Annotated in this window: 53 protein-coding genes, 1 tRNA gene and 6 pseudogenes (1 of these 60 running past the window's edge); 26 read left to right on the forward strand and 34 right to left on the reverse strand. The window is 71.2% G+C overall.

What is annotated here, in order from left to right:
* Positions 1-592: 592 nt before the first annotated feature.
* Positions 593-663 (forward strand) — tRNA-Gly (locus ACZ4WH_RS32990).
* Positions 664-1,165: 502 nt separating this feature from the next.
* Here the strand turns inward: ACZ4WH_RS32990 and ACZ4WH_RS32995 are convergent.
* Positions 1,166-2,033: pseudogene (locus ACZ4WH_RS32995) on the reverse strand (tyrosine-type recombinase/integrase); the annotation flags it as partial.
* 157 nt (positions 2,034-2,190) lie between these two features.
* Between ACZ4WH_RS32995 and ACZ4WH_RS33000 the strand changes: the two are divergent.
* Positions 2,191-2,544: a DUF1330 domain-containing protein gene (locus ACZ4WH_RS33000; RefSeq protein WP_393739917.1), complete on the forward strand. Its 354-nt coding sequence runs from the start codon at positions 2,191-2,193 to the stop codon at positions 2,542-2,544.
* A 105-nt stretch (positions 2,545-2,649) separates the two neighbouring features.
* Here the strand turns inward: ACZ4WH_RS33000 and ACZ4WH_RS33005 are convergent.
* The 8 genes and pseudogenes from ACZ4WH_RS33005 to ACZ4WH_RS33040 form a co-directional block, all read right to left on the reverse strand.
* Positions 2,650-3,398: pseudogene (locus tag ACZ4WH_RS33005) on the reverse strand (transposase).
* Positions 3,399-3,909: 511 nt separating this feature from the next.
* Entirely contained in the window at positions 3,910-4,230 is a 321-nt protein-coding gene (locus tag ACZ4WH_RS33010) for a hypothetical protein (RefSeq protein WP_468187771.1), read from the reverse strand.
* 290 nt (positions 4,231-4,520) lie between these two features.
* On the reverse strand, positions 4,521-5,039 hold the full coding sequence (locus tag ACZ4WH_RS33015) for a YfbM family protein (protein WP_468187772.1): 519 nt from the start codon (positions 5,037-5,039) through the stop codon (positions 4,521-4,523).
* Between the two features lie 753 nt (positions 5,040-5,792).
* On the reverse strand, positions 5,793-6,143 hold the full coding sequence (locus ACZ4WH_RS33020) for a helix-turn-helix domain-containing protein (protein WP_468187774.1): 351 nt from the start codon (positions 6,141-6,143) through the stop codon (positions 5,793-5,795).
* Between the two features lie 9 nt (positions 6,144-6,152).
* Entirely contained in the window at positions 6,153-6,539 is a 387-nt protein-coding gene (locus tag ACZ4WH_RS33025) for a type II toxin-antitoxin system RelE/ParE family toxin (RefSeq protein ID WP_468187875.1), read from the reverse strand.
* A 647-nt stretch (positions 6,540-7,186) separates the two neighbouring features.
* Positions 7,187-7,516 (reverse strand): annotated as a pseudogene (locus ACZ4WH_RS33030) (DNA-binding protein); the annotation flags it as partial.
* Positions 7,513-7,709 (reverse strand): annotated as a pseudogene (locus tag ACZ4WH_RS33035) (hypothetical protein); the annotation flags it as partial. The pseudogenes ACZ4WH_RS33035 and ACZ4WH_RS33030, both read right to left, overlap by 4 nt.
* Before the next feature lie 352 nt (positions 7,710-8,061).
* Entirely contained in the window at positions 8,062-8,661 is a 600-nt protein-coding gene (locus ACZ4WH_RS33040) for a DUF6058 family natural product biosynthesis protein (RefSeq protein ID WP_468187776.1), read from the reverse strand.
* Positions 8,662-9,259: 598 nt separating this feature from the next.
* Here ACZ4WH_RS33040 and ACZ4WH_RS33045 point away from each other — a divergent pair.
* Entirely contained in the window at positions 9,260-10,123 is an 864-nt protein-coding gene (locus ACZ4WH_RS33045) for an SCO2400 family protein (RefSeq protein ID WP_468187778.1), read from the forward strand.
* 394 nt (positions 10,124-10,517) lie between these two features.
* Here ACZ4WH_RS33045 and ACZ4WH_RS33050 read toward each other — a convergent pair whose 3' ends face one another.
* The 3 genes and pseudogenes from ACZ4WH_RS33050 to ACZ4WH_RS33060 all read right to left on the reverse strand — a co-directional run.
* The gene (locus tag ACZ4WH_RS33050; RefSeq protein ID WP_468187780.1) at positions 10,518-11,315 is read right to left on the reverse strand and encodes a calcium-binding protein; all 798 of its coding nucleotides are present in this window, start codon (positions 11,313-11,315) and stop codon (positions 10,518-10,520) included.
* Between the two features lie 112 nt (positions 11,316-11,427).
* Positions 11,428-12,723, reverse strand: coding sequence for a hypothetical protein (locus ACZ4WH_RS33055; protein WP_468187781.1), 1,296 nt, complete (start codon positions 12,721-12,723; stop codon positions 11,428-11,430).
* A 407-nt stretch (positions 12,724-13,130) separates the two neighbouring features.
* A pseudogene (locus tag ACZ4WH_RS33060) lies at positions 13,131-13,841 on the reverse strand (NADPH-dependent F420 reductase); the annotation flags it as partial.
* A 184-nt stretch (positions 13,842-14,025) separates the two neighbouring features.
* Here ACZ4WH_RS33060 and ACZ4WH_RS33065 point away from each other — a divergent pair.
* Positions 14,026-14,325 (forward strand): hypothetical protein, encoded by a 300-nt coding sequence (locus ACZ4WH_RS33065; protein WP_468187783.1) that lies wholly within the window; start codon positions 14,026-14,028, stop codon positions 14,323-14,325.
* Here ACZ4WH_RS33065 and ACZ4WH_RS33070 read toward each other — a convergent pair.
* Positions 14,316-14,846 (reverse strand): hypothetical protein, encoded by a 531-nt coding sequence (locus ACZ4WH_RS33070; RefSeq protein ID WP_468187785.1) that lies wholly within the window; start codon positions 14,844-14,846, stop codon positions 14,316-14,318. The genes ACZ4WH_RS33065 and ACZ4WH_RS33070 overlap by 10 nt on opposite strands.
* 183 nt (positions 14,847-15,029) lie before the next feature.
* On the opposite strand from ACZ4WH_RS33070, the gene ACZ4WH_RS33075 reads away from it, so the two are divergent.
* Positions 15,030-16,286 (forward strand): PP2C family protein-serine/threonine phosphatase, encoded by a 1,257-nt coding sequence (locus tag ACZ4WH_RS33075; RefSeq protein WP_468187787.1) that lies wholly within the window; start codon positions 15,030-15,032, stop codon positions 16,284-16,286.
* Positions 16,287-16,308: 22 nt separating this feature from the next.
* Here ACZ4WH_RS33075 and ACZ4WH_RS33080 read toward each other — a convergent pair whose 3' ends face one another.
* The 5 genes from ACZ4WH_RS33080 to ACZ4WH_RS33100 form a co-directional block, all read right to left on the reverse strand.
* Complete coding sequence (locus ACZ4WH_RS33080; protein WP_468187789.1) at positions 16,309-16,926, reverse strand: alkaline shock response membrane anchor protein AmaP; 618 nt, start codon at positions 16,924-16,926, stop codon at positions 16,309-16,311.
* Positions 16,927-16,987: 61 nt separating this feature from the next.
* Positions 16,988-17,665, reverse strand: coding sequence for a DUF6286 domain-containing protein (locus tag ACZ4WH_RS33085; RefSeq protein ID WP_468187791.1), 678 nt, complete (start codon positions 17,663-17,665; stop codon positions 16,988-16,990).
* A gap of 32 nt (positions 17,666-17,697) precedes the next feature.
* Entirely contained in the window at positions 17,698-18,099 is a 402-nt protein-coding gene (locus ACZ4WH_RS33090; RefSeq protein WP_468187793.1) for an Asp23/Gls24 family envelope stress response protein, read from the reverse strand.
* Positions 18,096-18,260, reverse strand: a complete 165-nt coding sequence (locus ACZ4WH_RS33095; protein ID WP_468187795.1) for a hypothetical protein — start codon at positions 18,258-18,260, stop codon at positions 18,096-18,098. The genes ACZ4WH_RS33090 and ACZ4WH_RS33095 overlap by 4 nt, the downstream gene beginning before the upstream one ends.
* Positions 18,261-18,332: 72 nt before the next feature.
* Positions 18,333-18,818, reverse strand: a complete 486-nt coding sequence (locus tag ACZ4WH_RS33100; RefSeq protein WP_468187796.1) for an Asp23/Gls24 family envelope stress response protein — start codon at positions 18,816-18,818, stop codon at positions 18,333-18,335.
* Positions 18,819-19,016: 198 nt separating this feature from the next.
* Here ACZ4WH_RS33100 and ACZ4WH_RS33105 point away from each other — a divergent pair, with 198 nt between their 5' ends.
* From ACZ4WH_RS33105 to ACZ4WH_RS33125, 5 genes are all read left to right on the forward strand, one after another.
* On the forward strand, positions 19,017-19,592 hold the full coding sequence (locus tag ACZ4WH_RS33105; protein ID WP_468187798.1) for an RNA polymerase sigma factor: 576 nt from the start codon (positions 19,017-19,019) through the stop codon (positions 19,590-19,592).
* A gap of 251 nt (positions 19,593-19,843) precedes the next feature.
* On the forward strand, positions 19,844-20,047 hold the full coding sequence (locus ACZ4WH_RS33110; protein WP_030342329.1) for a cold-shock protein: 204 nt from the start codon (positions 19,844-19,846) through the stop codon (positions 20,045-20,047).
* Positions 20,048-20,227: 180 nt separating this feature from the next.
* On the forward strand, positions 20,228-21,718 hold the full coding sequence (locus ACZ4WH_RS33115; protein WP_468187800.1) for a DEAD/DEAH box helicase: 1,491 nt from the start codon (positions 20,228-20,230) through the stop codon (positions 21,716-21,718).
* Positions 21,719-21,805: 87 nt separating this feature from the next.
* Complete coding sequence (locus ACZ4WH_RS33120; RefSeq protein ID WP_468187877.1) at positions 21,806-22,132, forward strand: CBS domain-containing protein; 327 nt, start codon at positions 21,806-21,808, stop codon at positions 22,130-22,132.
* Between the two features lie 61 nt (positions 22,133-22,193).
* On the forward strand, positions 22,194-22,526 hold the full coding sequence (locus ACZ4WH_RS33125) for an SCO5918 family protein (RefSeq protein WP_468187802.1): 333 nt from the start codon (positions 22,194-22,196) through the stop codon (positions 22,524-22,526).
* Positions 22,527-22,653: 127 nt separating this feature from the next.
* Here the strand turns inward: ACZ4WH_RS33125 and ACZ4WH_RS33130 are convergent, their stop codons facing one another.
* The gene (locus ACZ4WH_RS33130; RefSeq protein ID WP_468187804.1) at positions 22,654-23,028 is read right to left on the reverse strand and encodes a hypothetical protein; all 375 of its coding nucleotides are present in this window, start codon (positions 23,026-23,028) and stop codon (positions 22,654-22,656) included.
* A gap of 510 nt (positions 23,029-23,538) precedes the next feature.
* Between ACZ4WH_RS33130 and ACZ4WH_RS33135 the strand changes: the two genes are divergently transcribed.
* Positions 23,539-23,871, forward strand: a complete 333-nt coding sequence (locus ACZ4WH_RS33135) for a MerR family transcriptional regulator (RefSeq protein ID WP_468187806.1) — start codon at positions 23,539-23,541, stop codon at positions 23,869-23,871.
* Between the two features lie 360 nt (positions 23,872-24,231).
* Here the strand turns inward: ACZ4WH_RS33135 and ACZ4WH_RS33140 are convergent, their stop codons facing one another.
* On the reverse strand, positions 24,232-24,792 hold the full coding sequence (locus tag ACZ4WH_RS33140) for an HdeD family acid-resistance protein (protein ID WP_468187808.1): 561 nt from the start codon (positions 24,790-24,792) through the stop codon (positions 24,232-24,234).
* 326 nt (positions 24,793-25,118) lie between these two features.
* On the opposite strand from ACZ4WH_RS33140, the gene ACZ4WH_RS33145 reads away from it, so the two are divergent.
* The gene (locus ACZ4WH_RS33145) at positions 25,119-25,289 is read left to right on the forward strand and encodes a hydrophobic protein (protein WP_450753883.1); all 171 of its coding nucleotides are present in this window, start codon (positions 25,119-25,121) and stop codon (positions 25,287-25,289) included.
* A 70-nt stretch (positions 25,290-25,359) separates the two neighbouring features.
* Here the strand turns inward: ACZ4WH_RS33145 and ACZ4WH_RS33150 are convergent, their stop codons facing one another.
* Positions 25,360-25,782, reverse strand: a complete 423-nt coding sequence (locus tag ACZ4WH_RS33150; RefSeq protein ID WP_468187811.1) for an ATP-binding protein — start codon at positions 25,780-25,782, stop codon at positions 25,360-25,362.
* 200 nt (positions 25,783-25,982) lie between these two features.
* Here ACZ4WH_RS33150 and ACZ4WH_RS33155 point away from each other — a divergent pair, with 200 nt between their 5' ends.
* On the forward strand, positions 25,983-26,828 hold the full coding sequence (locus ACZ4WH_RS33155) for an RNA polymerase sigma factor SigF (protein ID WP_468187813.1): 846 nt from the start codon (positions 25,983-25,985) through the stop codon (positions 26,826-26,828).
* 54 nt (positions 26,829-26,882) lie between these two features.
* Here ACZ4WH_RS33155 and ACZ4WH_RS33160 read toward each other — a convergent pair whose 3' ends face one another.
* A complete protein-coding gene (locus ACZ4WH_RS33160) occupies positions 26,883-27,551 on the reverse strand; it encodes a hypothetical protein (RefSeq protein ID WP_468187815.1) in 669 nt (222 codons plus the stop codon).
* Between the two features lie 255 nt (positions 27,552-27,806).
* On the opposite strand from ACZ4WH_RS33160, the gene ACZ4WH_RS33165 reads away from it, so the two are divergent.
* Together ACZ4WH_RS33165 and ACZ4WH_RS33170 are read left to right on the forward strand one after the other, a co-directional pair.
* Positions 27,807-30,242, forward strand: a complete 2,436-nt coding sequence (locus ACZ4WH_RS33165; RefSeq protein ID WP_468187817.1) for a SpoIIE family protein phosphatase — start codon at positions 27,807-27,809, stop codon at positions 30,240-30,242.
* Between the two features lie 44 nt (positions 30,243-30,286).
* Positions 30,287-30,595 carry a hypothetical protein gene (locus ACZ4WH_RS33170; RefSeq protein WP_468187818.1) on the forward strand — a complete coding sequence of 103 codons (309 nt, stop codon included), beginning with the start codon at positions 30,287-30,289 and terminating at the stop codon, positions 30,593-30,595.
* Positions 30,596-30,692: 97 nt separating this feature from the next.
* On the opposite strand, the gene ACZ4WH_RS33175 is transcribed toward ACZ4WH_RS33170, so the two are convergent.
* The 3 genes from ACZ4WH_RS33175 to ACZ4WH_RS33185 form a co-directional block, all read right to left on the reverse strand.
* Positions 30,693-31,484, reverse strand: a complete 792-nt coding sequence (locus tag ACZ4WH_RS33175) for an Fpg/Nei family DNA glycosylase (RefSeq protein ID WP_468187820.1) — start codon at positions 31,482-31,484, stop codon at positions 30,693-30,695.
* 290 nt (positions 31,485-31,774) lie between these two features.
* Positions 31,775-33,139 (reverse strand): APC family permease, encoded by a 1,365-nt coding sequence (locus ACZ4WH_RS33180; RefSeq protein WP_468187822.1) that lies wholly within the window; start codon positions 33,137-33,139, stop codon positions 31,775-31,777.
* 62 nt (positions 33,140-33,201) lie between these two features.
* The gene (locus ACZ4WH_RS33185) at positions 33,202-34,071 is read right to left on the reverse strand and encodes a carbon-nitrogen hydrolase family protein (protein WP_468187824.1); all 870 of its coding nucleotides are present in this window, start codon (positions 34,069-34,071) and stop codon (positions 33,202-33,204) included.
* Positions 34,072-34,150: 79 nt separating this feature from the next.
* On the opposite strand from ACZ4WH_RS33185, the gene ACZ4WH_RS33190 reads away from it, so the two are divergent.
* Positions 34,151-34,942, forward strand: coding sequence for a FadR/GntR family transcriptional regulator (locus tag ACZ4WH_RS33190; RefSeq protein ID WP_468187825.1), 792 nt, complete (start codon positions 34,151-34,153; stop codon positions 34,940-34,942).
* Positions 34,943-34,949: 7 nt separating this feature from the next.
* Here ACZ4WH_RS33190 and ACZ4WH_RS33195 read toward each other — a convergent pair whose 3' ends face one another.
* From ACZ4WH_RS33195 to ACZ4WH_RS33215, 5 genes and pseudogenes are all read right to left on the reverse strand, one after another.
* Entirely contained in the window at positions 34,950-36,719 is a 1,770-nt protein-coding gene (locus ACZ4WH_RS33195; RefSeq protein ID WP_468187827.1) for a PP2C family protein-serine/threonine phosphatase, read from the reverse strand.
* Between the two features lie 231 nt (positions 36,720-36,950).
* Positions 36,951-38,111: an MFS transporter gene (locus tag ACZ4WH_RS33200; protein ID WP_468187879.1), complete on the reverse strand. Its 1,161-nt coding sequence runs from the start codon at positions 38,109-38,111 to the stop codon at positions 36,951-36,953.
* A gap of 26 nt (positions 38,112-38,137) precedes the next feature.
* A complete protein-coding gene (locus tag ACZ4WH_RS33205; protein WP_468187829.1) occupies positions 38,138-38,704 on the reverse strand; it encodes a Chromate resistance protein ChrB in 567 nt (188 codons plus the stop codon).
* Between the two features lie 81 nt (positions 38,705-38,785).
* Positions 38,786-39,556: an SDR family NAD(P)-dependent oxidoreductase gene (locus tag ACZ4WH_RS33210; RefSeq protein WP_468187831.1), complete on the reverse strand. Its 771-nt coding sequence runs from the start codon at positions 39,554-39,556 to the stop codon at positions 38,786-38,788.
* A 106-nt stretch (positions 39,557-39,662) separates the two neighbouring features.
* Positions 39,663-40,217: pseudogene (locus ACZ4WH_RS33215) on the reverse strand (CGNR zinc finger domain-containing protein); the annotation flags it as partial.
* A gap of 211 nt (positions 40,218-40,428) precedes the next feature.
* On the opposite strand from ACZ4WH_RS33215, the gene ACZ4WH_RS33220 reads away from it, so the two are divergent.
* Positions 40,429-40,854, forward strand: a complete 426-nt coding sequence (locus ACZ4WH_RS33220; RefSeq protein ID WP_468187833.1) for an organic hydroperoxide resistance protein — start codon at positions 40,429-40,431, stop codon at positions 40,852-40,854.
* 4 nt (positions 40,855-40,858) lie between these two features.
* Here ACZ4WH_RS33220 and ACZ4WH_RS33225 read toward each other — a convergent pair whose 3' ends face one another.
* Positions 40,859-41,614: a 4a-hydroxytetrahydrobiopterin dehydratase gene (locus tag ACZ4WH_RS33225; RefSeq protein ID WP_468187835.1), complete on the reverse strand. Its 756-nt coding sequence runs from the start codon at positions 41,612-41,614 to the stop codon at positions 40,859-40,861.
* Between the two features lie 196 nt (positions 41,615-41,810).
* On the opposite strand from ACZ4WH_RS33225, the gene ACZ4WH_RS33230 reads away from it, so the two are divergent.
* From ACZ4WH_RS33230 to ACZ4WH_RS33245, 4 genes are all read left to right on the forward strand, one after another.
* Positions 41,811-42,242 carry a CBS domain-containing protein gene (locus ACZ4WH_RS33230; RefSeq protein WP_468187837.1) on the forward strand — a complete coding sequence of 144 codons (432 nt, stop codon included), beginning with the start codon at positions 41,811-41,813 and terminating at the stop codon, positions 42,240-42,242.
* A 140-nt stretch (positions 42,243-42,382) separates the two neighbouring features.
* Positions 42,383-44,584 carry an MMPL family transporter gene (locus tag ACZ4WH_RS33235; RefSeq protein WP_468187839.1) on the forward strand — a complete coding sequence of 734 codons (2,202 nt, stop codon included), beginning with the start codon at positions 42,383-42,385 and terminating at the stop codon, positions 44,582-44,584.
* Positions 44,585-44,589: 5 nt separating this feature from the next.
* Positions 44,590-45,789, forward strand: a complete 1,200-nt coding sequence (locus ACZ4WH_RS33240; protein WP_468187841.1) for a sensor histidine kinase — start codon at positions 44,590-44,592, stop codon at positions 45,787-45,789.
* Positions 45,786-46,424, forward strand: a complete 639-nt coding sequence (locus tag ACZ4WH_RS33245) for a response regulator (protein ID WP_468187843.1) — start codon at positions 45,786-45,788, stop codon at positions 46,422-46,424. Before ACZ4WH_RS33240 ends, ACZ4WH_RS33245 begins: the two co-directional genes overlap by 4 nt.
* 28 nt (positions 46,425-46,452) lie before the next feature.
* Here ACZ4WH_RS33245 and ACZ4WH_RS33250 read toward each other — a convergent pair whose 3' ends face one another.
* The 3 genes from ACZ4WH_RS33250 to ACZ4WH_RS33260 all read right to left on the reverse strand — a co-directional run bounded on the left by ACZ4WH_RS33250 (position 46,453) and on the right by ACZ4WH_RS33260 (position 51,120).
* Positions 46,453-48,072, reverse strand: a complete 1,620-nt coding sequence (locus tag ACZ4WH_RS33250) for an ABC transporter substrate-binding protein (protein WP_468187844.1) — start codon at positions 48,070-48,072, stop codon at positions 46,453-46,455.
* Positions 48,073-48,077: 5 nt separating this feature from the next.
* Complete coding sequence (locus ACZ4WH_RS33255; protein ID WP_468187846.1) at positions 48,078-50,246, reverse strand: hypothetical protein; 2,169 nt, start codon at positions 50,244-50,246, stop codon at positions 48,078-48,080.
* Between the two features lie 175 nt (positions 50,247-50,421).
* A complete protein-coding gene (locus ACZ4WH_RS33260; protein ID WP_468187847.1) occupies positions 50,422-51,120 on the reverse strand; it encodes a hypothetical protein in 699 nt (232 codons plus the stop codon).
* Positions 51,121-51,522: 402 nt separating this feature from the next.
* On the opposite strand from ACZ4WH_RS33260, the gene ACZ4WH_RS33265 reads away from it, so the two are divergent.
* The 5 genes from ACZ4WH_RS33265 to ACZ4WH_RS33285 form a co-directional block, all read left to right on the forward strand.
* Positions 51,523-51,861 (forward strand): helix-turn-helix domain-containing protein, encoded by a 339-nt coding sequence (locus ACZ4WH_RS33265; protein ID WP_468187849.1) that lies wholly within the window; start codon positions 51,523-51,525, stop codon positions 51,859-51,861.
* Positions 51,862-52,090: 229 nt separating this feature from the next.
* Entirely contained in the window at positions 52,091-52,294 is a 204-nt protein-coding gene (locus tag ACZ4WH_RS33270; RefSeq protein ID WP_007383480.1) for a cold-shock protein, read from the forward strand.
* 422 nt (positions 52,295-52,716) lie between these two features.
* Entirely contained in the window at positions 52,717-54,189 is a 1,473-nt protein-coding gene (locus ACZ4WH_RS33275; RefSeq protein ID WP_468187851.1) for a DEAD/DEAH box helicase, read from the forward strand.
* Positions 54,190-54,277: 88 nt separating this feature from the next.
* Positions 54,278-54,574, forward strand: a complete 297-nt coding sequence (locus ACZ4WH_RS33280) for an SCO5918 family protein (protein ID WP_468187853.1) — start codon at positions 54,278-54,280, stop codon at positions 54,572-54,574.
* 22 nt (positions 54,575-54,596) lie between these two features.
* A protein-coding gene (locus ACZ4WH_RS33285) for a DUF5994 family protein (protein WP_468187855.1) crosses the window boundary here: on the forward strand, positions 54,597-55,040 show its 5' portion. Its footprint extends 30 nt past the window's final position; 444 of the gene's 474 nt are visible here — the first part of the coding sequence; it begins with the start codon at positions 54,597-54,599; its stop codon lies beyond the right edge, outside the window.

Below are 55,040 nucleotides of genomic sequence, written 5' to 3' on the forward strand. Positions count from 1 at the left end.
GCCCTCCCCTCCCTCTCCTTTCTTTCTCTTCTCCCCTTTTTCCCTCTCTCCCACCCCCCCCCCCCCCCCCCCCCCCCCCCCCCCCCCCCCCCCCCCCCCCCCCCCCCCCCCCCCGCGCCCGCAGTCACACCTCGACTACAACCCGTTATCTCCCGCTGCCCTTACCTCTTCTCCAGGGCGACGGGCACCGCGCTGCGGAGCCGGGCACACCGCGGACACCGGACGAGCCGGCCGGGGCCGAGCCGCTCGGCCTGCTGCATCGGGAACGAAGCGGTGCTGAAGACGTGCCCGTCCGCGCATCGGACGACGGTGCGTTCCATCAAGTCCCTCAAGTCCCTTCCCCAAGAGCCTCGTCCGGCGTTGCTGCCCGGACGACAAAAGCCACATTACGGGATCAAGGAGACGACTCTCCAGGCGGCACTCCGGCCCTCCCCCAGGCCTCCACGGTACGCCCCAACTCCGGCCGCCCGCAGCCGGATCCCCCTCTGAAACGCGTCCGACCCCCGGGGTCCGGACACCGGGGGTCGACGATGATGTAGAGTGAGCAAGCGTCCGGACACCGGACCCTCCGGGGCCGTTCCGTCCGTATTACGCGGGTGTAGTTTAATGGTAGAACATCAGCTTCCCAAGCTGAGAGCGCGAGTTCGATTCTCGTCACCCGCTCTGTGAGAAACCCCCAGGTCATAGGCCCGGGGGTTGCTTGTTGTCTAAACCACTGTGCGGGCCGCGCACCACATCCGCACCATAAGCAGCGGCTAGCTGCCGGTGGGCTTCTCCTTCGAGAGTTGCGTGATCGGTGCTGAGCCCGTCGCCGCTGCTCTCGACTCCGCGACTCAGTTGATCACCGTGGTTATCGTGCTGGTTCTCGTGCGGGCGCAGCTTCGTCGAGGCGAGACCACTGGCCATGAGAAGTGTCAAGCTGCCGGTTGATGTCTGACACCAGCCCCTGACACCAACAGGGACGGACAGCGGCGGTCGACGCCGAACCTCAACGGGCAACCAATCACAGCGCAGAGCCGGTTGGGCAACCTCGCCGACTCCCTGCGATCGACCTGATAGGGATGAGGCCACAGGTTCAAATCCTGTTAGCCCCACCAGCGAGAAGACCCCCGGATCATCGGTCCGGGGGTCTTTTGACACCAGTGGTTGACACCAACGGCGGCGGTCAGCCGATGAGCGGATCTTCCAGCAGCTTCGCGAGCATGCCGACCGCTTCAAGCTCACTGTCGCCGACCACGTGCATGTACACGTCCATGGTCATGCTGATCTGGCTGTGCGAGCCGATCGAAGGTCCGGGAGAAGCCCACCGGGTCGATCATGCCGCCGTGCTCGGAGGAGAAGATCAGGTCATGGTCCGGCTCCTGCGACCAGTGCTCACCGGCGATCTTCCGCTCCAGCCCTTGCAGCTCCCGCCGCTCCTCCAGGGCGCGAGCGCAGAACTCCGGGAGGAAGCACCGCCTGTGAGGACTCGGTCTTGAGGTCCTTGAGGACCAGGCCGACGCCCTTGACCCGCTGCACCTGTTTGAGCGGGGTGATCTGGCGCGCGTCGAAGTCGAGGTACTGCCAGCGCAGACCCAGGACCTCACTGCGACGAGGCCGAGCACGAGGACCAGGACGCAGGCCGCGTAGAGGCGGTGAGCACGGGCCGAGCGAAGGAAAGTGATCGCTTCCCGAGCGCTCCACGCCTTGCCCTTGTCCTTGGCGACCTTGGGCATGTCGACCAGCAGCGCGACACTGCGCGTCAGCAGCTCCTCACGGATGGCCCGGTTGAGCGCGTTCCGGAGGACACGGAGCGTCTCGAAGCGGGTGGCCGCGCCGACCTGCTCGCGCTTCAGTGTGGCCATGAACGTGCGGAGCTGGGCGGGCGTGAGCTTCACCAACGGCTTCTTGCCGAGATGCGGCAGCAGGTAGAGCCGGACCTTGGACTCGTACTTGACGTAGGTGTTGTGCTCCCGCTCCGGCTCCACGATGTGCTCAAGCCAGTACGTTAGCCACTCCCCGACCGACCACGCACGGGAAGGCACCGGGACGCCGGTGGGTTGGGGAAGGGGTTCAGCTATGGGGCATTTCGGGAGCGACCAAGTCGAGTCAGAGCGGCCCGTTCGGCGATTACCTCGAAGGTAATCGCGGCGTGCGGGGCGCGCGGCTACGTTCAAGTCGTCGTACCGGAGCGAACGAAGGGAAGGGGACGTGCCTGCATACGGCTTTGCCCACCTACGTGATCGCCGTCATCACCCTGATGTCCTTGAGTACTTGGAACGCATCCAAGACACCCTTGATCCATTTCACGGCCGCTTCCTGATCCACGGCCCGCCGACTGAGGTGGTGGAGGGGAGCTGGCCAGGCAGCATGGTGCTGATTGAGTTCCCCGGCCTAGCCGAGGCCCGCGCCTGGTACGCGTCCCCCGCGTATCAGGAGATCCTGCGGCTGCGGACCGATCACATCGATGGGGACGTCGTGCTCGTCGAGGGCGTTGGTGTTGGGTACGACCCGCGTGAGCGGGCGGTGAAACTCAGGGCAGAGACGACCGGGGAACAGGCCTAGTACGCTGCGCAGGCATTGTCAACGGTGCTTGTCTCTGGTGACACCAACGTCTGACACCAACAAGCACGGACACCGGCGGTCAGCTCTGGACCTCAATGAGCTTCTTCAGCGTTGCCGCTCCAGGGTGAGGACGGCTTTGGTGATTGACGTCATGCGGTTGGGGCTGCATCGGGATCTGCGGAAGATCCGCCAGGACTTCAGGCGTGCGATGCCGCGTTCGACCGGTGCCCGTGCTGCGGCCAGGGCCCGGTTGAGGGTCTTTTCGGTGGGGGTGAGTTCTTGCAGGGGCCTGCGTTTGATGCCCGTGGTCACCCAGGGGCCGCCGCCCTGGTAGGCGAGATCGGCCAGGATGGGGACGCCCTGGCGCTCGCAGATGCGGATGATCCGGTGAGTGCGGGCAGCAGTCAGGTCGTGAGCCCGGCCCGGCAGTGCGGGTGAGAGCCACAGCAGCTGGCCGCCCGGATCGGTGACCACCTGCACGTTCACCCGTGCCGGCGGTGTTTGGCCGAGTAGTCGGCCCGTCCGTCGCCGACCCGGTCGCACTCGGCGATCGTGCCGTCCAGCAGGACGAAGTCCGAATCGGCCTCGCGCAGGACCTTCAGCAAGCCCGGGGCGCGTTCGGCGAGCAGGTGGATGACCGCGCTGGTGTAGGCGTGGGCGGTGGACTGGCTGATCCCGAACGCGGCAGCGATCTTCGCCAGGGGCGTGTGTTCGCGCAGGTACACCAGTGCCACCATCGCGCGCTGGGACGGGCGGAGCTTGCAGCGCCGGTCGCCCTCACGGGTGACAACGAGCATGGTTACCCACTCCACGAGCGCATGGGGCAGGTCGAGTGCGGCAGGATAGATGACCAACGAGGCCCCCGAACAGCGTGGTTGAGACGTCAGACATCTCGATCAACTGCTCGGGGGCCTCGCTCGTTGCGCTTCGTGGGCCGTCACCTGATCGGTGGCCAACTCGAAGAAGCTCAATGAACGATCGGCCGAGGCATAGAGCGGAGTGACCGACACCAGCGAGCCCCCATGATCGACCTGAAAAGGATGAGGCCAGACCTCAAAGCCTGGTCCCGGCACGGGCGCCGTGCGCATCAACGGGCGCCGTGCGCATCATTGGCGGCGCCCGTGGCCTTGACTAGGTCATTGAGACTCCGCCGACGGTTGGGTGGTCCTCACGCATCACCCAACGCCCCACGTGCAGCTTCCACGAAGAGGTCTCGAAGCCTGCGCGACTCATTGCGAATCGTGATCATTTGCTGTCTGCGATCCTGTGTCGCCTCGTCATTTCCGCCGCAGGCAGCCGCGTGAAGCCTGTCCACCGAAGCCCAGTAGCGATCGACGCTGTTGTATAGGTCTCGCACCCGCTCCCCTACTGGGGCAGGCCCATCAGGACAGCTCGATCGGCACGAGCCTGTTGCTGCTTTTCGTGGAACACAGTGGCGCTGCCTGCCACTGCGGCCATGTCAGCCAGGCGCGAATGGAGGATGCCAACCGACTTAACGAAATCCGCGTATGCCTGCCGTCGCTGCGTATACCGGTCTTGAGCCTTGGTGTGGTCCAACTGTGCCAGTTGAGTTTGGTGACTCGCCCGAGCTTGGATCTGTGCCGCAAGGGCGGTAGCCAAGCCCGTTGCGGCGCTCGCCAGCACGGCTGCGCCAGCGGCGATCAGTGCGGCCCCATTGCCATCCATACCCCGAGACTATGTTCCGCAAGAACACGTAGGGACGGCTTCGCAATGATCGAAGGTGCCCGTGCCCCATCCGTGCCCGATCGTGCGGGAAACCACGGTGTACAACGGTGGTGAGCGGGGGTCACGCAGCACAACGACCCCCGACCGTATCGCCTGGTCAGGGGCCGTTCTCCTGCGCGGTGGGTGTGCGATTTGAACCCACGGTGGCTCCCGCCACGACGGTTTTCAAGATCGCGTACCTGATTGATTCAGCCCACGCCGACCCGGTGGTCGCCTACAGGTGGCGGCGATCAGTCGAGCCACACGAGCATGGCGTCATCCGCCGCCGCGGCAGCCTCGAAGAACTGCGTCAAGCCGTCGTACCGGTCATGCCCCCACTCGAGCGCTCCAGGCGCATTCCATCCGAGGGGATACGCCCCAGCCAGGGGATACACATCGGCCTTCGTCAGGTCGGCCGGATTCACGCCGCTAACGAGCTGGTCATACGTGGTGGCGCGCAGCGCCCGCGCTGCAAGACGCACCCGCTCCGAGCGCAGGTACCTCGGCGGCCCATAGCCCCAGTCCTCATCCTCGGCAAACGGCTCCTCGCCATGGATGACATCCACCGGAAAGTCGGCACGCGTCAAGAGGAAGCCCAGCATGTCCCAGGTCTTGGAGGTGCTGAAGTGACGCGCTTCGGTCGGCGCAGGTTCTGACTCCTCCTCTGCGTCCTGGACCTCTTCGGCCAAATCCAGCGCCCAGTCAGGATCCTGAATCGCCCGGTCGAGCTCAGCAGCCGTAACGCGCAGGTACTCACCGATCATGCTCATGGCCGGAAGACTAGACGAGCCCTCTGACAGCGGTGGGCGGACAAACCGTCTCAGTTTCCGTCTCATTCAGCCCCGTTCGGCATGGTTCATCTGAGCCCCCGGTATCAGTTCCCAGCGGATTGCGAGCCACCCATGAACCCAGCTGAACGCCCCCCACCACCCCACCAACAGAGTTGGAAAGCGTGCGCTTGCGCCCGGGGTACCGTGCTGGTCATGTCAGCCAAACGTGTCTGTCCACGCTGTGAGCAGGACTGTGTCCAGACCTACCGCTTCAAGGCCGATGGGGCATGCTTCACGATCTGCACTGAGTGCGACTCGTTGTGGTGGCCCCACGAGGCGGTCAGCGTCGCGCAAGCGCACTTCCTCGACGATGTCGTCGCGGCACGCCTGGGTACAGAGGGCAACCCATGGGGTGACCGCGTCTGGGCTGACGTCATCGAGCCGGCACCTGGACTCCAGCGCTGAAGTCCGCCGCACCACAAGCGCACCAGACCGAGCGGGGAACAGCGGGGAACCACGGTGAATACAGCGGTGCCAGGCGGGGCCCTCTGTCACCCATTCGCCCAGGTCAGCGCCTGGCGAGACGGCGGATGATTCGCAGCTTCCCAAGCTGAGAGCGCGAGTTCAATTCTCGTCACCCGCTCCATGAGAAGCCCCAGGTCAGCGGTCTGGGGTTTGTTTGTTGTCAAGAGCGGGTTGGGTATCGCTCTTGACAGTCCATGGCCGGGACACCGGCAAAGCCTTCGGGCATAACTACGCCGCCGCACTGCCCTGATCACCACTTGCCGGCATCCGTAGCGTGTGATCACCGAAGTCGGCAACCAAATCCAACCTGCCGCCGAGCGCTTCGACGTAACGTGCGATGACATCGAGAGTGGCGACCTCGCCGTGCTCGATCTGGGACACGCGAGCGATGCTCACACCCATACGGGCAGCCACGTCCCTCTGGGCCAGCCCGTACTGCTTGCGCGCCTCAGCGAGTTGATGACCACGGGCTTCCGCCAGCAGTCGACGTGAACCGGCTTCCACCTCAGCGGGATCCACACCGGCCGAGTACAGCTCCTGCTCCAGGGTCTCCCAGTCCTGCGGGGTCTTCTTGGGCATGCTTACTCCTCAGTCTTCCGTGTCACCGGTGTAGTCGCGGTAGAGCTGTTCAGCCAGGGGAATGTTGTAGCGGTACCAGCGCTCCCAGTTTCCTGCCTTGTCGCCCCCGAGGAGTAGCAGGGCTGAACGAGTCGGATCAAAGGCGAAGATGATCCGGATCTCGGACCGGCCACCTGACCCCGGCCTCAGCTCCTTGAGGTGATGCAGTTCCGATCCCTTCAGCCGGTCCACGAGGGGACGCCCCAGGGTGGGGCCTGCGTCACGCAGGGCGGCAACGGCCTGGCCGACCTGGGAGGCAGAACCGAGATCCTCCTTGATCAGCCGCCTGAACCACTCCGCGTACTCATCGGTGACCTTGATCGCCCAGCTCAAGACGACTCCCCTCGACACCAGCATCATGAGTTTAAGGATTTCCTTAAGCGGCGGCAAGCCGACTGCGCCGGCACTGGACCACCAACAGGGCTCTCATGAACCACCACTCCAGGTGTGAGGTCCTGAATTCCTCATCACGCTCAGAAGCTCACGCCACGCGTGAACAACGGCACCCACGTCCATCAGGAGTGCTCGCACCTGGTGGAGCAGCACGCGGATCACCAACAGGCCCACGACAGCGCCGCATCCCGCGGTGATCCACTCCATCGGGCTGCCTCCTCACCTCGGGCAGCAGGGTCCTCGCGTTGAGGACTGAGGTCTTTACCTGGACAGGTAAATCTCTCGATCTCGAGTCGCGGCATCTCGCCGCGCTCGCCACCTTGGGTACCAGGCTGCCCGTCGTGGAGATCGAAGTCTGCAGCGTAAAACCAGCTTTTTGTGACCTTCCGAACCAGGGCAGGGGATCGGCATCCATGTGCAGTCGCGACGACTTCCCTCAGCCGGCTTACGTGTCGACGAGCCCCGAGCACAGAGAAGGCGACGCAGGCACGACACTCCCCCACCTCGCGACCTCGTGCCCACAGCGTGCCTTCGGAGCGGGCAACTACGGTCAACAGCGGTGCCACCAGGCCCACACTCCTGCCGCAGCACAATGAATCTGCCCAGGTCAGCAGGATGGTCACCCGGCCGGGGCGCTGGAGCGCGGTCGCGCACAGCGTGGCTTCGATGGCGTACTTGTGGCCGTGCGGGCCCGCTGTTCGCAGCAGAGCAGCGGCGGACTGTGCCACGCCCTGCGTGACCGGCTCGACACGCAGCCGGGAAAGGGTCCACTTCAGTGCGGCTTCGTTGATCTTCGGGTGGATGACCTCGACGAGCACGGCAGCGGAGGTGACAACCGGCAGGTCGGCGTCACGGGCGGCCGTCAGCCACTCGTGGATCTCCCGGTCTCGCTGCACCGCCTTCGCCAGACCCTCGCTGCCCAGGGGCAGGGCACCGCTCACGCGACGGCCCCGGCGTCCGACGTACCGCCGGTGAGCCTGGCGCGCTTGGCCGCCACGGCCTCCGGGTCGTCCGGGCCGTGCATCTTGTCGAAGTCGGTGATCAGCTCGTCCAGGTTTCCCGCTCGATCTGCCGCTGGGCCGCCTTCTCCAGGTACGCGGAGACGCCCCGCTTGCCGACCCGCTCACGGATCGCCCCACTGGGCCGAGGCGCGAGAAGCTCTGTGCTTCTCGGCCACCCGGTCCCTGCTCTGCGGAAGGCGCTGGATGTACTCGCCGCCGGCTGACCCAGCGGATCAACAAAGCATGCGCCGCGTGTTCGCGCGTTTCTGTGTGACACCACCGAGTCAACCAGGGAGGGCTACACGTACCAGGCCGAGCTGCACCGGTACGTCGACGAGCCCATCCGCTCTCCCAGCCCCGTCCTGCGCACTCAGTTGGATCCGCCGACCTCGTGGTGGGAGTCCCTTCGTACTGATCTCGCGGTCGGACGTCCCGAAGTCCGCGTGGCATGAACCAACTCGCAGAACGCCGCCCACGGCTCCAGGTCACGGGCGCGGGAAGCGGGCGCGCACGGCGTCGATGCAGGTGTCCCGGGACGTGGGTCCGCCGAACCGGAGACGGTCATAGGCCGTGAACGCCGGTTCAAGGCCGTCGAGTTCGTCAACCAGAGCGTGCAGTCGTTCAGAGCACTGCGCTGAACCGGCGTCCAGCTCGTTCGCTGCGGCACCGATCGCGGTCGTCAGGTAATCCTTGCGCTGAATGGTGGCCGGGGTCACCGAGTGCAGACACACGTACTGTCCGCTCAGATACGAATTCCACTCCGCCTTCCCGGTGACCGGGTCGGCCCAGTGAGCGGTGAACCACGCTTCGAGCAGGTCTACGCCGCCGGCCTCGTCGGCGAGAGCGAACAGGTCGGCCGGCACCATCTCAGCGCCGTCGGAGCGCAGATATCCCGGAAGCGGCAGACGCTGCCCCAGCATCAGCCGGCGGACCGCATCGGCTTCGCGGCCATGGACTGCGCACAGTTCCTCCAGGGCAATGAACTGCGCGCTGACATATACGTCATCCGCATCGGTCATCGGATGGTCGCCGTTGACCTCCTGGAACCTCTCGACGAGCTGCTGCTTCAGGTCCGTCTCCGGCATAGGGGGCCTCCGGCGTCATCAGCGCGGGCATCTCCCGCACAGGACTCCGCACGCTATGGGCCGGACGGTTAGGCGCTCACCGAACCATCGGCGGAACCGCGACAAGAAACGAGCTACTCGCCGGGCACGACATCCCGGTGCTCGTCGCCGACGGACCGACGGCGCGTCGCTGGATGGTCCAACTCTGCTCGAGCTCAGGCAAGGTGGTGGCGACACCCTGCTTGGGGCAAAACCGGCACTGCCCCTGCGCCTCGGCGCCCACGCACCTCCCCCGGAGGCTGAGCGCTGTGACCCGCCCGGGGTCACTCCCATCAGCACACCGCACCGCAGCGGCGTCACAGGGCGACCGACATCATTGCCGGACCGGCACCCTTGTGAAGAGGGACACCCCTGGCCGTCACGAGGCACTCACCCATGGAGCGCATACCGGGCCTGGGCCGGTCTGCGGCTCCGGAAATCTGCGCAGGAGTGCCACACCGGCTGCACACAGCCTTTCAAAGGGGTCGTTAGCGTTGCTGGCCGCTCGACTCCTTGTACGAGCGTGACCAGGCCGTGGCCCGGGCGGGCCGACGGCGCAGTCAACCCAGGAAGACCGCAGATGGACTACTGCTCCACGTGTCGTCGGCATCTCAATGGCGCCCTGGTGTGTCCCGGGTGCGGTGCGTACGCCCCGGACATCGCGCCGCCGATCCGCGCCGATCACCTCGGCCCCGACCGGTCTGCCGAGTCGACGACCACGGGTGCGCCCACCGCCACGCCGTCCGGAACCTCCGGCGGCGACGGATTCCCCTGGGAACGTGGGTGCCGGCCGGAGCAGGACGCGGGGACCGCCACCGGGCCGTCCACCGACACCGCCGGCATATCACCGGCGCGGCCGGGCAGGGCGGCACGCCGCCGCCAGCTCGCCCGTCTGAAGAAACACCAGCGGCGGGCCATGGTCGCCACCGCCTTCGCACTCGTCGGCGGCGGCCTGTCGCTCGCCACATTTGACCGGCACACCACCAGCCAGGCGCAGGCGGCCACCGCACCGGAGGACCGGAGCATGGGCGCCGCGAGGCAGCGGGTGGAGGCGGAACCCGCTCAGCCGTCCTCGCATACCCCCGAGCGTCGCGCGCCCCGCACCGCACCTGAGAGGCACGCGCCGATCAGCGCCGCCCCTCGGCGCCACACCCTCCCGGCCACGCCCAGCACCGCGCCCCCGGTGACCCGGCCGGACGCCGTTCCCTCTCCCCGCCCGGCCGTCGCGTCGTCCCCGCAGCGGCAGACCAGGGCAGCCGCGTCCTCCGGCGGCACGACGAGCACAAACGGATCGGCCCCAGGCCGCACCGACACGACGACCGCGCCCCCGCCGGCCCCTACCCCGGCGACCGGCGGCATGGAACCGGACACCTCCGGGACCACGCCCGCCCCGGCGGCGACGTCACCCACCCAGGTGTGCCTGCTGGTCCTCTGCCTCGGTTGACATGCCGGAGCAATTCCCTCGGCTCACAGGGATTTCACCGTGATCCGCGCAAGCAGATCGTTCCGTGAAGCGGAAAGGAGCAGGAGCGCTCGACCCGGTAGCAGCGGCACGTCGCCGCCGGGCAGCCGCGGTCGCCACCGAAAAGCAGGCAATCATCACCGTGGTCCACGAACTTGTCGTCGGCCTGTGTGCCTGAGCCAGGGCGGCATGTGCGGGTGGTTCACAATGCCCGCCAGGTACGGCACCACGCCACCCGGGCTGAGCGCGAAGCTGCCGGCGAGGCGGTGTGGGCGCGGGCTGAGAGGGTGAGACGGCTGGCGGGACGGGAACAGCGGATGATCCGCGCCGGTCTTGCTCTCGCCACGGGCGTGAGCTGTCGAGAGCGACGTTCGGGTTATTGCACGTCCACGAAATCGCCGGTCGCCTTGACGGCCGGGGTGGTGGAGGTGCCTGGGAAGTTCCAGCGCCAGTAGCCGTCTTCCGACGCGGGGACCGTGGTCGTCAGGTTGCCGGTGCCGGAGGTGTACACGGTCTTGACGGTGGTGTAGGTCGTGGTGCCGGCCTTGCGGAACTGGAGCTTGACCGGCTGGTTGGTGTAACCCCGGTAGTCGAGGTTGTCCCAGTCGGCCCGGGTGAGCTTGCCGGTGACGGTGAGGGACTTGCCCTTGGCAATCGGTTCCGGGCCTGCGTCCACGGTGAGTTTGGAGTGCCGCTGGAGACGCGTCGTGGTGTAGCTCGCCGACTGGGTCCAGCTGTCGTCATTGGCCACCCCCTGCACACTGACCTTCCAGGTGCCTGCGTGGGCGTTGGTGAGCGCGGTGCCGCCGTACCGCCAATCCGGTTCGAGCGAAATCGTCTGCGAGCAGGTGGAGGTGGTGGCACTCGAGGCGACGCAGTCCGCATGGGAGTAGTACTGGTTCGACACGATGCGATCGTCGTAGGTCTCGTAGGGATTCGCACCGTCCGGTCCACGCCACAGGACGAAGTCCGCGTCCTGGATGCCCGACGGGTGGGTGAAGGTCCCGGAAACCGTGATCGTCTTGGCGTAGAGACCGACCACGATGTTCTTGCCACCGTCGAACGAGACGTTGCTGATCTGGACGTCGGTCTCGCCCGCGTAGGCACCGGGGGCGGTGAAGCCGGCCAGTGCGGCGACGGCGATGAGCAGAGCGGAGGCAGCGCGCTTGCGCATGTATCTCCTTCACAGAGAGCGAAGAGGGGGAACCCGCCGAGTGGGAGCAGCGGGGTGGTCGAAGCCGGCCAGGGACCGGTCAGGACCGGGTCAGGAACCGGTCAGGGACCGGTCAGGGACCGGTCACGGACTTGATCGTGTACGGGAAGCTCTCCTGCTGCCAGACCACCGTGAACCGGGCGGTCGGGCGGGTGTCGACCTGGGGTACCCGGCCGTCCGACGTGAGTGTCTTCGTGGTGCCGAAGGTGCCGGAACGGCTGATCAGGCGGGCGCTGGTCTTGGTGTAGCTGTACGGGGGCGTCGACTTGGGGACGACCGTGTGGAAGACCAGCATGCCGTCGCCGTCGTCGTCGAGGGCCAGGTCGGGGCGGTCGCCGAGACCCAGGCTGGTGACGGCGCCCCGGGTACCGGCCGCGGACAGGCGGCGGCCGAGCAGCTCGAGTTTGCCGCTGCTGTTGTAGCGGGTCCACACGATCATCGAGTCGCCGTCGAGGTCGGTCGCGAGGGCGTGGTGGAAGCCCACGTTGTCGGTGGAAGCCGAGATCCGCAGAGGGGCAGCCAGTGTGCCGGTGCGGCTCCAGCGCGAGGCCCAGACCTGTGAGCGGGCACCGCCGCCCGAGTGGTAGGTGATGACCGCGTCGCCGTCCCGGTCCACGCCGACCCGCACCATGCCGAACCCGCCGTACGACGCGATCGGGGAGGTGAGCACCTTCGTCGAGGAGACGGACGTCGACGTGATCCGCCTGGCCACGACGTCCGAGCCGCGTGCCCAGGCGACGACGAACCGGCCGCTGCGGTCCACTCCGATGGCCGGCTTCTCCGCCGAGCCCGAGCCAAGCGTGATGGCCGCGCCGACCGTGCCGTCCAGCGTGAGGCGGCGGGCGACCGCGTACCAGCTTCCGTCGCGGCTCTCCGTCCAAGCCGCCATAGCGGTGCCGCCCGGAGTCACGGCGACCACCGGGGTGGTCGCGGGCGCCGACGTGGACAGCTTCCGCAGCGGACCGACGAGGCTGCCGGAGGCCGAGACCCGCCGGCCCACGACCTGACTGTCCTGCTGCCAGACCACCGCCGAGTCGCCGGTGTCGTCGGAGGCGGCCTCCGGCCAGGACGGCGCGGCACCGTCGGGCGACAGGGTGCGGATCGTTGTCGCCGTACCGCTCGCGGTCTTCACTCTGGCCTGGATGCGGTAGTAGCAGCCCGGCGTCGACAGGTCGCAGGCGTTCCAGGCCAACAGGGCGTCGCCCTGCCGGTCGACCGACACCGTGGGGGAATCGTCAGGGGTCCAGCCGGAGGCCGAAACGTTCCACGTCGACGTCCACGCGGCCTCGGCGTTCATGGCCATCGTCGCGGTGACCGCGATCCCTGCCGCCGCGGCGCCGGAAAGACCGGCAAGGACACGGCGCTTCACCGAACGCCGATGACGTGCTGCACGAGGAGCCACCCTCATCCCCCACTTCGTTCTCGTTCCGACCTGGGCACAGCCGTCACACAGGTTGCCCGCAATACCCAGCGCACCAGTACGCTCAAACGTCACATGCGGTGTCGGCGGCGACATCGCCTTGACCGCCTGTTCGCCGCCATCGGCGCGGGAGTCGGCGCGGTCGCCGTCACGCCGGCGTGGATCGTGCACAGCCGCTTGGCTCTGGGGTGGCGAACCGAAACCCCCGACGCCCGGCGAAGAGCGCCGGGCAGGCCCCGAACCGACGCACATTCGCCGGCGCCACGCGGTGGGTGGATGCGGTCACTCCGTGGCCGACACTGAGCCTCGCTCTGAACGCACCTGTCCTCGGCCGAAGGCGTGCCCATGTGGTGCGTTCAGCCCCAGAACGGGAGGGCGGCGAAGGAGCCGCCCACCGGGCCGCGGGCGGCCTGGTCGATGAGGTTCTTGACCCGGGCGGCGGGTACCGGGTCGCCCGGGGCTTCCAGGAACCAGCGTTGCGCCTCCTCCTTGGTGAGTCCCTCGGGACGGTCTCCGAGGTAGGGCCGGACGTAGACAGGCGTGCCGGGCTCGCAGCGCCACGAGTCGGCGAGGGTGCCGATGTCCACGGCGTCGTAGCCCAGGACGCGCAGGAGAGCGGTGATCTCGGCCTTGGCGGCCGGGTCGTCGCCGGCCACGGGCAGGGCGCTGCGGTCCGGGGCGCCTACGGGACGGGCCCGGGTGAACAGCCGGCGGTGGTCCATGTTGTGGAGCGTCTTGACCAGCCGGGAGTCGGTCAGGTGGCGCTGGAGCAGCTCGGTGGAGGTCACTTCGGCACTGTCCAGTTCCGCGATGTGGCCATCGCGCTGCGGGTAGTAGTTCATCGTGTCGATCACGGTCTTCCCGGCCAGCGCGTCGGCGGGGAGCTTGTCGTAGGCGCTCATGGGGACGGTTGCCACCACCACGTCGCCTGCCTTCGCCGCCGCCTCCGTGGTGGCCGCGCGGGCGTGGTCGCCGAGTTCGGCGACCATGTCGGTGAGGGTCTCGGGGCCGCGCGAGTTGCTCATGACGACGTCGAGGCCGGCGGCGACGGCGAGGCGGGCGAGCGAGCGAGCCGCCGCGGCTCGGCGGGGACGAGGACGTCGTCGGCGCGTTCCAGAAGGTGACCGGTTGCCGGCGTGCCAAGTTGGTTCAGGGAGCGGCCCCTTCACCGGCCATCGGCTGTAACCGCTCCTTCCTCGGTGCGCTGGCGGCCGGCGGTCCGTCCCCGTACGACGGCGGCGACTCCCAGGCGTGCTTCGCGCACTTCCGTTCGCGGTACCGGGGCCCCAGGGATGCGCCGCCCTGAGGGGCGCGCTGTACCAGTGCCAGGAAGCGGGCTTCCTCAACACGGGCGTCGGACTCGGCTACAACACGTACGCCAACCCGTTCGTGTGCGAGCCCGCCGGCCGGCAGTCCGTACGGGAGAGGTGCACCGGCAGGGAGTTCATCGTCCCGAACGCGCCCCTCGCGGCTCTCCCGAAGCACGCCGACATCCCACTGGATCTCGGCACACCTTCCCGACGCGGGTTTCTGCACACCGGTTACTGCTGAGTGCCCCTCTCTTCGTGATGCGCGGAGGCTTCCGCGACCTGCCTGAGTGCCGATGCCGTGACGGGGTCACCGACCCTGGCGGGCTGGTCGTGGGTGTGACCTGCGGGGTGATCGTGGTGGAAGTGGGAGGCCGCGAGCCTGTCGCCGGGGCCCTGTGGCTCCGACGCGGTGTCCTGCGCTCCCGTGTCCTGTGCTCCCGTGGAAACAGGGCCAGGGAGCGCCGCGGCGGGCCGGGCCGTCTCGTCCTGGGCGTCTTGTCGGGGGCCGCGCGGCTGGGTCAGCCAGGCGACGGCCGCACCGGCGAGAGCCACGGGCCATTCGACCACCCCGGCGACGCCGAGCACTCCGGCACCGGTGTAGACCGCCATCCGGCGGCCGCGTGGAGAGATCGCTCCGACCCAGTCCAGCGCGCTGTCGGCGGCCCTGCTCACCTGCTCGGCTCCGGGCAGGCGGCGGAGCCCCGAACCGACGGCCCGCAACGGCTGAGGAAGGTCGGATGTGCTTGTCCCGTTCTGGCTCATGTCGAGCTCCTTCCGCGCGCCCTTCAAGGAGTGCGCACCCCGGGTTTCCCGATGTCATAGGGCGTATGCCAGGAAACGGCGGCGGGGCCGGCGGGTAACCGCCGCGTTCCACCGTGCCGCCGGTGCGGCGCGTTCCGAGCCGGGTTGGGGGAACTCGGTAGAGGTGGGCGAGGAGGTGGCCTCGTGGTCGGTGTGGGTCTGGGGCTGGACGAGGTGCTGCGGGCGGCGGAGGACGCCTCGCCCGTGGCGTCGGTCGACGTGGTCGCCCGGAACCTGGGGGAACGGTTCTCGGCGTGTGAGGTGGCGTTCTGGTTCGTCGACCTGATCGGGCAGGAGGCCGTACGGCTGCCCAGAGCCGGCGCGGGGGGCCAGGCACGGGGCGAGGCGGAGCGGGTTCCCCTGTCCGGCAGCGTGTACGACCGCGTGCTGCGCTCACAGCGCTTGTACCAGGAGGACAGCGGGGCGGGCGGGTGCCGGATGGTGGCGCCGGTGACGAACCGGGGCGACTGCATCGGCGTACTGGACCTGTCGGTGCCGTACGCGGACGACGCGGTCCGCGAGGCGGTGGCGCAGGCCGCGCACGCGCTGGCGTACATCGTGGTCACCGACCGCCGCTTCACCGACCTCTACCACTGGGGACGGCGTACCACAGCCGTGAGTCTGGCCGCGGAGATCCAGCACCAGCTGCTGCCGTCGGCGTCCTGCTGCGAGGCGGACCAGTTCGTCCTCGCCTGCGGTCTGATCCCGGCCGACGACATCGGCGGCGACACATACGACTTCGCCGTGGACCACGGCGCCCTGCACCTGTCGATCACCGACGCGATGGGTCATGACACCGCTTCCGCCCTGCTGGCCACGCTCGCGGTCAACGCCCTGCGCGGAGCGCGCCGGGCCGGGCACGGCGTGCTGGACCAGGCGCACGCCGCCCACGAGGCGCTCAGCGAGCACGCCCGCGGCATAGCCACCGGCCAGCTGCTGCGCGTCGTTCTGGAGACGGGCGTCTGCGACCTGGTCAACGCCGGCCACCCCTGGCCGCTGCGGCTGCGCGGCGCGCACGTCGAAGAACTCGCCGTCCGGGTCGACCTGCCGTTCGGCGTTCCCGTCCCGGTCAGCTACGAGGTGCAGCGACTCGACCTCGAGCCGGGCGACCGCCTGGTCCTGCTCACGGACGGCATGGAGCGCGACGGCACCGTCGATCTGCCGGCCCTCGTCCGCGACACCCGCGACGAACACCCCCGCGAAGCGGTCCGCGCCCTGACCGACGCGGTCCATGACGCGTACGGGGGCTCCCTGCCGGACGACGCCACCACCATGGTCCTGGACTGGCACGGCCGCTCCGGCCGCCGTCACAGTGACGGCGGCGCCGACATCCGGCCCGCCCCGGACGCGCGGACGGGTTGTCCACCGGAACAGGGCGTGCGCGACCGCGGTGGCGCGTGAGGCCGGCGGCCGGCGTTCTCGCTCACTGCGCGCGGTGCGGCTTGTGGCGGGCGACGCGCAGGCGGACCCGGGTGGGGAACCGGTCGGTGGCCGTGGAGCGACGGGCATGGTCGAGCGGGCCTTCGCACAGTGCGGAGAGGGTCTGGCGAGGGCTGCTGTGCGGGCCGAGCGTGAGGTCGATGCGGGCGCCGGGGTGGCGGGGTGTGCCGGTCAGCCGGGCTTGTGCCCGCTGGACGCCGGGCAGGGTGCGGGTCTCGGTGGCGATGGCGTCGCTGAGGGCGCGGTCGCGCAGTTCCACCCCCTCGGCCGGCGGTGTGCCGCCGACGGGGATGCCCCCGGGGTGCGGACGGCGCAGCTGAAGGACGAGCCACCCCAGCGCGAGGAGGGCGATCAGGGCCAGGGCGGCGATGACAGCGGGCCACCACCACCAACCCTGGTCACTCCAGCGGATCCGGTCGCTGGTGCTGAGCAGGACGTCCCCGGGCGCGGTCAGCGGCCAGCCCGCGGGGGGCGTGAGGCGCCATCGCCGGTAGACGTCGAATCCGGCGAAGAGGATCAGCAGGCCCCCGCCGAGCAGTATCAGCCCGGTCAGGCCCAGCAGGACGCGGTTGAGCCGGCTGTGCGCCGCGTGCGGATTCATGGCTTCGGCTCCCCTGCGTGGCTCTGGCTCTGCCGCGGCGGGCAGGGCTGTGTACCGGTCGTCATCGGGTTCGCCGCCGTACGCGCACGGCGATGCGCGGCGTGGGGGCCAGGTCGAGCTGGTCGCGTTCTTCCCGGAGGGCGGCCGTGAGGTCGTCCTGGACCTGGCGGGGGTCTCGGAAGCCGACGTCCGCGCGGGCCTTGATACGGCGGCGCCGGACCCGGACGCGTGCCGCGCTGACGCCGGGCACCTGCATCGCGGCGTCACGCAGCAGGACGGCGGCGCCGGCCCGGTCCAGGGTGACCCGCAGGCGCCGTGGGAGCAGCCCCCCGGGCGCCCGCACGGTCAGCGAGCGGCGCAGGCCGGGTGTGACCGCCAGGACGACGAGCGCCAGACCGACGGCGGAGGCGACGGCGGCTCCGGTGAGCATCCAGACGTCGTCCACGGGACGGGAGGCGAGTTCGTCCGCCAGCACCCGGCGCCAGAGCGCGGCGCGCCATCCGGCGCGCACGGCGACGACGTCGTACAGGGCGATGCCGGCGGCGGCCAGGACGACGAGGGCGACGAGCCCCGCGGGGACGCGTCGTGCGGACCAGACCCGCCGGGTACGGTGCGTCGCCGGCCCGTGCGCGGACTCGTGAGGCGCCGACGAGCCGTCGCCGGACCGCTCGACCGGGCTCGCGAAGTGATGCTCCGGCTGCCGGCCGGACTCGGCGGCGGGTCCTGCGTGGGAGGCCATGCCTTCCTCCTTGGTGCGCGGGTGCGGCGGGATCACTGGACCCGGTTCCGGCCCGGGCCCCGGGCGGGCAGCAGGCGCCGGACGGTCACCGTGACCTCGTGGACGGGCAGGCCGGTCAGCTCGCTCACCCGCCCGGCGACATCGCGCTGGATGCGTCGGGTCACGCCCGCGATGTCGGCCGGGTAGGGAAGGTCCAGGCTCAGGTGGACCCTCGCGCTGCCACCGCGGGTGGCTGCCGACGCGTCGGGCGCGGTGCCCTGACCGCCCGGCGGCAGAGCGGCCCGCTGTGCCTGGGCCGCGCGGGCCGCCCGGGCGGCGATGCGAGCCACCACGCGGTCGGGGATGACCGTGGCGCCGCGCTCGGCGGGCGGCGGAAGGCGCCCGCGTCCGGGGAGATCGGAGGCGTCCGGGGCGTCGGCGGGGTGGGGTTTCACCGCTGCCGCCGTCGCATGTCGATGTCGCCGCGTAGGACGAGGGCGACCAACAGTCCGATCCCGCCCAGGACAGCGACCAGGAGGAAGGCCCAGAAGCCTCCGAAGTAGCCGGCGAAGCCGAGAGCCATTCCGGCCGCCAGCCCGGCAATTGCTGTGTCCATCACTGCTCACCCGTCCAGGTCTGCCGCGCCCCGCGCCGTCGCCTCCGGGCGAGCCGGCGGCGACCGCCGGGCTCAGCTGACGCGGCCCTCCGGTGTCTCGGACTCGTCCTCGGGCAGATGCACGTCGTCGATGGTGAGGTTGACCTCGACGACCTCCAGTCCGGTCATCCGCTCGACGGCGGAGATGACGTTGGTGCGGACGTCCCCGGCGACGTCGACGATGGAGACGCCGTACTCCACGACGAGGTCCAGGTCCGCGGCGGCCTGCCGCTCCCCGACCTCCACCTTGACCCCGCGTGTCAGTCCGGTACCGCCGCCCGGGACGCGTTCACGGACCGCTCCTATGGCCCGCGCGACGCCCGCGCCCAGGTTGTGGACGCCCGGCACCTCGCGGGCGGCCATGCCCACGATCTTCGCCACCACGGTGTCCGCGATGGTGGTCTTTCCCCGTGTCTCGGCAGGAGCGTCGACGCCACTGCGCCCCTGCAATGTCGTGCTGTTCCTGGCGGACGGCCCGCCCGGGCCGTAGCCGCCGCGGTCGGATGCTGTGTCGGTCACGGCAATCGCCTCGATCGTCCCGCGGACATCGCAGTAATTCCTGTCTGACGTTGGACACGGCCACCGGAGGACCCCTCACTCCCGACCGGTGTGAGATGAATCACATTCTTCTCAAGCGGGTACACAGAGGACGGAACGCACGCCGGTCTCGGAGACGGCGGACGCCACACGCTCCGGGGCACGTGCCGGGAGCCGAAGATGACACACCAGGCCCAGTCGGCCTCACCAACGGCCGGTCCCCCCGACGCACTCCTGGCGGCACGGGCCCGGGAAGGCGACGAAGACGCCTTCACCACCCTGGTACGACGCCATGGACGCGGCCTGCTCATCCTGGCCACCCGCATGCTCGGCGACACACGCGACGCCGAGGAAGCCGTGCAGGACGCCCTCGTCAGCGCGTGGCGGCGGCTGCCCGAGTTCCGCTGCGAGGCCGCGTTCTCCACCTGGGTGTACCGGATCACCGTCAACCGCTGTCTGAACGCCCGGCGCCACCGGCTCCCGCCCCTCCCCCTCGAGGCGCTGCCCGACCCCGCCGCGGACGAAGCCCGCACCTCCCCCGGCCGGGCAGCCGAGGACAACGCCACCGCGGCCGCCCTGATGGCCGCGCTGGGCGAACTCGAAGCCGATCAGCGCGCCTGCTGGATCCTGCGGGAGGTGCACGGCCTGTCCTACGGGGAGATCGCCCACGCCACGGCCACGGGAGAGGACACCGTGCGAGGGAGGCTGTTTCGAGCACGCCGATCCCTGAAGGAGGCAATGGCGCCATGGCGCTAGCGGACCGGCTCCGCCACCGCCGCGACAATATCTGTGGTGGCAACATAAGAAATCGGCGCGGCGCGCGGTAAATATTCCTGCGACCACAGGGGATCCGGAATTATTTACCGCGCAGGGGCGACGCCGACGTGCTACTGTCGTCATCAGTTGCAGGTGTGGTTGCCAGAAGGTTTTTCCGACGGCTGATCATCACGGCGACACGGAATGCGCACAGGGCGTGTTCCTGGCTCCGTCCCCGAAGGAGAAACAAAATGGCTACTGGCACTGTGAAGTGGTTCAACGCGGAAAAGGGCTTCGGCTTCATCGAGCAGGACGGCGGCGGCCCCGACGTCTTCGCCCACTACTCGAACATCGCCGCCCAGGGCTTCCGCGAGCTGCTGGAAGGCCAGAAGGTGTCGTTCGACATCGCGCAGGGCCAGAAGGGCCCGACGGCCGAGAACATCGTTCCCGCCTGACGCACCGGCACAGACGCATACTTCGCAGCTGGGGCCCGCACCTTGGGGTGCGGGCCCCGGCTCGCTTTATTCCCAGGGTGATTCTGCCCTGTCATTTTCGGCTCGTTCTCGCGATTCTCTGCGCCGCTCATTCTGCTGCGGAAACTCCTTGATACGCGCCCGCATCGAGGAAGGTTCCGCATGAACCGCACCCGTACCACTCGCGCACGCACCAATCGCACGTACGACCGCTTCGGAGGAAGTGCCGCCACGGGCCGCTCCGGCGTTCCGCGCCGCTCCGACGGTTACGGAAACCGACAGCCCGCGCGGGGCGAGTTCGCGCTGCCGAAGACGGTCACGCCCGCCTTGCCCGCTGTCGAGTCGTTCGCCGATCTCGCCATGCCGGCGCCGTTGCTGACCACGCTCGGCCGGGAAGGCGTGACCGTACCGTTCCCGATCCAGGCGGCGACCCTGCCGAACTCCCTGGCCGGCCGTGACGTACTCGGTCGCGGCCGCACCGGGTCGGGCAAGACCCTCGCCTTCGGCCTCGCGGTGCTGGCCCGTACGGCGGGCCGGCGCGCCGAGCCGCGCCGACCACTGGCCCTGATCCTCGTCCCGACCCGTGAGCTGGCCCAGCAGGTCACCGACGCGCTCGCTCCCTACGCCCGCTCCGTGAGCCTGCGGCTCGCCACCGTGGTCGGCGGCATGTCCATCGGCAGGCAGGCCGGTGCGCTGCGCGCCGGCACGGAGGTGGTGGTCGCGACGCCCGGTCGACTCAAAGACCTCATCGACCGGGGCGACTGCCGGCTCGCCGACGTCGGCATCACCGTGCTCGACGAGGCCGATCAGATGACCGACATGGGCTTCATGCCCCAGGTCACCGCCCTGCTCGACCAGGTGCGCCCCGAGGGCCAGCGGATGCTGTTCTCGGCCACCCTGGACCGCAACGTCGACCTGCTGGTCCGCCGCTACCTGACCGACCCGGTGGTGCACTCCGTCGACCCGTCGGCCGGAGCCGTCACCACGATGGAGCACCACGTACTCCACGTCCACGACGCGGACAAGCACCGCACGACCACCGAGATCGCGGCCCGGGACGGCCGGGTCATCATGTTCCTGGACACCAAGCACGCCGTGGACCGGCTGACCAAGCACCTGCTGAACAGCGGTGTCCGCGCCGCGGCCCTGCACGGTGGCCGGTCCCAGCCGCAGCGCACCCGCACCCTCGCCCAGTTCAAGGACGGTCACGTCACCGTCCTGGTGGCCACCAACGTCGCGGCCCGCGGCATCCACGTCGACAGCCTCGACCTGGTCGTCAACGTGGATCCGCCCAGCGACCACAAGGACTATCTGCACCGTGGCGGCCGTACGGCCCGCGCCGGGGAGTCCGGCAGCGTCGTCACCCTGGTGACCCCCGCCCAGCGCCGGGGCATGACCCGGCTGATGGCGTCGGCCGGCATCACCCCGCACGTCACCCCGGTCCGCTCGGGCGAGGCGGAGCTGAGCCGCATCACCGGCGCCCAGGCGCCCTCCGGCGTCCCGGTGGTCATCACCGCGCCCGTCGTGGAACGCACCCGCCGGACGTCCTCGCCCTCCCGCAACCGCCGGGGCCGCGCCGGCCAGGGCCGGCCCGTCGGCGCCGGGGTGGGGCGCAGGGCACAGCGGCGGCCCGGGAACGAGTCGGCTGCTTAGTCCGGCGCGGGCAGTCACCGAGCCGGCCGGCCCCTACCGAAGGAGACACCCTTGACACCCTCGACGTCAGCGCGGACGCAGTACCGCATGCCGGACCCCGCCCCCGTGACCGCGACCGTGGCCGAGGACATCGAGGGGCACGGGCCTCGGGTGTCCGACGACATGACCGTCGAGGTGGCGCTGGCCGTCATGGCGGGTGCCCGGGTCGCGTACCTGACCGTGTGCGACGGGGACGACCAGAGCACGGGTCTGGTCACCCAGGTCCGGCTCGCCGTTCTCCGCGACAGTTCCACGTACACCGACCGCGTCCGTCTGCGGGACGTCCTCGACGGATCGCCGCCCTCGCCCGGCGCCCGCCCCGGCGGCGCCGGCGGGCACGGCCGGGTTCCGGGCGTACTCGCCCTCTCGCGCTGATCCGCCTCGCCCCGGGCAGCCCGTTCTCCCCCTCCCCGCGACTTCTCCCCTGTGAGGCATCATGCGCTGTGTCATCGCCCGGTACCCGTTCGACCTGACCAGAACCGGGGTGCTGGCCTCGATGAAGGGCGTCAGGCCCGAACTCGTCACGGGTGAGTCCGTGACCATCGGCCGCCGCCGCTACCCCGTCAAGCAGGTGGGCCGGGTCATCACGCGCCAGGACCCCCGTGACTTCACCGCCGGCGAAGTCACCCGGGCCATGGCGCGCCTCGGCTTCACCTGCCACGACCGCCCCGATGCCGCGCCCGTGGGCGTGACCGTGGGCGTGACCGGTCTGACTCCGCTCCACACCGCGTCGGCACTGCTCGGCGGCAGCGGCCCCGTGGCCGTATGAGGACGGGCGGGAGACCGCCCTCAGGATTCCGGTGGGGGTTCTGCCGACACGCGTCGGCAGGACCCCCACCGCTGTGTCGCCGTCCGCTCGGAAACCGCCGGCCGGGCGACGGGGCGGAGCCGGCGTCTCACCGGTCGAAGTAGCTGAGATCGCCTACGGTCCAGGCGCTGACGTCCTTGATCGCGACCCGGTACATGCCGCCCGTCTCCGGGATGCCGAGGCTTCCCTGCAAGATCCGGGCGAGATGGAAGTGCAGATGCGTGGGCGCCTCGCCGCGAACGGGAGGGTTCCCTCGGGGGCCGCCGGCGAAGACGTCCGCGAACGGGCCGAGACGGTCCGAGTCCTTCAGGACCTCCGCCACTCGCTCCCTCCACACGGCCTCGGGAGCCAGCCGGCCGGTGATGACGGCGCCGCCGACGACCACGGTCAGCGACATCTGATTGCTTCGCTCGGACTCCACCGCGGTGGAGATGGCGACGAGCAGCTCATCAGGGTTCGACATGACAGCAGAGCTTATGCGGCCCGCCCGCGCCGGAACCCCCCGCGGTGCGCAAAGCGGTCGCACAGGCGGCGGGAGACGGCTCCCCACCCACCGCCGAGGGCCGATTTCGACAGGTGTCTTGCTCCGCCGGAAGGATGAAATCTACTGTGACGAGAGTAGACATCGTTCTGGCGTGGGTACGCTTCCTCACGTAGACACGGTCGAACGAAACTCGCCAGACACGAACTGGCGGGTGGCTGAACACGAAGGTGCAGGTCAAGAGGAACGGAGGAGCAGACGCCATCAGGATCGCCCGGTCCGAGAAGCACTCGGACCGGGTACCGCAAGACCCCGGATTGGATGGTGGTCCCCGGTCACGCAGCTGCGATCCCCCGCTGGGCCCTGCCGGGCCGGACAGCGCAAACAGAAGGTCGGCACAGCATGAGGGCCGACAGATGGTGTTGAATTTCCTTCGGGGCCCTGGTGCCGTACGGCACCAGGGCCCCTCGACGCGTTGCACAGCGAGGTGACATGACATCGGACAACCCTCTGAATGATCGTCTGGACGACGACGACTACCCCGCGTACACGATGGGCCGGGCAGCCGAGATGCTGGGCACCACCCCGGCCTTCCTCCGAGCCATCGGTGAGGCTCGCCTGATCACTCCGCTCCGCTCGGAGGGAGGACATCGCCGGTACTCCCGCTACCAACTGCGGGTCGCCGCTCGCGCCCGCGAGCTCGTCGACAAGGGGACCCCCATCGAGGCCGCGTGCCGCATCGTCATCCTCGAGGACCAGCTGGAGGAAGCGCAGCGCATCAACGCCGAGTACCGCCGCGCGGCCAGCGAATCGGCGGGCAAGTGACTGCCGGACACCCCGCCGAGGCGTACACCAGCGTCTGTGTCCGGACGCGTCACATGCTCCCCACGTGATGGATTCGGTGGCGTCACCCTGTCGGTCACCGAGACGTGGCGAGCGCTCAACCGGCAGAGGAACCAGGGCGCCGAGCGAGACCGGCAAGCAGGTCGCACAGGTCATCCGGCCGGGTGCGAGGGCGTGAAGCCGGCGGACCCGCCGAGGTGGAACGCGGAGCCCGAGAGCACCGGAGTCTGTGCGACCACATCGACCAGTCGCTCACCGACACGGCCCCCGGTCGAGGGCGTAGCGCCAGGGCGGTGGCTTCGTGGGCGCGTGCCGTCTGCGTCAGTGTGGCTCAGTTCCGGCTCACGCGTGCCGCGCGTGGCGGACCGGGTGTCCCGCGGTGGCCGCACCGCGCAGTCGCCAGGCCGCGGCCAGCACCAGCGCGCCGCTGATCAGGGCGTAGACCCCGATGACCTGGGTGATGGCTGTCGCGCCCACGTCCGGACGGGCCCAGACCAGCACTCCGGCGGCGACCGACACGGCGCCGGCCAGGAACAGCACCCACTCATGGTGCAGTTCGTGCCGGAAGCGCACCGCCGCCCAGATCTCCGCGACGCCGGTGACCACGGCCCAGGCGCCGATCAGCGCGGCCAGGGCCAGGGCGGTGACGCCGGGCCAGGCGATGGTGATCACACCGGCGCCGATGCCCAGGACGCCACCGATCGCGTGCGCCGCGCGATGGGCCCTGTCCCCTTGCCGGCGGAAGGCACTCGCCAGGAGGGCAAGGCCGTCGGCAAGCGCGTACACACCGAAGAGCAGGGCCAGCGCGAGCACGGTCACCCCCGGCCACACCAGTGCCACGACCCCGAACAGCAGGGCCGCCGTCCCCCGCGCCACCAGCGTCCACATCAGCTGCCGCCGCACACCATCACCCCTTCGTCCGATCAACAGATCCGTGCCGGGTACCCCGCCGAAGGCGCACCTCGACCGAGGGAGCCGCGTCCCGATACGACGCCGCTCGCAAGATGACCGAACTCGGCGTCGGCGCGCTCCCATTTCCGTCCGTATTACGGAAATCGCGCTTGAGTGCTCGCTTGGCCTTTTCCTTGGCCTCACGCGTGTTACCGGTGCTCTTCTCCGCCTGTCCGCGGCGTACCGCTGGTTCCCCCGCATTTCCTTCACAAACAAGGTGTCTTCGAGGAATGTGGGAACCATCCGAGGGCAAACGGTGGGGCAGGAGGTCGATAACTATGGTTCCCTTGCTTCTTGTTCTGCTCCTCGCGCTGATTCTCTTCGGCGCCGGATTCGCCATCAAGGTTCTCTGGTGGGTCGCCGTCGCGGTCCTGGTGCTCTGGCTGCTCGGCTTCGTCATGCGCTCCACCACCACCGGCGGTGGCCGCGGGCGTTGGTACCGATGGTGACCTGACCCACACCCCTTCCACGCGCGGGGATCGGCTGCGTCCCAGCCGATCCCCGCACGCGTGCCCTGACCTATGCGACGGTCGGGGGCGAGGGTGGCTGAAAGCATGCCGTGACGTCCTTCCCGTAGGGGCAGCGGTGGATCTCCAGGGTGTCGGCCAGAGCATCGACCAGGAGCAGACCGCGTCCTCCCGGTGAATCGGCTCCGGGGTGACGCTGCTCCGGCAGCCGAGGAGAGGCGTCGTGGACGGTGACGTGCAGACACGTCTGGTCCCAGGTGAGGATCAGCTGTGCTGCGCTGTGGGCGTGCACATGGGCGTTGGTGACCAGCTCGGACACCGTCAACAGCACCGAGTCCACCAGGTCCGGCGCCGTATGGGTCCAGCCGAGCGCCGCCAGATGCGCACGCGTCCAGTCCCGGGCCGCCTTCACCCCGCTGCTGATCGGCAACGAGCGCGCCCAACCCACCGCCCTCACCGAGGAATCGTCGGCCATTTTCTCCTCCTTCAACCGTCCTTCTACCGTCCCGCCGGTGCTTCCCACGTGTGCCCCGGATCCGCGGAGAAGAGCACGCGCGTCCGTGTCCGCGGTCTCCGGTCCTGGGAGTACCTACGGGATGAAGGGGTAGGCGCGGGACGACGTCAACCGCTTCCGGTTGGCGGTGGCGGACGGTTCGATCTCGGGAGGGGAACAACATGGCGCTCACCAGCACCACGGCAGCCGATACGCACACCACCGAGCTGCCCGAAGTCGCCGAGCCTGCCCAGGTGACGCCCAAGGACGCCCGGGAGCTTTCGCGGCTGTTCTTCGAGCAGCTGGCGGTCCTGGAGGAGGGCACCCAGGAGTACAGCTACGCCCGCAACACGCTGATCGAGATGAACATGTCCCTGGTCCGCTACGCGGCCGGCCGGTTCCGCAGCCGTGGACCGGAGGAGATGGAGGACATCGTCCAGGTCGGCATGATCGGCCTGATCAAGGCGATCGACCGGTTCGAGCTGTCGCGGGAGGCGGAGTTCACCTCCTTCGCCATTCCCTACATCGTCGGCGAGATCAAGCGGTTCTTCCGCGACACCACCTGGGCCGTCCATGTGCCCCGCCGTCTCCAGGAAGCCCGCGTCCAACTCGCCCGGGCCACGGAGGAACTGCGCAGCCGGCTGGGCCGCACCCCGACCGACCAGGAACTGTCGGAGCTGATGAGCCTGTCCCAGGACGAGGTCCGCGAGGCCCGCCTGGCCGCCAACGGCTACAACTCCTCCTCCCTGGACGCCACGATCAACGGCAGCGAGGCCGGCGAAGCGGCACTGCAAGACTTCATCGGCGCCGAGGACACGGCCCTGGAGCTGGTGGAGGACTTCCACGCCCTGGCTCCCCTCATCGCCGAACTCGACGAGAGGGACCGGCAGATCATCCACATGCGCTTCGTGGAGGAACTCACCCAGGCCCAGATCGGCGAACGCCTCGGTGTCTCCCAGATGCACGTCTCCCGACTGCTGTCCCGCTGCCTGACCCGCCTGCGCGAGGGAATGCTCAGCACCCGCTGAAGACACCGCCCGGTTGGTCATCTCGCGCTGTGCCGGCACTCGGCAGGCCGCCGGTCACACCACGTCCGGCTGCCAGATGACCCGGTCGGGGCGGACGTGGGCGGTGGGTGACAGCTTGTACGAGCCCGCGTCGGCGTCCTCGGCGAACACCCAGCCGGCCGCCTGGTAGGCGAAGGGGGCTTCCCCCCGGGCCACGGCGCACTGCCCGGGCTCCGTGACGACCGTCTCCCCTGCCGGGACGTCGAGGAGGCGGGTGCTCGGCGCCTTCGGGCACGGGTGGAACGCGGTGGCCTGTACGTACTCCAGGCGGACCTTGACCTTCGCCGCCTCGCGCCCGTGGTTGGCGATCTCGAGGGCGAGGGAGACACGCTCCGCTTCGACGCGTGCGCACGCTCTCCACACCACCGCGCCCGGCCCTGCGAACGGGGCGCTGCACCGGCTGTCCTCGCCCAGGCCCCCCTTCTCCAGTCCCGGGGACTCCGACGGGACCACCCCCGCTCCCCCCACGCCGGCCGACGGAGAGGACTCGGGGGCGGCGTCGCCAGGGTTGTTCCGCGCCGGCAAGGCCGCTCGGAGTTTCCGTACCGGTACGGCGTTGCAGGCGTCACCGGACTTCTTCCGCCACCCCTTGTGCTCCATCAACTGCTTCTGCAACTGGTCGACTCGGCCGGCAAGTCGCATGAGGTGGGCCGCTTCGGAGCCGTGCAATCGCAGCACTCGCACGATTTCCTCGCTCAGCCCGACGCCGGGCAGAGCTGCCTGTCCCAACAAGTCCCGGGGCTGGGAGAAGGCCCGCGCGTACTGATCGGCCCGATCCGTCTCCGAGGCGCGCGCACCGAACGCGACAGGGGTGCCGGCTCCTGCCCTCTTCCGGTCGAAGCGCATAGCATCCCGGTCACCTCATGACAAGACTCGACGCATTCGTGAAGTTTGAAGTAGCTTCATCCCAATCGGGCCATATGTCCTAAAGGTGATGATTTGGCGAGGCGTAGGGAGCAGGTCGAGGGCCTGCCGCTCCATGAGTGCACCCTGGCCGCCGCTCGCGCGGTGGCTCTGGGTGCGTCCCTGCTGACCGCCCTGCTCGGTGCGGTGGGCCTGTCCGGATGGATCTTCGGCGTCGATGTGCTGAAGAGCGCCCTGCCCGGCGGTGCCCCGGCCATGAAGCCGAACACCGCCGTGGCCCTGCTCGCGGTGGGTCTCTCGCTGTTCATGGCGGCTCGCGGGCCCATGACCCGGCAGGCGGTCGCCGCGGCTCGTGCGGCCGCGGGCCTGGCCGCCCTGATCGGCGGGCTCACCCTGCTGGAGTACGCCACCGGTACCGGCCTCGGCATCGACGAGCTTCTCTTCAGAGACGACACCGTGCGGCTGGTGACCGGGGCACCCGGCCGGATGTCCCCGAGTGTGGCGGCGGCACTGACGCTCGGGGGTGTGGCGTCCCTGGGCCTGAGCATGCGCCGACTGCCCGCCTGGGCGAGCCAGATCTCGGGCCTGTCCGTCCTCTGCCTGGGCCTGCTGAGACTGTACGGCCTGGCCTACGACGCACCCGAGATGGAACGGCTCGGCGCCTACATGGCCCTGCCCACCGCACTGGCCCTGGTGCTGCTGGGCATCGCCGCGTTCCTGGCCCGGCCGGACGAAGGCCCCGCGGGACTGCTGATGAACGCGGGCGTCATGGGCCCGCTGGGACGCCGACTGGTCGCCACCAACCTGGCCGTTCCGCTGCTGCTGGGCTGGCTCGTCATGGCCGGTCAGGGCGCCGGACTGTACGGGGGTCGGCTGGGTACGGCGCTGCTGGTGTGGGGGCACGTGACCGCGTTCACCGCGGTCGTCTTCGTCACCCTGCCCGTGGGCCGCCGGGTCGAGGTGGCCCACGCCCGGGCCGAATGGCAGGTGCGGCAGAACGAACTGTTGCAGGCGTTCATGGACCACACACCCGCCTCGGTGTTCATCACGGACCTGGGCGGTCGCTTCCTGGCGGTCAACACGCGGTTCGAGGAGAACACCGGCCTGTCGTACGAACAGGTCCTGGGCCACCACGCCGAAGACGTCCTGCCGACCGACCTGGCGCGTCATGTCAGCTCCGACGACCTCGGCACGCTGGCGTGCGGCACCGCCGTACAGCGGGAGGAGCGGCTGCTCCTGCCGACAGGCCCTCGGGACGTCCTCACCACCTTGTTCCCCCTCACCGATCCGTCCGACAGGCCCTACGCCGTCTGCGGTGTGGTCATCGACGTCACCGAACGGGTCGCGGCCCAGCGCGAGGTCCAGCGGTCCCACCAGCGCTTCCGCGCGCTGCTGGAATCCGCACCCGACGCCACCCTGATCACGGACGGCGACGGCGTCATCGTGATGGCCAACGCGCAGGTGAAACGGCTCTTCGGCCACAGGCCGGACGACCTCGTCGGCACGAAGGTCGCCGACCTGGTGCCCGACGCGCGGCGCCGGCGACACAGCGCGCTGCTGGGCGCCTACCTGCGGCGGCGCGACCCGCAGCCGGTCGTCCTGGACCGGGACCTGTACGGCTTGCACCGCGAGCGTGGTGAGTTCCCCGTCGAGGTCAGCGTCAGCACCCTCCAGGCCGAGGAGGAAGCGGTGATGTTCATGGCCGTACGGGACATCACCGAACGCAGACAGACGGAGGCCGAGCGCGCCGGACGCTACGAGCAGCAGCGGCACATCGCCTACACCCTGCAACACAGCCTCATGGGCGAGCCGCCTCGGCTGGCGTACCTGCCGAGCGCCCATCGTTACCTGGCGTCCGTCCAGGACCCCGGGGTCGGCGGCGACTGGTTCGACATCATCCCGCTGGACGGACACCGGACCGGCGTCATGATCGGGGACGTGATGGGCCGGGGCCTGGAAGCGGCGGCCGTCATGGGCCAGCTGCGCGCCGCGTCCCACGCGCTGGCCCGTACGGGCATACCGCCCAGCCGGCTCATGGCCGGCCTGGACGCGTTCGTCAGCGATCTGGCGGACCAGCTCGTCACCTGCGCCTACCTGGTGATCGACCAGGACGCCCACGAGGTCACGCTGTGCTCGGCCGGGCACATGCCGGTCATCGCCCGGCCTCCCGACGGGCCCGCCCACCGGCTGCGGGCACCGGTCGGGGTGCCGCTGGGCGTCAACGAGCTGTGCGGCGTCACGGTGCCGTTCGAGGAGACGACCCAGCCGCTGCTCCCGGGCAGCACCGTCGCCCTCTACACCGACGGACTGGTCGAAAGGCCCGGCACCGACATCGAGGTCCAGATCGACGTCCTCACCCACACCCTCGACGGCGCGCTGAAGAAGGGTCCCGCGGATCCGGAGGCTCTGGACAAGGCCGCGGCCCACCTCATCGGCACCCTGATCCCGGACACGGCCACGCACGACGACGACGTGACCCTGCTCCTGCTCGGCCTGCCCTCCGCACAGTAAGATCCACTTCGACCGACTCACGCCGTATCCGGGGGAATCAACTCATGATCAAGCGTCTTACCGGCCTGGCCGTCTCCGCGGTCGTCGTCTCGGGCTTCCTCGTCACGTCGGTGCCCGCTCACGCCGCCACGCCGGCCGGCCAGGGCGCGGTCTCCACCAAGGCCGCCATCACGTGCAACAAGAGCCAGATGCGCCAGCAGATAGCCGCACTCAAGCAGAAGGCCGCGAAGCTGAAGCAGCTGGGCGAGACCGCGGCGGCCAAGAAGGCGCTCAGCGACGCGGCCGCCATCCAGAAGAGGCTCAACGCGTGCATCAAGGCTGAGGAGGACGCGAGCAAGCCGTTCCCCGGATGAGTTCCGGGTTCCATGTGTGGCGCCGTCCAGCCCGTTCCACGGGTGGGCGGCGCCACACGCCTGTCCGCGCCGGGCGCACGCCTCGCACCCCGGGGGTTCAGGACCCGTTCGGCTGGCACCGGGGGCACCAGACCGTGCCGCGGCCGGCCAGCCGGGACCGGCGCAGAGGGGAGCCGCAGCGCGGGCAGACCGGGTCCGGGTCGTCACGGTGGCCGGTGAGCCAGGAGTCGCGCGGCGGGACGCATCCGGCGGGGACCGCGGCGCGGAGCGTGCGGCGCATGTGGGTGTAGAGGCGGCGGCGCTCGGCCCGGGTGAGGTCACTCGCTCGGCTGTCGGGGCGCAGCCCGGCGCGCCACAGGATCTCGTCGGCGAGCAGATTGCCGAGGCCGGCCAGGACGGACTGGTCGGTGAGGGCGGTCTTGAGGTGGCCGCGGCGTGCGGCCAGCGCGGTCTCGAACTCCTCGCGGCTCACCGCCATCGCGTCGGGGCCCTGGCCCTCCAGCAGCCGGGCGACCTCCACGTCGTCGTGAGCCAGCCAGAGGCCCTGGAGTTTGCGCTGGTCGCGGTAGCGCAGCTGACGGCCGCCGCTCAGCGTGAACAGGACACGGTCGTGGGCCTGCACCGCATCGTCGGGAGCGGCGCAGACCAGCCTGCCCGTCATGCCGAAGTGCAGCAGGAGAGTGGGGCCGTCGCCGGTGTGGGCGAGCAGCCACTTCCCGTGCCGCTCCGGCTCGGTGAACCGTCGGCCTTCCAACGCGTCGCCCAGACCTCGCGGACCGACCCCGTGCAGCACGCCCGCGTCCCGCACGTGCACGCGTTGGACGACCCGTCCTTGGGCGCAGGTTTCGAGTACCTTCCGGAATCCCTCGACGTCCGGCAGCTCAGGCACGGCGGACGTCCTTGCGCCGGCCGCCGTTCGGTGCCTGGCGGGGACGGGGGCTCCGCCCGAGCGGCAGGGCCGGGTACGGCCACTCGGGCGGGACAGGAGCGGTCAGGTCCACGTCGGCCTCCTCACTGCGACGTCCCGCGCCGGTCCCATCCCTCCAGGGCTTTAACCGGCATGATTCCCGCCTGCCGCCCCCACCGCTCACGAACTCCACCGGACGGGCTCCCGCAGACCTCGGCGACATGAAGTGGCCGCCGCCCTCGCCGGTGCTCTCGACGGCATGGCGTACGGGATCACACCCGTTCGGTGACGCCGGACGGTTCCTCCTCGAAGGTCAGCTCCGGTGGGGGTGTGCGGAAGCCTCGGGTCAGGTGGGCCAGGTAGCAGATGCCGAGGGCGAGCCAGACGAGGCCGAGGACGAGGGCCTTGGTGTCGAGGTGGGTCAGGAGCCAGATGTCCACCACGGCACCGATCGCGGGGGCGACCACATGGCCCAGCCGGCCGGGGCGGCGGCCCGCGCGTCGTTCGCGCACGTAGGTGGCGATGACCGCGAGGTTGACGAAGGTGAAGGCGATGAAGGCGCCGAAGTTGATGAAGGACGTGGAGGTCGCCACGCTCAGGCGCAGGGCGATCAGGCCGACCACGCCGGTGAGGAGGATGTTGAGGACGGGGGTGCGGTAGCGGGGGTGGATGTGGCCGAAGACCCGGCGCGGCAGGACGGAGTCCCGGCCCATGGCGTACAGCAGCCGGGAGGTGCTCGCCTGGGCGGCGATGCCGGACGCGAACTGGGCCACGACCAGGCCGGCCAGGAAGACCGAGGAGAACAGGTCGCCGCCGATGGTCCGGGCGATCTCGAAGGCGGCCGAGCTGGGGTCGTCGAAGGTGCTGCCGGGGTGGGCCAGCTGGGTGGCCCAGGCGACGGCCACGAAGATGCCGCCGCCGATCAGCGCGATCAGCAGGATGGCCCGGGGCATGGTGCGCCGCGGCTCGATGGTCTCCTCGGTGAGCGTGGTGACCGCGTCGAAGCCGAGGAAGGAGTACGCCGCGATCGCCGCTCCGGCGGAGATGCCCGCCAGGGTGGTGGCGTGGTTGGCGAACGGCGCCGTGCCGGCCAGCGCCCCGGCGCCCCCGACGTGGATCACGTGCCGCAGGGACAGGACGACGAAGATGCCGATCACCAGCACCTGGAAGGTCATGAGCAGGTCGTTGACCCGCTCGGCCGTCTTGATGCCCCGCACGTTCAGGGCGGTGGTCAGCGCGATGAAGCCGACGATCCACATCCAGAACGGGACGCCGGGGAACTGGGCCTGGAGGTAGGCCCCGCCGATCAGCCAGATGACCATGGGCAGGAAGAAGTAGTCGAGCAGGGTGGCCCAGCCGATCAGGAAGCCCACCCGGGAGTCGATGGCCCGGCGGACGTAGGTGTACGCGGACCCGGCCACGGGGTACGCGGCGGCCATCTTCCCGTAGCTGTGCGCGGTGAACAGCATGGCGAGCAGGGCCAGCAGATAGGCGGTGGGCACGGTGCCGCCGGTGCTCTCGGCCACGACGCCGAAGGTGCCGAGCACGATCAGCGGGGTCATGTAGGCGAGGCCGAACAGGACGACCGATCTCAGCGTCAGCGCGCGGGTCAGGCCCTGAGCGGGGGCGTTCTCCATAACGGGCTCCATAACGGGCTCCGGAGCGAGCTCCGAGGGGACGGACGAGCGGGTGGGGAGGCTCAGCCGGTGGCGGGGCGCCAGCGGCCGGGTTCGATACGGCCGCCGTACAACGGCAGGTCGAGCGGGGTGTCGGCGTCGGTGAACTGGTCCCACATACGGTTGAGCCCCGCCGTACCGAAGGTGCGGACGCGCGTGACGTCGTCCAGGTCGAGCACGTCGGTCAGCACGGTGGCGGCCGAGTCGGGGGCCTCGGCGCGCACCCGCCCCTCGGGGTCCACCACCAGGCTGCGGCCGGTGCCGACGGGGCCGGCGGTGTTGACGCTGAGCACGAAGACCTGGTTGACGATGGCGTTGGCCCGGGCCAGGACGAGTTCCTGGGCGCGGTCCGCCGTGGTGGTCATGACCGGGTTGACGATCACCTCGGCGCCCAGCCAGGCCAGGTGGCGCGCCACCTCCGGGAACCAGGCGTCGTAACAGATCGAGATGCCGATACGGCCGATGCCGGGCAGGTCCGCCACGACGAAGCGGTCGCCGGGGTCGTACGGCTCGTGCGGCCGCCACGGAAAGATCTTGCGGTACGAGGCGACGAGGCGGCCGTCGGGCGAGTAGACCGGCGCCGTGTTGAACAGCTCGCCCCGCTCGCCGCGCTCGCACACGGTGCCCGGCACGAGCCAGATCCCCAGGTCACCGGCCAGCTCGGCGAGCTGCCGGGAACGCGGGCCGTCCAGCGGCTCGGCGGCCTCCTGAAGCCGCTCGGTCGACGACGGCGGACCGTCGACGCCGCACAGATGCAGTTCCGGGTAGACCGCGAGGCGGGTCTGCGGAAAGCGGGCCAGCAGGTGCTCGACGTCCTCGGCGAATCCGGACAGGGGCGCTGTCGCCGGGCGCGGGGGTGCCTGGACGAGGGCGAGGGGGAGGGGGCGGGACATGGCAGGAAATTAGCTCAAGGTGAGCTGTTAAGCAATAGGCTCATTTTGATTCGTTTTCCGGCCTCGCTACATTGACGACATGCCTCACCCCCAGGACGGCCCCGGCACGCAGCCGGCCGACGCGGCGGCCCTGCCGTTCGACGCCCCCGCGCTCAACGGCATCCGCCGGCTCACGGCGCTGGACACCGTCCGCGCGCGCATCGGACTCGCCGTCGACCTGGGACTGCTCGCTCCGGGCGAGAGGCTTCCGCCGACCGACCGGATCGCCGCGGCGCTCGACGTCGGGGAGATCACCGTCCGCCGCGCCCTGTCCACGCTCTGCCAGGACGGCGTCCTGGAGCGCCGCCGGGGCCGCAACGGAGGCACCCGGGTCGCCGAGCGGCCGGCCCGGGGAGTGGTGGGCGCGATGGACTCATACCGCGCGCAGAACAGCGAGGTGCACGCGCTCATCGACCAGCGGCTCGTGCTGGAGTGCGGCCTCGCCCACCTGGCCGCCCGCACCGCCGACGAAACCGCCGTGGCGCGCCTGGAGCGGCTGGCCGACGAGATGGACGAGGCTCCGACGTGGGCGGAGTTCCACGGCTGCGACGAGCGGTTCCACCTCGCCGTCGCCGCCGCCACCGGCGTGCCCGCGGCGGCCGAGGCCTACCGCGGCGTGCTCCAGCAGCTGTACCGCTACTACCTGCCCTACCCGATGGACGCCCTGCGCGAGTCCAACCGCGAACACCGCGCCCTGGTCGACGCCCTGCGCGCCGGTGACACGGCGGCGGCGGCCGACATCGCGCGCCGGCATGTGGAAGTGCTCCACCGGACCATGTTCGTGGGGCTGCTGGAGACGGCCGAGGGCCGCGAGACCGAGGCGCCGGGCTGACTCCGGCTCACCGTCTCCTGGGCGTCGTACGACCCGTGTCCGCCTGGGGCGGTGTGCGCAGGGCGAGGAGGGCCACGTCGTCGAGGCCGGGTGGGTGGACGCGGCGCAGGAGCTGGTCGGTGAGGGACGGCAGGGGGCGGTGGGCGAGGGCGGCGGCGTGCTGGCGCAGCCGGTTCAGGCCCTCGTCGAGGGTGTGGCCGGGTGCCTCGATGAGGCCGTCGGTGTACAGCAGGAGGGTGCAGCCCGGGGGCAGCTGCACGGTGGCGTCGGGGCGGGCCTGGCCGACTCCCGTTCCCAGCAGGAGGCTGTGGCCCTCGGTGAGGAACTCGGCCAGGCCGTCGCGGGTGACGAGCAGGGGCGGGGGGTGGCCGGCGTTGGTCCAGGTCAGCTGCCAGGTGCCGTCGTCCGTCCGGGCGAGCCGGGCGAAGATGAGGGTGGCCATGGTGACGTCGGTGATGGGCATGATCGCCTCATCGAGCCGCTGGACGATACGGCTGGGCGGTTCCTGCTGGGACCAGGCGTAGGCGCGGAGCATGTTGCGCAGCTGGGCCATGCCGGCCGCGGCCTCCAGGTCGTGGCCCACGACGTCCCCGATGGCCAGGGCGGTGGCTCCGTCGGGCAGGGTGAAGGCGTCGTACCAGTCGCCGCCGACCTGGGAGGCGTCCGGGGCGGGCAGATAGCGGACGGCCATCTGGAGTCCGGTGACCCTCGGCATCTGCGGCAGCAGGTGGTTCTGCATGGTCTCGGCGACCGCGCGCTGGCGCTGGTAGAGGCGGGCGTTGTCCAGCGCGACCCCGGCGCGGCGGGCGATGTCCTCCAGCAGGGGGATGTCGGCGGTCGTGAAGTCCTCCGGTTTGTCGGCGCGGCCGAGGGTGAGGGCTCCCAGGACCTCCCGGGTGCCGCGGATGGGGGCGATGGCCGCGGAGTGGATGCCGGTGGCCTCGAACAGCCGGCGCTGCTCGACGGCGATGCCGGAATCCGGGGCGCGCCGATAGGTGGCGGGCCCGGCCAGGGCGGAGGCCACGCCGCGCAGGGCCCGGGACAGGGGCATCGGCGACTCCTCGGGCACCGGCGGCATCGGCCCCTGGAGATCCTCGTGGTGCACCAGGCGGTCGCCCTCGGCGTGCACCACGGCCGTGCGCCACACCTCGTCGTGCTCGGTGATCAGGTCGATGACGGCCCAGTCCGCCAGCCGGGGCAGCACCAGGGACACCAGCCTGCGCAGCGCCTCGTCGACGTCGAGGGTGGAGGTCAGCCGGGTGGTGGTCTCGGCGAGCAGCGCCAGTCGCTCGAAGTCGCTCAGCGACTCGGCGGCCCGCTCCGGGCCCGGCTCGGCCGAGGCCGGGTGCCCGGGGGTGTGGAAGACGACGAGCGTGCCGTCGCCCCGGTCGCCGATGTCGTACGGGGTGATCATCCAGGAGATGGCCAGCAGGGAGCCGTCACCGCGCTGGAAGTACTCCTGGGCGCCCTGCGCCGGGCTCCCGGCGTGGAACGCCTCCCGCATGGTGCACTGCGTCGTGGACAGCGGCTGGCCCTGGGGCCCGCGGTGCAGCAGGTCGTGGGCGTCCTGGCCGATCAGGTCCTCGGCGGTCCGGCGCAGCAGGTGTTCGGTGCGGGCGTTCGCGGCGAGGATGTGACCCTGCTCGTCGACGACGTACGCGCCCGCGCCGATGGCTTCGAGCGCGTCGGTGAGCCGGGCCCGGGCACGGGGTTCCGCCCCCTGCTGCTGCCGGCCGGTCTCGGGTTGCCGCCGGTCGGTGCCTTCCGCCCCTGCCATGTCCTGGCCTCCTGTGATCGCGGGTCGCCGCGCGTGTGCGTCGCCTGGTGTCGTCGGCGCCTGATCTTCCGTATGCCCCGTTGCGGCGGTGACCCCTCCTGACCATGGGCGCAGCGGCCCGGACAGGCGCATGCACCGGGTACCCGAGGAGCGCAGGGCGCGTCCACCGGGTTCCTCACCCGCGTACGGGAACTCGCCCCGTACGACGGCCGGGAGGGCCGAGCGACCGACTCACCGTTCCGTCCCGGGCCGGGGCACCGTCCGCACCGGGCGACGGTGCGCCAGCGAGACCACGGCGCCCGCCCCGACCAGCGCCGCGAGCGCCCCGAAGCCGTAGGTGAGCGTGGCGGAGGAGGCGACGGCGGCGACGAGGAGGGGCCCGCCCGCGTCGCCGAGTTCCCGGCCGAGTTCGGCGGCGCCCATGGTCTGGCCGAGGCGCTCCGTGGGCGTGCGCGCGGCCAGCGCGGCGAAGCCGAGCGGGGTGATCAGGCCGGTGCCAACGCCGATCAGGGCGGCGCCGGCGAGCACGCCCGGCAGGCCCGGCAGCATCGCGCAGGCCAGCCCGGCGGCGGTGACCAGCAGCCCCGAGGTCAGACCGGACCGCGTGGTGAGGCGCCCGTCGTCCAGGGCGCGTCCGGCGCGCGGCTGGACGACCGCGGCGCACCCGGCGAGCACCGACACCGCCGCGCCGGTCGCGACCGCGCCCAGCCCGGCGGCGCGTCCGGAGACCGGGAGGAAGCCGACGCCGACCGACAGGGCAGCGGTCGCCGCGGCGAGTGCGGCCGTGGGGGCGAGGAAGGACGGGTCGGCCAGCCTGAGGGCCAGGTCGAGGACCGTCTGCCGGGTCCTGGGCAGCGGGGGTACGGCGGGGACGGCGAGCGCGGCCCAGACGGCGACCGCCGCGCCGAGGACCGCCAGTACGGCGAACAGCAGCCGCAGTCCCCCGGCCCACACCAGGACGCCGCCGAGCAGCGGGCCGAGGGTGTAGCCGATGGACTTGTAGAAGCCGTAACTTCCGAACGCGCGGCCGTGTTTCGCCGCCGGGTTGAGCCGGGCGACCAGCGCGGAGGCGGACGGTGAGAAGGCGGAGGCCGCGGCTCCCTGCCCGAGCCGGGCGGCCCAGAGCCAGCCGGGGCTGTCCGCGACGACGTACAGCGCGGACGCGGCGGCGAAGGCGGCGAGCCCGCCGAGCAGCACGGGCCGGGCGCCGACGCGGTCGGCGAGGGCGCCGAACAGCGGCTTGAGGAGCACCTCGGCGCCGTCGTAGAGGGCGAGGAGTCCGCCGAGGACGAGGAGCGAGGTGACCGCGTCGTCGGCGTTGCTGCCGAGGGTCGCGGCGATGCCGTGCGCGCCGAAGGCGGTGGTGAACCCGGCCGCGTACAGCGGCCACATCTGCCGGGCGGGCGCCGCCCGCGCGGTCACCGCTCCCCCTCGGGGGCCTGGCGGAGCGTGGCGAGGACCCGCTCGGCGTAGTCCTCGCAGGCCGCGACGCACCGTTTGGGCCGCCGGCCGGCGTCGGCCGCCTCCGGGGCGGCGCACACGTCCCGCGCGGTCAGGTCGCGGTGCCGGCGCCGCAGCCGCTCCAGCGACTGCTCCTCTTCCTCCAGCTCGGCCAGGGTGAACTCGCCGATGCGGATCTCCTCGGCCAGTTCCTCCTCGAACGTGCCGCAGCCGGCGAGGAGTTCCGCCCGGTCCGCGGACCGGGCGGCGGTGAACAGGGCCTGGAAGCCGGCCGCGTCCTCGGCACCGCGCCCGGTGGCGTTCAGGATCACGGCCTGCCCAGCGGCCTGCTCCGTGGGTGCGACCGCCCGGCCGACGCCGTCGGCGAAGACCGGCACGTCCGGTACGGCCCGGACGCCCTGCCCGTGGGGGAGCGCGCCGGCCTTGCGCGACTCCCGCCAGACCGCGACCCGGTGCCGGGTCGGCTCCGCGGGGATCTCGAGCACGAGGACGAGCCGGCGGCTCTCCGGTTCTGTGGGCGACACGAGGGTGAATGTAGCGAGCGTGACACCGTCGCCTGTACCCCGCGATGCGCGGCGGTCGGAGGCGAGCGGCGGGCCCGCCCCCTAAGCGGCGATGACGGCGACCCCGGTCCTGCCCCCGTCGACGTCCACCACGGTTCCGTGGACGAAGGCCGACTCGTCGCCGGCCAGCCAGACCGCGGCGTGCGCGATGGCGTCCGGCGTGCCGACGCCGCCGGCCGGTGTGCCCTTCATCATGATCTCTCCGGGATGGGGCTCGGCGCCCTCCGGCGCCGGGGGCAGGATCACGCCCGGGGAGATGGCGTTCACCCGCACGCCCAGCGGGCCGAACTCCGCGGCCCACGCCCGTGTGAGCGTCTCCATGGCTCCCTTGGTGGAACTGTAGAGCGCGCCGAGAGGAACGCCCAGGCGTGTGATCCACGAGCCGAGGTTGATGATCACGCCGCCACCGGAGTCCGTCATGCCCGGGACGACGGCCGCCGTGAGGAAGAACGGCGCCTTGACGTTCACCGCGTAGACCTTGTCGAACGTCTTCTCGTCGGTGGTGGTGGTGCCGGGGGCCGGGTAGATGCCCGCGTTGTTCACGAGGATGTCGATCCGCCCGCCCAGGGTCTCGCGGGCCCGGGCGGCGAGGTCCTGGGAGGCCTCGGCGCTGCCGTCGAGGTCCGCCGCCAGGAAGTCGGCCCGGCCGCCGGACGCGCGGATTCCTTCGACGACCCGTGTCCCGCGTTCCCCGTTCCGCCCGGACACGATGACGTGCGCCCCCTCGGCGGCGAACGCCTCGGCGATCGCCTGCCCGATGTTGCTGGTCGATCCCGTGACCAGCGCTGTCTTGTCCCGCAGCCGTCCACTCATGGCGCGCTCTCCCTTGTCTCGCGGTGTGCGGCCACTGTGCGCCGCAGAAAATGGACCTGCAAGTCCAGAAACCGCGGCCGGCCGCAGGGGCCCAGCGAGATAAGGTGGTCGCCGTGGGCGTGGTCCTCTTGCGGGCGCGGTACGCGGCCGCCTTGATCTTGTTGCCGCAGGACTCCATCCCGCACCACTGCCGGCGCATGCCCCGCGAACGGTCGATGTAGACCCGGGTGCACTCCGGGTTGCCGCACTCCTTGAGCAGGGGCACGTCCGGCCCGCTCAGCAGCTCGACGGCGCGGCGCGCCACCATGGAGAGGGCTTCCTCCGGCGTCGCCTGCGTCCAGCGCCCCGACGGAGTGAGCTGCGGCACCGCGGACGGCTTGCGTGCCGCGTCGTTCAGCACGGTCAGCGCCGCCCGGTCGTACTCCTCCCCGAACCGCCGGGCGGTGACCAGCTCGTAAATGGCCTCCCGTACAGCCGTCGCCTGCTCGACGTCGGCCTCCCGACTCGGGGAGACCGCGTCCACGAGGCCGGCCTCCACGTACCACGCGTTCAGCCTGTCCGGCGTCGCGAACATCTCGAAGCGCACGGAACGGCGCGCCCGGAGCGTCGCGGCGAAGTCGAGGGCCGGGTTTCCGCAGACGAAGACGTGATCGAGACGCACATCACCATTCTGACCGGTGACGAATCTCCGGGCAACCCAGCCTCGGCCCCGGCTCACGCTCACTTCCTGGCCCCCGTCCAGCCCACTTACTCATCGCGCGTCACCCCCTTGACTGGTGACGAGTAGCCCTGCAAACATTCAGTCACCGCCTGAACCGGTGACGCACGAGGTGTCCCGTCGGGTGGTCCGGTGCACGAGAGGGAGAGCAGTCATGGCAGTCAGCTACACCGCCGTCGTGAACGTCGACGGAGAGGGCCGCAACGGCGGCCGCGTCCGGTCCGAGGACGGACTTCTCCAGACCACGCTGGCCGTACCGAAGGAGCTGGGCGGCGCCGGCAACGCCACCAATCCCGAGCAGTTGTTCGCGGCGGGCTGGGCGGCGTGTTTCCTCGGTGCCGTGCGCCGGGCCGCCGCCGAGCGCAAGGTCAGGCCGACGAGCACCGCCATCACCGCCGAGATCACCCTGCACCACGGCGACGACGGCGAGTTCGGCCTGGCCGCCGTCCTCAACCTCGAACTCGGCGGCGTCGACCAGGAGACCGCGACGGAACTGGGCGCCGCCGCGCACCGGATCTGCCCCTACTCCAAGGCGACGCGCGACAACATCCCGGTCGTCGTCAACGCGACCGCCGTCTGAGCCCTCAGCGGGCGGAGCCGCCCCCGATCGCCGAGATCGCCTCGTCGATGCGGTCGGCGAGGTCGAGGTCGCGTGGGGTCACGGCCCGTATCGACCGGGTCCGGAGGGTGAAGCGCACCCCCTCGCCGGTCCGCTCCACCCCCACCCGGCCGCCGAGGTCGCCGGCGGCCCGCTCGACCTGGGTCACCAGCTGTTGAACGCGGTCGGCGGGCAGCGCGACCGTGCGGGACAGTGCCTCGGTGCCGCCGGTCCAGCCCGGGCGTCGCCGCAGCTCCGCGGCGACCTCCTCCTCGGTGAGCGGGGCCGGGACGTCCGTGGCGCGGTTCGACCGCTCCGGCAGTGCGTCGGGTTCGGTGAACAGCGGCCCGAACTCGTCCGGAAGGGCGCCGCGCAGGTCCACCTCCAGGCCGGTGTCCTCGGCCGTGATCCGGGAGACCACCGTGCGCGCCAGGAACAGCGCCTGCTCCGGGGTGGCATCCACGGGCCGGGCCACGTCGGCCAGCAACTCGTCGAGCCGGTCGGCCGAGCCCTGCGGCGCGTCATCGCCGCGCGCAGCGTCCCGGCCGTGCCGCAGCGCACCCAGTTCCAGCGCACCGCGTTCATGGGGCGGTACGGCCTGCCGCAGATGCTCCCGGCACGGTGGGTCGAGGCGACTGCTGAGCGCCGCGAGGACGAGGTGAACGGCGGCGTCGGCGGCCTCCGTGTCGCCGAGACGGGCCCGTGAGGCCACCTCTTCCACCAGATGCTGATGGCTGATCATGCTGCCTCCCGCTGGTGCGGTCGGAGTGTTGCCCGAGGGGTGGGAGTGGGTGACGGGTGCCCGGGGAGGCGGATGCGTACACCGCCCCACATATCATCCCGAAGCACACATGGATCGCCGTATTCGTGGTAGTCCGGCTAACGCACCGACACGGCGAGAGCCGACACGACGAGACACGAATTCGGGAGGTTCTGCCATGGCGACAGCACAGATGGTGCGAGACGTGATGACCGCGCCGCCGGTCGAGGTCAGCCCACAGGCCTACGTCGCCGACGTCGCCCGCCGCATGCGCGACGAGGACATCGGCGCGGTCGTGGTGACGGAGGACGGCCACCCGCGTGGCCTGGTCACCGACCGGGACCTCACCGTGCGCATCCTCGCGGAGGGCGGCGACGTCAGCAGCGTGCGCGTACAGGAGGCGTGCAGCACCGACCTGACCACGGTCACCCCGGACGACCCGGTCGACCGCGCGGTCGGTCTCATGCGGGAGAAGGCGGTGCGCCGCCTGCCGGTGGTCGATCCCGACCGGGACTGCGTGGTCGGCATCATCTCCCTGGGCGACCTGGCCGTCGAGCGCGACCCCGACTCGGCGCTGAGCGATATCAGCGCGGCGGAGCCCAACACCTAGCCAGGTCGGCGACCTCGTCCCCGGGTCGGCCACCCGGTCCGGGGACGGGGTGAGCGCGCACCCCGTCCACCGATCGGTGGACGGGAAGTTCAACCGGGTACCTCTGTCCGCCGGTTCGGCCCGCCAGCGAGCCTTTCCGTATGAATTCACTCACCGTACGGATGGCGCGTTGGAGCGCTCGGCACCCCTGGTGGGCCGTTGTCGGCTGGCTCGTGTTCGTGGGGGTGTGCCTGGGGGTCGGTGGTGCCGTCGGCACGCACAGCGCGACGACGGCCGACTACCGGGTCGGGGAGGCCGGGCGGGCGGAGGCGATGGCCGCCGAGGGGCATCTGGAACGGCTCTCGACCGAGCAGGTGCTGATCTCGGCACGGTCGGGTTCTCTCGACCGGGCGGCGGCCCGGAGCGCCGCCGAGGAGCTGACCTCGCGGATGGCGCGGCTGCCCCAGGTCGCGGACGTGGCCGATCCGGTGTGGTCCGGGGACCGCCGGGTCCTCATGGTCGCGGTGGCCCTGAAGGGCGAGGAGCGGGACGCCAAGGACAAGGTCGACGCGCTGGTCGCGCAGACGGAGGCGGTGGGGAAGGCACATCCCGGGCTGCTCCTCGAAGAGACCGGGAGTCCCTCCATCAGCAAGGGCGTGGACGAGCAGCGCGGTCATGATCTGGCGCTCTCCGAGAAGATCACCCTTCCCGTCACCCTGATCACCCTGCTGGTCGTCTTCGGGTCCGTGACCATGGCGGGGGTGCCGCTGCTGCTCGCGCTGTCGTCGATCGCGGCGGCCGTCGGGCTGTCGATGGTGGCCTCGCACCTCTCCCCCGACGCCGGGGTCGGCACGAACGTCATCCTGATGATCGGCCTCGCGGTCGGCGTCGACTACACCCTCTTCTATCTGAAACGGGAGCGCGAGGAGCGCGCCCGCGCGGCCGGCCGGCTGAGCGCGGAGGCGCTGGTGGAACTGGCCGCGGCGACCTCGGGCCGGGCGGTCGTGGTCTCCGGGCTCGCGGTCGTGGCGTCCACCGCGACGCTGTACCTCGCCTCCGACGTCATCTTCTCCTCGCTGGCCACCGGCACGATCGTGGTCGTCCTGGTCGCGGTGGCCAGTTCGCTGACGGCGCTGCCGGCGCTCCTGGTGAAGCTCGGGCAGCGAGCCGAGCGCGGGGCGCTGCGCCGGGCCGAGCGCGGGAAGCCACCGCGCCGGACGCGCGGTGGCGACAGCGGCGGCCGGGTGTGGAACGCCCTGCTGCGGCCGGCGCGCAGGCACCCGCTGGCCACCCTGTGCGTGTCCGTCCTCGCCCTGCTCGCGCTGGCCACCCCGCTGGCCGGGCTGAGGATCACGGAGATGAGCCGGGACACGCACTCCCGGGACATCCCGGCCATGCGGGTCTACGACCGCCTCAACGAGGCGTTCCCGGAGCAGCGGGTCACGCACCAGGTCGTCGTACGCGCCGACGCCGCGCGCTCCGGCGAGGTCGCCGGGGCGCTGCGCGAGCTGGCCCGGCGCGCCGACGCCGACCCGCTGTTCAGCGGCGCCTCACCGGTCCGGACCTCGGCCGACCACCGGATCAGCGTGCTGGAGCTGAGGGTGCCGTACCTGGGCAACTCCGAGCAGGCGTACGACTCCCTCGGCCGTCTCCGCGAGACGTACCTGCCCGCGACCGTCGGCCGGGCCGGCGGGGCGGAGTTCGCGGTGAGCGGTGACGTGGCCCGGTACACCGACTATCCCGCCCATCAGAACGGCAAACTCCCGCTGGTCCTCGGCGCGTTGCTGCTCGTGACGTTCGCGATGACCGCGTACGCGTTCCGCTCGCTGGTGCTGGCCCTGATCGGTGTCGTACTGAATCTGCTGTCCGCGGCGGCCTCGCTCGGGCTGCTCGTCCTCGTCTTCCAGGGGACGTGGGCCGAGGGGGTGCTGGACTTCCACTCCACCGGATCGATCGGGTCGCGCGTACCGCTGTTCCTCTTCGTGATCCTCTTCGGACTCTCGATGGACTACCAGGTGTTCGTGGTGAGCCGGATCAGGGAGGCCGTGCTCGCGGGCGCGTCCACGCGGCAGGCCGTGCTGGACGGCATCCGCAGGTCGGCGAGCGTGGTGACCAGCGCGGCGGTGGTGATGACGACCGTCTTCGTGAGTTTCGTCTTCCTGCACATCATCGAGATGAAGCAGATCGGCTTCGTCCTCGCGGTCGCCGTGCTGCTCGACGCGTTCATCGTCCGGATCATGGTCCTGCCGGCGGCGATGCTGCTGCTCGGGGAGGCGAGTTGGTGGCCCGCGCGGGCGGCGGGGCGCGGGGCCGAGGCCCCGGCGCATCCGGCGGACGGGCGAGCGGTGGTCGACGTACGTTGATCGGTATGACCGCTCTCGCCGATCCCTCGTCCGGCGCCTTCTGGGCCACGTCGCTGCGCCGGTGGAACACGGTGTGCTGGGCGCTGTTCGGGGCGATGGCCGTCGGGCTGGTGGCGACGGCCCCGCCCGGCGGGAGCGCGTACCAGGCGCTCGGGCTGCTCACCTGCGTGGTGCTGTGCTACGCGGCGCTCGACCGTTTCCCCGGGAATCCCGTCGTCCGTCCGCACGTCTACCTCTCGGTGCTCGTGCTCGCCCTCGGCGGGCTGGCGTATCTCGGCAGCAGCTACGCGGCGCTGTTCATGGTGACGCTGCCGCACTACTGGATGTTCGGGCGCACGCCACGGGTCTCGATGGTCTTCCTCGCACTGGCCACCGGATCGACGCTGGCCGGGGCCCTGGTCCGGCAGGGCTGGTCGGCGGAGTTCTTCGGCGAGACGGTCGTCTCCACCCTGATCGTGGTCGCGGTGGGCGTGCTGATCGGCCTGTGGGCGCACTCGGTCGTCGCGCAGAGCAGCGAACGGGCCCGCCTCATCGAGGAGTTGGAGCGGACGCAGGCGCAGCTGTCGGAGGCGCACCAGCGTCAGGGCGCGGCGGACGAACGGGAACGCATCGCACGGGACATCCACGACACGCTGGCGCAGGGCTTCGCGTCGATCATCGTGCTCGCGGAGGCGGCACGGGAGGGCATGGCCGGTGATCCGGCGCGCAGCGCCCAGCAGTTGCGGTCGATCGAGTCCACGGCCCGGGAGAACCTGGCCGAGGCCCGGGAGCTGGTCGGCTCGGCCCGGCAGCCGGGTCCGGGCCGGGTGGCGGCCGGCTCGGTGGCGCGGACCCTGCGCCGTACGCTGGACCGCTTCGCGGAGGACACGGGGCTCACCGTGGTCGCCGACCTCGCGGACCCGGAGTGCGACCAGCAGACCCGGATCGCGCTGCTGCGCTGCACCCAGGAGTCCCTGGCCAATGTGCGCAAGCACGCCGGCGCGTCCACGGTCGGGGTGGTGCTGGCCCGGCGTCCGTACGGTGTGGAGCTGGAGATCACCGACGACGGCGCCGGGTTCGTGGTGGAGGAGTCGCGGGGCTTCGGGCTCGACGGCATGCGCAAGCGTCTGGCGGAACTGGGCGGGAGGCTCACGGTGACGAGTTCGGTGGGCGACGGGACGCGCGTCCTGGCGGTGGTCCCCCTGACCGGCGAGGTGGAGGCATGAGCACGGGAGCACTGCGCGTCGTCGTGGTGGACGACCACACCGTCATGCGGGCCGGAGTGCTCGCCCTGCTCGCCGCCGAGGACAGCATCGAGATCGTCGGCGAGGCGGGCGACGGGCGCGCGGCGCTCGGCCTGGTGGAGCGGTACGACCCCGACGTGGCCCTGGTCGATCTGCGGATGCCCGTGCTCGACGGGGTGGCGACGACCACGGAGATCGTCGCCCGGTATCCGCGGACCCGGGTGCTGATCCTGACGACGTACGACACCGACGCGGACATCGAGCGCGGGGTGGAGGCCGGTGCCATCGGCTATCTGCTCAAGGACACCACCCGTGAGCAGCTGGTCGACGCCATCCACGCGGCGGCACGCGGCGAGACGGTCCTCGCTCCCCGGGTCGCCGAGAAGCTGGTCGCGCGGATGCGGCGGCCCGTGCACGACCCGCTGACCGAGCGCGAGACCGACGTACTCGGCGCCGTCGCGGACGGTCTCACCAACGCCGAGATCGGCAGACGCCTGATGATCGCCGAGGCCACGGTGAAGACGCATCTGCTGCGCCTGTTCGCCAAGCTCGACGTGAACGACCGGACGAGGGCGGTGGTGGTGGCCCTGGAGCGGGGACTCCTGCGGCGGCCCTAGGGCCTGGCGGACGGGCCGCCGGAGCCGTTCACGGGGTGTGGCTGGGGATGACGCAGTTCTTCGGCTGTTCCCGGCCCGTCGGCCAGCCCAGCCCGACGAACTTCAGCCGGCCCCGGCCGTCCGCGCCCGGGTCCAGTTCGACCACCGCGACCGGCTTGTCGTACGGGTTCCCGCCGCTGGTCAGGCAGATCAGCCCGCTCGTGCCGCGCACCCGGTGCCGGGACTGGAGCTGCGACCACTCCCTGCCCACGTCCTCCAGGCCGGGCAGCTGCTTGGCGCCGCCGCTCTGCGTCTGGTGCAGTGCCGTGCCGATGGTGACCAGGCCGTCGTACACGAGCATCGTCCGGGAGTCCTCCAGGTCCGGGACCGAGCCGAGGTCCGTCCCCTCGCGGCGCGTGGTCCCGATCAGCTCCCGCAAGCCGTCCAGGGCCGCGTTCGGCTCGGTGAGGTACTGGGGCAGCTCGTTCCGGGCGGGTTCGCGGTCGTGCGAGGCGCCCCACCTCTTCTTCCAGGCCGTCAGTTCGGTGCTCCAGGCGTCCGGGTGCGCCGGCGCGGCGTACTGCACGGTCACCTTCGCCCTGCCGTCGGCGCCGCGCAGCCGCTCCCAGTCCTTCTTCTTCATGTCCTGCCGCAGCGAGGCCGCGTCGGAGCCGCTGATGACGGTGTAGTGCCGGTTCCCGCAGCCCACCTGCGCGAGTTTGAGCGCGAAGATCCGCAGGTGGAGGGTGCGGCCCGCGAAGTAGACGGTGTCGGCCTCGGAGTCGCAGATGTTGTTGGCTATCTGGGTGAACTGGTTGCCGGTCGAGCCCTCCTCGTCGATCGCCGGGGACTGGAAGGGCATCGCGGCGGGGCCGGGCACGCCCTTCTCCTCGATCCCGCTGAACGCCTTCGCCAGCGACTCGTTGTAGTTGTCCGGCCGGGTGTCGTAGACCAGGACCGTCTTACGGTTCTCCCGGCCCCGTTCGCCGTTGAAGTCGGCCAGCGCCTGCGCCGCGTCGCCGTTGGTGGGGATGATCCGGGCCAGACCGGGGAACTCCGGCTTCGCCATCCCGTCCACGCCGTCCTCGTTCGCTATCTGGTCCCCGCTGATCCGGGAGGCGAGCACCGGTATCCCGTGGTCCGTCAGGCGTTCGACGGCCTGTTCCGTGGCGTCGAGGCTGAGGTTGAAGCCGGTGACGGCGCGCAGCCGGTCCTCGCCGGAGGCCGCCATGTCCAGCAGGGTGTCCACGACCTTGGCCTGCTGCCGGTAGTCCCGCCCGGGGTTGGCCAGCACCAGCCGGATCTTCGGCGGCTCCCCCTCACCCTCGTTGGCCTTCAGCTGTCCCAGGTACGCGCCCTGGAGGTCGCTGCGCATCTGCCGCCGCAGCGCCGCCCGGTCCGACTGGAGCGGCAGCATCATCGCCACCGTCACATGGGGTCGGCCCTCGATCCTCTTGTTCTCCTGGGCGATGGCCCGGGCGACGGCGCGGATCTCCGGGGTGCCGAAGTCGTAGCCCGTGCCGTTGACGCCGACGCACTCGCCGCCGATCCGCTCGACGCCGTCGCCGCACATGTCCGGTTTCATCAGCAGGGACCAGCCGAACAGGCCGACCGCCACGGCCGCCGCCACGGCCAGGAGCGCATAGAGGATCTTCTTCCACCTGGGCATCCCCGTTATCTCCTTCGCCCGAGCTGTTCGGTGCAGGCACAGCGCAGCAGCGGCTGCTCGTTCTCCGCGAGGCCCCTCCAGTCGGTGGCCGTCCTGCCGAGCTGTCCGGCGCCCTCGAACTCCATGATCGAGAGAAGGTTCAGCAGCTTGGCCAGCGTGCGGGCCGTCTCCCTGCCGGTCGGCCTGGTCCGCTCCTCGCACAGCCACACCGCGTGCAGCAGCTGGTCGACCGTGCGGCGCAGCGCCGGACCGTCCACCGGCACCAGGCCCTCGGCGCGCTGTCGGCGGGCGTCCGCCCCGCCCGGATACGGCGCCTGGGCGATCTCCAGCAGCTCCGCGCACCACTCCTGGGGCCGGCCGGGCAGTGTGGCGGCCAGATGGCGCACCACGTCGTCCACGCCTCCGGACACCAGGTGGTGGTTCATCCGGTGCGCCATGACCGACCGGAACGCCCCGCCGCTCGGCGCGGCCCCGTCCGCCATGCGTACGGCGTAGTGGTCCCGCAGCAGGTGGTGGTCGGCGTACCAGGCGGCGCCGTCGGGGCGCAGCCGGTACAGCCGGTGCACCAGCAGCTGGCGCAGCCCGAAGTCCCCGATGAAGTGCCGTTCGCAGCTGGGCCATCCGGTGTCGGTGAGCAGCTGGGCGACCTGATGCGCGGTCAGGCGGTGGACGCGGCCGGACTGGTGGTGGCGCAGCAGGACGTCCGCGCACTCCTCGTCGTGCGCCACCGACAGATGGGTGAGCAGATCGAGCCACTGGTCGTGGTGCTCGGCCGGCAACCGCACCGGCAGCTGCTCCAGGACCAGCTCGTCCAGCAGGACGTCCGCCACGGGCCGCTCGGGGCTGCCGTCGCCCGGGTGCCGCAGCGGGGCGTCCAGGATGTCCCGGTCGTTGTCGTCCGCCGCCATCCGGAAGGCGGCGGACGCGGCGGCCAGCCGGATCACCGTGTGCGGTCGCCCGCCGCTCAGCCGGGCCACGGCGGTGTCGATACGACGGCGGTTCGTGCCGCCCTGCGGCCCCGCGCGCCGCTGCCTGCGCTCGGTCTCCTTCCGCAGCTGGTCGCCGGTGAGAAAGGGCATCCGCAGCAGGAGCACCCCGTCGGCCAGCGGCGCCCGGACCGGTCCCTCGTCCGCGCGCCGGGACCAGGTGGCCGGCACGCCGTCGGCGGGGCGGAACTCCGCCGGGGCCGGCACCTGGTGCGGCGGCAGCCCCTCGTACAGGAAGGCCCCGCCGTCCGCCCGGCGCGCGGTGCCCACGATCACCACGCGGTCGCGCTGCCCGTCCCGGCGGTCGGCGAGCGCGGCACGCAGCAGCTGCTCCCCGAGGGGCGAGTCGGCGTGGTCCAGCAGCAGGGCCGGGCGGCCGACCCGGCGCAGCCAGCCGACCGCGCCCGCGTACGCCGCCTCCAGGTCCTCGCGCAGCGCCCGGAAGAGGAAGCGCTCCGCCACCTCCCGTCCCTCTCCGCCGCCCTGGAAGTCGGTCGCGAGGTCACGCAGCCCGTGCTCGGGCTGGCCGGCCGCGCCGGGATAGGCGCCGTAGAGCCGCGCGAGTTCGGCCCGGCCCCGGGGCCCCAGGCTCGCGAACAGGGCGTCCAGCAGCGCGTTGCTCACCGACGCCGAGTACGGGTCGAGCGTCTGCCCGGCCAGGGTGGTCAGCAGGTTGCGGATGGCCTCGCGGAGCACACCGCGCCAGAAGTCGCCCGTGCCCAGGCCGCGGAAGCGCTGCCGCTGGGGTAACTCCTCGTACCTCTCGACCTCTGTCGCGACCGCTTCGGGCGTCCCCTCCGTGACACCGGTCGCGATCATCGCGAGGCCCGTGAAGAGACGCGGAAAGGCGAAGGAGCCGCCCGTCCCCTGCCAGGTGGACAGCCGCACGGCGGCCTCCAACAGGACCTCGGTCGCGGCCGAGCGGGCGTCCGGCTCCGGCTCGGCCCGGTCCGCGTACACCGGCGAGCCGCAGTCCAGATGGATCACCGGCACCTTCAGGGCGAAGCGGTCCCGCACCGCTCGCAGCAGCCGCGCCTTGCCCATGCCCGGGCCACCGGTGAGCAGCACCACGGGAAGGTCGGGGCCGTACAACGGTTCACGGCCCGCGCCCGACGGTGACCGGCCGAGCAGACGCGCGAAGAAGCCTTCCTCACTGAGGAGCCTTTCGAACCCCAGGTCTTCACACACGGATCCCTCATGGATGCTCGCCGCCCGGGAGCGGGTGATCGTTGTGGCGGAAGGAGATTAGTGGAACACGAAGAGTCGCGTTCGGACAATGGTCGTTACACAGAAGGAAGTTGGCGAAAGGGGGCGTGGTGATCGTGTGACGTGCCGGACTGGAGAAGGGCGGGGCGTCCGGTCGTCACGGCCCGATGACGAGGGCGCACCACCGCGCCGAGCGGGGCGTGGCCCGGGAGCCGGCCGGGACGGAGCGCCAGCCCCAGGACCGCAGGGCGCGGCGGGTCGCGGTGTCGCTCCGGTCCGCCAGCGTGACGCCGAGCACGGCCGGGTGGCCGGCGAGTCCGGCCGCGTGATCGGCGAGCAGCCTGCGCTGGAAGCGCCGGGCGAGATTCCAGTCACGGCCCTGGTTCCGGGTGCGCACCCCGGAGTGGACCACGAGCCCGGAGACCGCGAAGAGCCTCCCGGCGGCGGCGAGCCGGAGCAGCTCCGGCGGGAGGTACCCGTCAAGCCCCCGCCACCAGGGCCCGTGCCCGTGGACCGGGAAGCCGTAGCCGCATCCCGTCACCACGACGGCTTCCCGGCGGCGGGTGACGTCCCCGGCTCCGGTGGTACGACCCGGCCCCGGCGGCTCGCTGAGCACGTTCCGCTCGGCGACCAGCAGGGCGAACCCGGGGCGCTGCGCCTCGGCCGCGAGTCGCCGCAGGAACAGCCTCCGGTCCTCGTTCCAGGCCCGGGGACCGCCTCCGGACGTCTCCGCGTACAGGTCGCCCAGCTCCTCCAGCCGGTCCTCGATCTGCCACCGGGACAGCGGGCGGATGCACTCCCCTTCCAGGGGCGACGGCCCCTGCCGGCTTCCGCGGTCGGGCACGTTCACGGTCATGAGGCGAGTCCTGCCCCGGTCCGGACGGGACCGGCCCGGCGTCGTCGTGCACCGAGAACGGCACCGTGCGGGACGGGCGCCCGAAGAACCCTCGGCGCCTTCACCGTACTCCGCGCAGGTCCGCGGGAGGGCCCGCGAGGGCGGTGGCCGCGGCCCGCTCACCGTGCGGTGGCCGCGGCACGCTCACCCGCGTCCGCCCGGTTCCGCCACCCGGGGCGGGACGCCGACGCGCGGGGCGGTCGACCGCCGGGGCGGGCCTCGAGAAAGTCTGTCCCGGCGAGGACATATCTGCTCGGCCGCCGGAGTTAGGGTTGTCGGACGAGGCGGAGGGTGCTGAACGCCTCGGAGCACGGGTGCCGCGCATGCCCGGGTTCCTCGCCGCGCCCCCGAGACGAAGGTGCCATGCCCGCCGAGAACGCCCCTGCCGCAGGCAGCCTGGACGACGACGACTACCCCGCCTACACGATGGGCCGTGCCGCCGACGTACTCGGCACCACCCCCGCGTTCCTCCGGGCCATCGGCGAGGCCGAGCTGATCACCCCGCTGCGGTCGGAGGGCGGCCACCGCCGGTACTCGCGCCGCCAGTTGCGCACCGCCGCCCGCGCCCGGGAACTCGTGGACCAGGGCACGCCCATCGAGGCCGCGTGCCGCATCGTCTCGCTGGAGGACCAGCTGGACGACGCCCTCCGGCTGAACCGGGACATGCGCCGCAGGCTCGATGAGCGCGGCGCGGATACCTAGACCCGCCGCTACAGAAATACGGAGCGCAGCCGGACGAGAATTCCTGGTCGATCGCGAAAACGCGTGGGTCTTCCGGCCTGCCTGTGTTAGCGTGATACCAGTTGCAGTTTTGGTTGCCAGAGATCTTTTCTTTGCAGAGCTTTCCGGATTCTTCCGGAGGGGTGATCCTCGCGGCGACTCGGCTTCGTAAAGTGCGAAGTCCGGCACTGCCCCCCAAGGGAGATTCAATATGGCATCTGGCACCGTGAAGTGGTTCAACGCGGAAAAGGGCTTCGGCTTCATTGAGCAGGACGGCGGCGGCGCCGACGTGTTCGCCCACTACTCGAACATCGCCACCTCCGGCTTCCGCGAGCTTCAGGAAGGCCAGAAGGTTACCTTCGACGTCACGCAGGGCCAGAAGGGCCCGCAGGCCGAGAACATCGTTCCCGCCTGACGCTGACGTACAGCATGGTGCTGGGGCCCGCGCTCTCGTGGTGCGGGCCCCAGCCCATTGCTTTCCGGCACCGGCCCGGCTTTTTTCGCATTTCCGTCGGCTCATTCTTGCGAATCCACGTGCGGCCATCGCCGCTGGGCGGAATTCCTCGATACGCCGCATCGAGGAAGGTTCCCTCATGAACCGCACCCGTCGCACCGGCGGCAACTCAGGTCGCTTCCGCGCAGAGCTGACGTCCACCCGAACGGCAGGCGGCACGCGCGGCGGCCGCTCCCGGACGCAGGAATCCGGCCGGCAGAGCCCCCGTCCGGTCACCGGACGCAGGAGCGGGGGGGGGGGGGGGGGGGGGGGCGGGGGGGGGGGGGGGGGGGGCGCGGGCCCCCTCCCCAGAACCCTCCCCCCGGCTTCGCAGCCCCCTCCCCGTGGCACTCCGCGGCCCCCACCAACTGCCTGCATGTGGGGGGGGGGGGGCGCGGTCTCCCCCCCCCCCCCCCCCCCCCCCCACCCCCCCACCCCCCACCCCCCCCCCCCCCCCCCCCGGCACCGGCCGGCAGGAGTTCGCCCTGCCGGTCACCCTCACCGAACCGCTGCCGGCGGTCGAGACCTTCGCCCAACTGGACATGCCCGCACGACTGCTGGCCGCGCTCGGCGCCGAAGGCGTCACCGTACCCTTCCCGATCCAGGCGGCCACGCTGCCGAACGCGCTGGCCGGCCGGGACGTCCTGGGCCGTGGGCGCACGGGCTCGGGCAAGACGCTCGCCTTCGGTCTGCCCCTGCTGGCCCGCCTGGACGGACAGCGGGCCCAGCCCCGGCAGCCGCTCGCCCTCGTCCTCGTCCCCACCCGGGAACTGGCCCAGCAGGTCACCGACGCGCTCACCCCCTACGCCCGCGCCCTGCGGCTGCGGCTCGCCACCGTGGTCGGCGGCATGTCCATCGGCCGTCAGGCGAGCGCGCTGCGCGGCGGCGCCGAGGTCGTCGTCGCGACACCCGGCCGCCTCAAGGACCTCATCGAGCGGGGCGACTGCCGGCTGGACCAGGTCGCCGTCACCGTTCTGGACGAGGCCGACCAGATGGCCGACATGGGCTTCATGCCGCAGGTGACCGCCCTGCTCGACCAGGTCGCCGACGGCGGCCAGCGGCTGCTGTTCTCGGCCACCCTGGACCGCAACATCGACCTCCTGGTACGGCGCTACCTCCACGACCCCGTGGTGCACTCGGTCGACCCGTCCGCCGGTGCCGTCAGCACCATGGAGCACCATCTGCTGCACGTGCACGACGCCGACAAGCACACCGCCGCGACCGAGATCGCCGCCCGCGACGGCCGGGTGATCATGTTCCTGGACACCAAGCACGCGGTCGACCGGATGGCCAAGCACCTGCTGTCCGTCGGGGTGCGCGCCTCGGCCCTGCACGGCGGCAAGTCCCAGCCGCAGCGCAACCGGACGCTCGCCCAGTTCAAGGACGGCCACGTCACGGTCCTGGTGGCGACCAACGTCGCCGCCCGCGGCATCCACGTCGACGGCCTCGACCTCGTCGTCAACGTCGACCCGCCCGGGGACCACAAGGACTATCTGCACCGAGGCGGCCGTACCGCCCGCGCCGGCGAGTCCGGCACGGTCGTCACCCTCGTCCTGCCGCACCAGCGCCGCGCGATGGACCGCTTGATGGCCGACGCCGGCATCACTCCGCGCACCGTCCGGGTCCGCCCGGGCGAGGCCGAACTGCACCGCATCACCGGCGCCCGCACCCCGTCCGGCGTGCCCGTCACGGTCACCGCGCCGGTCGCCGAACGGAGCGAGCGCACGGGAACCGCCGCGCGCGGACGCCGGGGGCGTGCCGCCGGCCGTGGTGCGGTCCCCCGCGCCCGTCGCTCCGCCCCCAGGAACAACTCCTAGTCCAGGCACCGGGATTCGCTCCCCGCGTGCGGGGCGAGCCTACGGTCGATCCCTCCGCTGTCTGCCCCCCAACCCTGTGGAGTCCGCCATGCGCTGTGTCATCGCCCGTTTCCCCTTCGACCTGATCAAGAGCGAGGTCGAGCAGTCGATGAGCGGTATCTCGCCCGAACCGGTCACCGGCGTCTCCGTGAGCATCGGCCGCCGTGTCTACCCCGTCATGCAGGTCGGGGAAGTGATCACCAAGCAGGATCGCCGCGACTTCACGTCCGGCGAGATGCGCCGGGCCCTGACCCGGCTCGGCTTCACCTGCCACGACGCGCCCACGGCCGCGCCGGCCGCACCCGCCGCGGCCACGCGGACCGACGAGGACGCATGGGGCTGGTGACGTCCCGGTCCGCGTGGTGGACGTGACCGGAACGCCGGCCGAGGGTGTCTCCCCGGACGGACCCCGTACCTACCGGATGCCGGCCGCCCGGCTGACCCTCACCCCGGGGGTCGGCCGCGGTCCCCTCACCGGGGCCTGGTGGCCGCGCTGCGACCTGCTGGAACTCGAACTCCCGGCACTGGTCGGCTCCCTGCACCCCGGCCTCGGCACCGTCACGCACGTCACCGTGGACGCCGTCGCCTGGCCCGACGCCCCGCACCTGGTCCGGGTGCCCGGCCGCGTGATCGAAGTCGCCCTGTCGGCCGTGGACGCCGAGGCGCATGCCATCGCCCTGGACCACGGCACGGTGGGCCGCCGCGAACTACTGGTCGTCCCGCCCGGCTCGTCGCTCGCGGCGGCGACCTGGCTGCTGGCCACCGCCGCCGACCCGGGGAACGCCCTGACCGCCGCGCACATGCTGGCACTC

Source organism: Streptomyces sp. NPDC029138, from assembly GCF_055564375.1.

Coding starts and splice junctions, on each gene's coding strand:
- ACZ4WH_RS33150 (WP_468187811.1), bottom strand. CDS start 25,782: ATGGCCGACGATTCCTCGGTGAGGGCGGTGGGTTGGGCGCGCTCGTTG.
- ACZ4WH_RS33080 (WP_468187789.1), bottom strand. CDS start 16,926: ATGAATCCGCACGCGGCGCACAGCCGGCTCAACCGCGTCCTGCTGGGC.
- ACZ4WH_RS33225 (WP_468187835.1), bottom strand. CDS start 41,614: ATGATCAGCCATCAGCATCTGGTGGAAGAGGTGGCCTCACGGGCCCGT.
- ACZ4WH_RS33245 (WP_468187843.1), top strand. CDS start 45,786: ATGAGCACGGGAGCACTGCGCGTCGTCGTGGTGGACGACCACACCGTC.
- ACZ4WH_RS33045 (WP_468187778.1), top strand. CDS start 9,260: ATGGACTACTGCTCCACGTGTCGTCGGCATCTCAATGGCGCCCTGGTG.
- ACZ4WH_RS33145 (WP_450753883.1), top strand. CDS start 25,119: ATGGTTCCCTTGCTTCTTGTTCTGCTCCTCGCGCTGATTCTCTTCGGC.
- ACZ4WH_RS33195 (WP_468187827.1), bottom strand. CDS start 36,719: ATGGCAGGGGCGGAAGGCACCGACCGGCGGCAACCCGAGACCGGCCGG.
- ACZ4WH_RS33190 (WP_468187825.1), top strand. CDS start 34,151: ATGCCTCACCCCCAGGACGGCCCCGGCACGCAGCCGGCCGACGCGGCG.
- ACZ4WH_RS33220 (WP_468187833.1), top strand. CDS start 40,429: ATGGCAGTCAGCTACACCGCCGTCGTGAACGTCGACGGAGAGGGCCGC.
- ACZ4WH_RS33260 (WP_468187847.1), bottom strand. CDS start 51,120: ATGACCGTGAACGTGCCCGACCGCGGAAGCCGGCAGGGGCCGTCGCCC.
- ACZ4WH_RS33110 (WP_030342329.1), top strand. CDS start 19,844: ATGGCTACTGGCACTGTGAAGTGGTTCAACGCGGAAAAGGGCTTCGGC.
- ACZ4WH_RS33120 (WP_468187877.1), top strand. CDS start 21,806: ATGCCGGACCCCGCCCCCGTGACCGCGACCGTGGCCGAGGACATCGAG.
- ACZ4WH_RS33095 (WP_468187795.1), bottom strand. CDS start 18,260: ATGGACACAGCAATTGCCGGGCTGGCGGCCGGAATGGCTCTCGGCTTC.
- ACZ4WH_RS33200 (WP_468187879.1), bottom strand. CDS start 38,111: ATGTGGCCGCTGTACGCGGCCGGGTTCACCACCGCCTTCGGCGCGCAC.
- ACZ4WH_RS33240 (WP_468187841.1), top strand. CDS start 44,590: ATGACCGCTCTCGCCGATCCCTCGTCCGGCGCCTTCTGGGCCACGTCG.
- ACZ4WH_RS33265 (WP_468187849.1), top strand. CDS start 51,523: ATGCCCGCCGAGAACGCCCCTGCCGCAGGCAGCCTGGACGACGACGAC.
- ACZ4WH_RS33070 (WP_468187785.1), bottom strand. CDS start 14,846: ATGAGCCAGAACGGGACAAGCACATCCGACCTTCCTCAGCCGTTGCGG.
- ACZ4WH_RS33130 (WP_468187804.1), bottom strand. CDS start 23,028: ATGTCGAACCCTGATGAGCTGCTCGTCGCCATCTCCACCGCGGTGGAG.
- ACZ4WH_RS33125 (WP_468187802.1), top strand. CDS start 22,194: ATGCGCTGTGTCATCGCCCGGTACCCGTTCGACCTGACCAGAACCGGG.
- ACZ4WH_RS33115 (WP_468187800.1), top strand. CDS start 20,228: ATGAACCGCACCCGTACCACTCGCGCACGCACCAATCGCACGTACGAC.
- ACZ4WH_RS33230 (WP_468187837.1), top strand. CDS start 41,811: ATGGCGACAGCACAGATGGTGCGAGACGTGATGACCGCGCCGCCGGTC.
- ACZ4WH_RS33135 (WP_468187806.1), top strand. CDS start 23,539: ATGACATCGGACAACCCTCTGAATGATCGTCTGGACGACGACGACTAC.
- ACZ4WH_RS33170 (WP_468187818.1), top strand. CDS start 30,287: ATGATCAAGCGTCTTACCGGCCTGGCCGTCTCCGCGGTCGTCGTCTCG.
- ACZ4WH_RS33280 (WP_468187853.1), top strand. CDS start 54,278: ATGCGCTGTGTCATCGCCCGTTTCCCCTTCGACCTGATCAAGAGCGAG.
- ACZ4WH_RS33015 (WP_468187772.1), bottom strand. CDS start 5,039: ATGAGCATGATCGGTGAGTACCTGCGCGTTACGGCTGCTGAGCTCGAC.
- ACZ4WH_RS33040 (WP_468187776.1), bottom strand. CDS start 8,661: ATGCCGGAGACGGACCTGAAGCAGCAGCTCGTCGAGAGGTTCCAGGAG.
- ACZ4WH_RS33020 (WP_468187774.1), bottom strand. CDS start 6,143: ATGCCCAAGAAGACCCCGCAGGACTGGGAGACCCTGGAGCAGGAGCTG.
- ACZ4WH_RS33235 (WP_468187839.1), top strand. CDS start 42,383: ATGAATTCACTCACCGTACGGATGGCGCGTTGGAGCGCTCGGCACCCC.
- ACZ4WH_RS33270 (WP_007383480.1), top strand. CDS start 52,091: ATGGCATCTGGCACCGTGAAGTGGTTCAACGCGGAAAAGGGCTTCGGC.
- ACZ4WH_RS33180 (WP_468187822.1), bottom strand. CDS start 33,139: ATGGAGAACGCCCCCGCTCAGGGCCTGACCCGCGCGCTGACGCTGAGA.
- ACZ4WH_RS33050 (WP_468187780.1), bottom strand. CDS start 11,315: ATGCGCAAGCGCGCTGCCTCCGCTCTGCTCATCGCCGTCGCCGCACTG.
- ACZ4WH_RS33025 (WP_468187875.1), bottom strand. CDS start 6,539: ATGCTGGTGTCGAGGGGAGTCGTCTTGAGCTGGGCGATCAAGGTCACC.
- ACZ4WH_RS33085 (WP_468187791.1), bottom strand. CDS start 17,665: ATGGCCTCCCACGCAGGACCCGCCGCCGAGTCCGGCCGGCAGCCGGAG.
- ACZ4WH_RS33105 (WP_468187798.1), top strand. CDS start 19,017: ATGACACACCAGGCCCAGTCGGCCTCACCAACGGCCGGTCCCCCCGAC.
- ACZ4WH_RS33250 (WP_468187844.1), bottom strand. CDS start 48,072: ATGCCCAGGTGGAAGAAGATCCTCTATGCGCTCCTGGCCGTGGCGGCG.
- ACZ4WH_RS33210 (WP_468187831.1), bottom strand. CDS start 39,556: ATGAGTGGACGGCTGCGGGACAAGACAGCGCTGGTCACGGGATCGACC.
- ACZ4WH_RS33010 (WP_468187771.1), bottom strand. CDS start 4,230: ATGGATGGCAATGGGGCCGCACTGATCGCCGCTGGCGCAGCCGTGCTG.
- ACZ4WH_RS33185 (WP_468187824.1), bottom strand. CDS start 34,071: ATGTCCCGCCCCCTCCCCCTCGCCCTCGTCCAGGCACCCCCGCGCCCG.
- ACZ4WH_RS33155 (WP_468187813.1), top strand. CDS start 25,983: ATGGCGCTCACCAGCACCACGGCAGCCGATACGCACACCACCGAGCTG.